This is a genomic window from Burkholderia sp. Bp9016 (assembly GCF_003857765.1).
GTDB lineage: Bacteria > Pseudomonadota > Gammaproteobacteria > Burkholderiales > Burkholderiaceae > Burkholderia.
On sequence record NZ_QTPY01000002.1, the window covers coordinates 169,032 to 226,702 of the forward strand.

At 64.7% G+C, this 57,671-nt stretch carries 52 protein-coding genes, 4 tRNA genes and 1 pseudogene (2 of these 57 cut by a window edge); 25 read left to right on the top strand and 32 right to left on the bottom strand.

Annotated features, from left to right (window positions below; all coding sequences use genetic code 11):
- A protein-coding gene (locus tag DIE13_RS03200; protein WP_124825799.1) for a hypothetical protein crosses the window boundary here: on the top strand, positions 1-166 show its 3' end. The gene continues 263 nt to the left of window position 1, outside the view; only the last 166 of its 429 coding nucleotides appear in the window; the start codon falls outside the window, past its left edge; its stop codon occupies positions 164-166.
- A 121-nt stretch (positions 167-287) separates the two neighbouring features.
- Here the strand turns inward: DIE13_RS03200 and DIE13_RS03205 are convergent, their stop codons facing one another.
- The 3 genes from DIE13_RS03205 to DIE13_RS03215 are packed head-to-tail and all read right to left on the bottom strand — an operon-like array spanning position 288 to position 2,304.
- Complete coding sequence (locus DIE13_RS03205; RefSeq protein WP_124825800.1) at positions 288-1,433, bottom strand: enoyl-CoA hydratase/isomerase family protein; 1,146 nt, start codon at positions 1,431-1,433, stop codon at positions 288-290.
- A 31-nt stretch (positions 1,434-1,464) separates the two neighbouring features.
- Positions 1,465-1,797, bottom strand: coding sequence for a DMT family transporter (locus tag DIE13_RS03210; RefSeq protein WP_390678929.1), 333 nt, complete (start codon positions 1,795-1,797; stop codon positions 1,465-1,467).
- 9 nt (positions 1,798-1,806) lie between these two features.
- The gene (locus DIE13_RS03215) at positions 1,807-2,304 is read right to left on the bottom strand and encodes a heme-degrading domain-containing protein (protein ID WP_124825801.1); all 498 of its coding nucleotides are present in this window, start codon (positions 2,302-2,304) and stop codon (positions 1,807-1,809) included.
- 213 nt (positions 2,305-2,517) lie between these two features.
- Between DIE13_RS03215 and DIE13_RS03220 the strand changes: the two genes are divergently transcribed.
- From DIE13_RS03220 to DIE13_RS03250, 7 genes are all read left to right on the top strand, one after another.
- Positions 2,518-2,594 (top strand) — tRNA-Met (locus DIE13_RS03220).
- 172 nt (positions 2,595-2,766) lie between these two features.
- Complete coding sequence (locus DIE13_RS03225; protein WP_098556944.1) at positions 2,767-3,312, top strand: NUDIX hydrolase; 546 nt, start codon at positions 2,767-2,769, stop codon at positions 3,310-3,312.
- Between the two features lie 11 nt (positions 3,313-3,323).
- Complete coding sequence (gene aat / locus DIE13_RS03230) at positions 3,324-4,088, top strand: leucyl/phenylalanyl-tRNA--protein transferase (protein WP_124825802.1); 765 nt, start codon at positions 3,324-3,326, stop codon at positions 4,086-4,088.
- 33 nt (positions 4,089-4,121) lie between these two features.
- Positions 4,122-4,952, top strand: coding sequence for an arginyltransferase (locus DIE13_RS03235; protein WP_124825803.1), 831 nt, complete (start codon positions 4,122-4,124; stop codon positions 4,950-4,952).
- 179 nt (positions 4,953-5,131) lie between these two features.
- The gene (locus DIE13_RS03240) at positions 5,132-6,169 is read left to right on the top strand and encodes a quinone-dependent dihydroorotate dehydrogenase (protein ID WP_098556950.1); all 1,038 of its coding nucleotides are present in this window, start codon (positions 5,132-5,134) and stop codon (positions 6,167-6,169) included.
- A gap of 102 nt (positions 6,170-6,271) precedes the next feature.
- Positions 6,272-7,066, top strand: coding sequence for a cystine ABC transporter substrate-binding protein (locus DIE13_RS03245; RefSeq protein WP_124825804.1), 795 nt, complete (start codon positions 6,272-6,274; stop codon positions 7,064-7,066).
- 122 nt (positions 7,067-7,188) lie between these two features.
- Complete coding sequence (locus DIE13_RS03250) at positions 7,189-7,881, top strand: amino acid ABC transporter permease (RefSeq protein WP_096508325.1); 693 nt, start codon at positions 7,189-7,191, stop codon at positions 7,879-7,881.
- A gap of 82 nt (positions 7,882-7,963) precedes the next feature.
- Here the strand turns inward: DIE13_RS03250 and DIE13_RS03255 are convergent, their stop codons facing one another.
- The 6 genes from DIE13_RS03255 to rnr all read right to left on the bottom strand — a co-directional run bounded on the left by DIE13_RS03255 (position 7,964) and on the right by rnr (position 15,207).
- On the bottom strand, positions 7,964-8,950 hold the full coding sequence (locus tag DIE13_RS03255; RefSeq protein ID WP_124825805.1) for a Gfo/Idh/MocA family protein: 987 nt from the start codon (positions 8,948-8,950) through the stop codon (positions 7,964-7,966).
- A gap of 111 nt (positions 8,951-9,061) precedes the next feature.
- Positions 9,062-9,778: a FadR/GntR family transcriptional regulator gene (locus tag DIE13_RS03260; protein ID WP_096508323.1), complete on the bottom strand. Its 717-nt coding sequence runs from the start codon at positions 9,776-9,778 to the stop codon at positions 9,062-9,064.
- Between the two features lie 298 nt (positions 9,779-10,076).
- Positions 10,077-10,772 (bottom strand): ribose-5-phosphate isomerase RpiA, encoded by a 696-nt coding sequence (gene rpiA, locus DIE13_RS03265; RefSeq protein ID WP_124825806.1) that lies wholly within the window; start codon positions 10,770-10,772, stop codon positions 10,077-10,079.
- A 109-nt stretch (positions 10,773-10,881) separates the two neighbouring features.
- Positions 10,882-11,754, bottom strand: coding sequence for an N-acetylmuramoyl-L-alanine amidase (locus DIE13_RS03270; protein ID WP_124825807.1), 873 nt, complete (start codon positions 11,752-11,754; stop codon positions 10,882-10,884).
- Between the two features lie 94 nt (positions 11,755-11,848).
- The gene (rlmB, locus tag DIE13_RS03275; protein WP_011351846.1) at positions 11,849-12,592 is read right to left on the bottom strand and encodes a 23S rRNA (guanosine(2251)-2'-O)-methyltransferase RlmB; all 744 of its coding nucleotides are present in this window, start codon (positions 12,590-12,592) and stop codon (positions 11,849-11,851) included.
- Positions 12,593-12,744: 152 nt separating this feature from the next.
- Positions 12,745-15,207, bottom strand: a complete 2,463-nt coding sequence (rnr, locus tag DIE13_RS03280) for a ribonuclease R (RefSeq protein ID WP_124825808.1) — start codon at positions 15,205-15,207, stop codon at positions 12,745-12,747.
- Positions 15,208-15,456: 249 nt separating this feature from the next.
- Here rnr and DIE13_RS03285 point away from each other — a divergent pair.
- The 9 genes from DIE13_RS03285 (at position 15,457) to DIE13_RS03325 (ending at position 23,681) form a co-directional block, all read left to right on the top strand.
- Positions 15,457-15,543 (top strand) — tRNA-Leu (locus DIE13_RS03285).
- A 183-nt stretch (positions 15,544-15,726) separates the two neighbouring features.
- A complete protein-coding gene (locus DIE13_RS03290; RefSeq protein WP_124825809.1) occupies positions 15,727-16,716 on the top strand; it encodes an aliphatic sulfonate ABC transporter substrate-binding protein in 990 nt (329 codons plus the stop codon).
- 110 nt (positions 16,717-16,826) lie between these two features.
- Positions 16,827-16,913: transfer RNA gene (locus DIE13_RS03295), tRNA-Leu, on the top strand.
- A 265-nt stretch (positions 16,914-17,178) separates the two neighbouring features.
- Positions 17,179-17,265: transfer RNA gene (locus DIE13_RS03300), tRNA-Leu, on the top strand.
- A gap of 464 nt (positions 17,266-17,729) precedes the next feature.
- The gene (locus tag DIE13_RS03305; RefSeq protein WP_124825810.1) at positions 17,730-18,977 is read left to right on the top strand and encodes an ROK family protein; all 1,248 of its coding nucleotides are present in this window, start codon (positions 17,730-17,732) and stop codon (positions 18,975-18,977) included.
- Positions 18,964-20,517, top strand: a complete 1,554-nt coding sequence (locus DIE13_RS03310) for a sugar ABC transporter ATP-binding protein (RefSeq protein WP_124825811.1) — start codon at positions 18,964-18,966, stop codon at positions 20,515-20,517. The genes DIE13_RS03305 and DIE13_RS03310 overlap by 14 nt, the downstream gene beginning before the upstream one ends.
- 40 nt (positions 20,518-20,557) lie before the next feature.
- Complete coding sequence (locus DIE13_RS03315) at positions 20,558-21,595, top strand: ABC transporter permease subunit (RefSeq protein WP_124825812.1); 1,038 nt, start codon at positions 20,558-20,560, stop codon at positions 21,593-21,595.
- A gap of 85 nt (positions 21,596-21,680) precedes the next feature.
- Positions 21,681-22,625: an ABC transporter substrate-binding protein gene (locus tag DIE13_RS03320; protein ID WP_124825813.1), complete on the top strand. Its 945-nt coding sequence runs from the start codon at positions 21,681-21,683 to the stop codon at positions 22,623-22,625.
- 105 nt (positions 22,626-22,730) lie between these two features.
- Complete coding sequence (locus tag DIE13_RS03325) at positions 22,731-23,681, top strand: carbohydrate kinase family protein (RefSeq protein WP_124825814.1); 951 nt, start codon at positions 22,731-22,733, stop codon at positions 23,679-23,681.
- A gap of 38 nt (positions 23,682-23,719) precedes the next feature.
- On the opposite strand, the gene DIE13_RS03330 is transcribed toward DIE13_RS03325, so the two are convergent.
- From DIE13_RS03330 to DIE13_RS03340, 3 genes are all read right to left on the bottom strand, one after another.
- Entirely contained in the window at positions 23,720-25,438 is a 1,719-nt protein-coding gene (locus DIE13_RS03330; RefSeq protein ID WP_124825815.1) for a SulP family inorganic anion transporter, read from the bottom strand.
- Between the two features lie 24 nt (positions 25,439-25,462).
- Positions 25,463-26,089: a ParB-like protein gene (locus DIE13_RS03335; protein WP_124825816.1), complete on the bottom strand. Its 627-nt coding sequence runs from the start codon at positions 26,087-26,089 to the stop codon at positions 25,463-25,465.
- Between the two features lie 126 nt (positions 26,090-26,215).
- Positions 26,216-26,758, bottom strand: a complete 543-nt coding sequence (locus DIE13_RS03340; protein ID WP_124825817.1) for a GNAT family N-acetyltransferase — start codon at positions 26,756-26,758, stop codon at positions 26,216-26,218.
- 280 nt (positions 26,759-27,038) lie between these two features.
- Between DIE13_RS03340 and DIE13_RS03345 the strand changes: the two genes are divergently transcribed.
- The 3 genes from DIE13_RS03345 (at position 27,039) to DIE13_RS03355 (ending at position 31,289) form a co-directional block, all read left to right on the top strand.
- Positions 27,039-28,259, top strand: coding sequence for an MFS transporter (locus DIE13_RS03345; RefSeq protein WP_124825818.1), 1,221 nt, complete (start codon positions 27,039-27,041; stop codon positions 28,257-28,259).
- Positions 28,260-28,474: 215 nt separating this feature from the next.
- The gene (locus DIE13_RS03350) at positions 28,475-29,293 is read left to right on the top strand and encodes a TetR/AcrR family transcriptional regulator (RefSeq protein WP_124825819.1); all 819 of its coding nucleotides are present in this window, start codon (positions 28,475-28,477) and stop codon (positions 29,291-29,293) included.
- A gap of 241 nt (positions 29,294-29,534) precedes the next feature.
- Complete coding sequence (locus DIE13_RS03355; protein WP_124825820.1) at positions 29,535-31,289, top strand: AMP-binding protein; 1,755 nt, start codon at positions 29,535-29,537, stop codon at positions 31,287-31,289.
- Positions 31,290-31,351: 62 nt separating this feature from the next.
- On the opposite strand, the pseudogene DIE13_RS03360 reads toward DIE13_RS03355, so the two are convergent.
- Positions 31,352-31,618, bottom strand: a pseudogene (locus DIE13_RS03360) (hypothetical protein).
- 295 nt (positions 31,619-31,913) lie between these two features.
- On the opposite strand from DIE13_RS03360, the gene hfq reads away from it, so the two are divergent.
- Positions 31,914-32,480, top strand: a complete 567-nt coding sequence (gene hfq / locus DIE13_RS03365; protein WP_124825984.1) for an RNA chaperone Hfq — start codon at positions 31,914-31,916, stop codon at positions 32,478-32,480.
- A gap of 84 nt (positions 32,481-32,564) precedes the next feature.
- On the opposite strand, the gene DIE13_RS03370 is transcribed toward hfq, so the two are convergent.
- The 14 genes from DIE13_RS03370 to DIE13_RS03435 all read right to left on the bottom strand — a co-directional run bounded on the left by DIE13_RS03370 (position 32,565) and on the right by DIE13_RS03435 (position 46,513).
- Entirely contained in the window at positions 32,565-33,272 is a 708-nt protein-coding gene (locus DIE13_RS03370; RefSeq protein ID WP_124825821.1) for a DUF2968 domain-containing protein, read from the bottom strand.
- A 54-nt stretch (positions 33,273-33,326) separates the two neighbouring features.
- Positions 33,327-34,718 (bottom strand): sigma 54-interacting transcriptional regulator, encoded by a 1,392-nt coding sequence (locus DIE13_RS03375; RefSeq protein ID WP_124825822.1) that lies wholly within the window; start codon positions 34,716-34,718, stop codon positions 33,327-33,329.
- A 117-nt stretch (positions 34,719-34,835) separates the two neighbouring features.
- Entirely contained in the window at positions 34,836-36,896 is a 2,061-nt protein-coding gene (locus DIE13_RS03380) for a pilus assembly protein TadG-related protein (protein WP_244108802.1), read from the bottom strand.
- Between the two features lie 11 nt (positions 36,897-36,907).
- Entirely contained in the window at positions 36,908-37,249 is a 342-nt protein-coding gene (locus tag DIE13_RS03385; RefSeq protein WP_233409963.1) for a DUF3613 domain-containing protein, read from the bottom strand.
- A gap of 20 nt (positions 37,250-37,269) precedes the next feature.
- A complete protein-coding gene (locus DIE13_RS03390) occupies positions 37,270-38,112 on the bottom strand; it encodes a pilus assembly protein (RefSeq protein ID WP_124825825.1) in 843 nt (280 codons plus the stop codon).
- An 18-nt stretch (positions 38,113-38,130) separates the two neighbouring features.
- Positions 38,131-39,123: a type II secretion system F family protein gene (locus tag DIE13_RS03395; protein ID WP_124825826.1), complete on the bottom strand. Its 993-nt coding sequence runs from the start codon at positions 39,121-39,123 to the stop codon at positions 38,131-38,133.
- 4 nt (positions 39,124-39,127) lie between these two features.
- Positions 39,128-40,120, bottom strand: coding sequence for a type II secretion system F family protein (locus DIE13_RS03400; RefSeq protein ID WP_124825827.1), 993 nt, complete (start codon positions 40,118-40,120; stop codon positions 39,128-39,130).
- Positions 40,113-41,465 carry a CpaF family protein gene (locus DIE13_RS03405; RefSeq protein ID WP_124825828.1) on the bottom strand — a complete coding sequence of 451 codons (1,353 nt, stop codon included), beginning with the start codon at positions 41,463-41,465 and terminating at the stop codon, positions 40,113-40,115. The genes DIE13_RS03400 and DIE13_RS03405 overlap by 8 nt, the downstream gene beginning before the upstream one ends.
- A 3-nt stretch (positions 41,466-41,468) precedes the next feature.
- Positions 41,469-42,746 carry a fimbrial protein gene (locus tag DIE13_RS03410; protein ID WP_124825829.1) on the bottom strand — a complete coding sequence of 426 codons (1,278 nt, stop codon included), beginning with the start codon at positions 42,744-42,746 and terminating at the stop codon, positions 41,469-41,471.
- 60 nt (positions 42,747-42,806) lie between these two features.
- Positions 42,807-44,138, bottom strand: a complete 1,332-nt coding sequence (locus tag DIE13_RS03415; protein ID WP_124825830.1) for a type II and III secretion system protein family protein — start codon at positions 44,136-44,138, stop codon at positions 42,807-42,809.
- A 64-nt stretch (positions 44,139-44,202) separates the two neighbouring features.
- Positions 44,203-45,135 carry a Flp pilus assembly protein CpaB gene (cpaB, locus tag DIE13_RS03420; RefSeq protein ID WP_124825831.1) on the bottom strand — a complete coding sequence of 311 codons (933 nt, stop codon included), beginning with the start codon at positions 45,133-45,135 and terminating at the stop codon, positions 44,203-44,205.
- 85 nt (positions 45,136-45,220) lie between these two features.
- Positions 45,221-45,748: a TadE/TadG family type IV pilus assembly protein gene (locus DIE13_RS03425; RefSeq protein ID WP_124825832.1), complete on the bottom strand. Its 528-nt coding sequence runs from the start codon at positions 45,746-45,748 to the stop codon at positions 45,221-45,223.
- Entirely contained in the window at positions 45,748-46,245 is a 498-nt protein-coding gene (locus tag DIE13_RS03430) for a prepilin peptidase (RefSeq protein ID WP_124825833.1), read from the bottom strand. The genes DIE13_RS03425 and DIE13_RS03430 overlap by 1 nt, the downstream gene beginning before the upstream one ends.
- A gap of 67 nt (positions 46,246-46,312) precedes the next feature.
- A complete protein-coding gene (locus DIE13_RS03435; protein WP_124825834.1) occupies positions 46,313-46,513 on the bottom strand; it encodes a Flp family type IVb pilin in 201 nt (66 codons plus the stop codon).
- A 676-nt stretch (positions 46,514-47,189) separates the two neighbouring features.
- Between DIE13_RS03435 and DIE13_RS03445 the strand changes: the two genes are divergently transcribed.
- The 4 genes from DIE13_RS03445 (at position 47,190) to DIE13_RS03460 (ending at position 52,724) form a co-directional block, all read left to right on the top strand.
- Positions 47,190-48,779: a collagen-like triple helix repeat-containing protein gene (locus DIE13_RS03445; RefSeq protein ID WP_124825835.1), complete on the top strand. Its 1,590-nt coding sequence runs from the start codon at positions 47,190-47,192 to the stop codon at positions 48,777-48,779.
- Between the two features lie 41 nt (positions 48,780-48,820).
- Positions 48,821-50,266, top strand: a complete 1,446-nt coding sequence (locus tag DIE13_RS03450) for a collagen-like triple helix repeat-containing protein (protein ID WP_124825836.1) — start codon at positions 48,821-48,823, stop codon at positions 50,264-50,266.
- Positions 50,267-50,410: 144 nt separating this feature from the next.
- Positions 50,411-52,096 (top strand): ShlB/FhaC/HecB family hemolysin secretion/activation protein, encoded by a 1,686-nt coding sequence (locus DIE13_RS03455; RefSeq protein ID WP_124825837.1) that lies wholly within the window; start codon positions 50,411-50,413, stop codon positions 52,094-52,096.
- 166 nt (positions 52,097-52,262) lie between these two features.
- Positions 52,263-52,724 (top strand): DUF2147 domain-containing protein, encoded by a 462-nt coding sequence (locus DIE13_RS03460; RefSeq protein ID WP_124825838.1) that lies wholly within the window; start codon positions 52,263-52,265, stop codon positions 52,722-52,724.
- Between the two features lie 102 nt (positions 52,725-52,826).
- Here the strand turns inward: DIE13_RS03460 and DIE13_RS03465 are convergent, their stop codons facing one another.
- The 5 genes from DIE13_RS03465 to DIE13_RS03485 form a co-directional block, all read right to left on the bottom strand.
- Positions 52,827-53,237: a transposase gene (locus DIE13_RS03465; RefSeq protein WP_175750827.1), complete on the bottom strand. Its 411-nt coding sequence runs from the start codon at positions 53,235-53,237 to the stop codon at positions 52,827-52,829.
- Between the two features lie 144 nt (positions 53,238-53,381).
- Positions 53,382-54,479 (bottom strand): cell division protein ZapE, encoded by a 1,098-nt coding sequence (gene zapE, locus DIE13_RS03470; RefSeq protein WP_124825840.1) that lies wholly within the window; start codon positions 54,477-54,479, stop codon positions 53,382-53,384.
- Positions 54,480-54,578: 99 nt separating this feature from the next.
- Positions 54,579-56,009, bottom strand: coding sequence for a dihydrolipoyl dehydrogenase (lpdA, locus tag DIE13_RS03475; protein WP_124825841.1), 1,431 nt, complete (start codon positions 56,007-56,009; stop codon positions 54,579-54,581).
- 81 nt (positions 56,010-56,090) lie between these two features.
- Positions 56,091-57,368, bottom strand: a complete 1,278-nt coding sequence (odhB, locus tag DIE13_RS03480) for a 2-oxoglutarate dehydrogenase complex dihydrolipoyllysine-residue succinyltransferase (RefSeq protein ID WP_124825842.1) — start codon at positions 57,366-57,368, stop codon at positions 56,091-56,093.
- A 135-nt stretch (positions 57,369-57,503) separates the two neighbouring features.
- Positions 57,504-57,671, bottom strand: partial view of a 2-oxoglutarate dehydrogenase E1 component gene (locus DIE13_RS03485; RefSeq protein WP_124825843.1) — the 3' portion only. It continues 2,697 nt past the right edge of the window; 168 of the gene's 2,865 nt are visible here — the last part of the coding sequence; its start codon lies off the right edge, out of view; the stop codon is at positions 57,504-57,506.

Consider the following 57,671-nt stretch of genomic DNA (forward strand, 5'->3'; position numbering starts at 1 on the left):
GCTGACGGCCGCGCGCGTGTTCGCGATCGATCCGCTGCGCGGGATCTGGCCGTCGGGCAACATGATGCCGGTGCTCGCGGCCGGTTTCGCGGCGAACGCGGTCTGGGGCTTCGGTGCGCTCGTGTTCATGCGCGCCTTCATGTCGGACGACGCCCGCGACGAGTAAGACGCACGGCTTCGGCTCGGCCCCCGCCCGTCGCAGCCGGATCGAATCAGCATCCGCAAATGACAAGGCCGCCTGCGCATGCAGGCGGCCTTGTCGCTTCGTGGCCGGATACCGCGCCGCGTCAATCCTTCAGGTTGCGCAGCGGATGCGTGTCGGGCGTCCACGGGCCGTCGAACATCGCGAGCACGTCGGCCCCCCGGTCGACATCGGCCGTCGTCTTGAAGCGCCAGGCCGGCTGGTGATCCTTGTCGACGATCAGCGCGCGCACGCCTTCGATCACGTCGCCCTGCGCAAACGTCGAACGCGTGAGGTCGAGGTCGCGCCGCAGGCAATCGGCCATCGTCGCACCACGGGCCCGCTCGACGACTTCGAGCGACACGGCCATCGACAGCGGCGACAACTGGCTGCGCATCGCGTGCGTCGCCTTCTCGATCCATCCGTCCACCGCCGCACAATCCTGCTCGGCATCGAGCGACGCGAGGATCGCACCGATCTCGGGTTGCGCGAAATGCCGATCGATCCCGGCGCGCGCGTCGGCCAGCGCCGACGTGTCGGGCGTCGGCACGACCTTGTGCACGGCGGCCGCATCGGCCACGCACGCGACAACCTGCGCACCGCTGTCGACGCGCGCGCTGCGCAGCGTGTCGAGCAGCGCCGGCAGCGCGACGTCCGGGAGATAAACATCTGCGAGCTGTGCATACAGTGCGCCGGCCGCGTCGAGCGTCGCGCCGGTCACCGCGAGATAGCGGCCGAGCGCACCCGGCGTACGTGCGAGAAACCAGCTCATCCCGACGTCCGGGAACAGGCCGATGCGCGTTTCGGGCATCGCCATCTTCGTCGAATCGGTGACGACGCGCAGGCCGCCCGTATGCCGCGCTGCCTGCGAAATGCCCATGCCGCCGCCCATCACGACGCCATGCATCAGCGCGATGTACGGCTTCGGATAAGCAAAGATCGTGTGGTTGAGCGTGTATTCCTCGATGAAGAACGTGTCGACCGCATCGCGATCGCCGCGCTGCCACGCGTCGTGGAAGAAACGCACGTCGCCGCCCGCGCAGAACGCGCGCGGATGCGGGCTGTGCACGACGACCGCGACCACCTCGGGATCGTCGCGCCATGCGTCGAGCGCCCGCTGCATCAAGCGAATCATTCCGACCGACAGCGCATTCAGCGCCTTCGGCCGGTTCAGTTCGAGAAACCCGATACGGTTCGCGACATACGTGCGCACGTCGGGCTGGGCGGACTCGGCGGAAGTGGAATCGATCATGTGAGCCATCCGGCGTATCGCGGGCGCACGCTCAGTGCGCCTGCATCTTCGAGAACAGGTTCAGCACCACGACGCCCGCGACAATCAGCCCGAGGCCGATCACCGCCGGCACGTCCGGCACCTGACGATAGAGGAGCATCGCGACGAGCGTGATCAGCACGATGCCGGCGCCGGACCACACTGCATAGATGATGCCGACCGGCATCGTGCGCAGCGTGAGCGACAGGCAGTAGAACGCGACGCCGTAACCGGCCACGACGAGCGCCGAAGGCCAGAAGCGCGTGAAGCCGTCGGCCGCGCGCAGCGCGGACGTACCGATTACTTCCGCGACGATCGCGATCGCGAGCCATGCGTAACCCGGCAGTTGCATCGTTCAGCTCCTTGCGAGCGCCAGCACGGCGTAGTCCTGCCCGAGCTCGGCGCAGAGCGCTTCGACGACGAACTCGTGATCCGCGCGCTGCGGCAGCCCCGATGCGGTGATCGAGCCGATCACGCCCGCCCCCGCCACGGTCAGCGGAAACGAGCCGCCGTGCGCCGAGTATTCGGAGAGCGGCAGCCCGTGTTTGTCGGCGAGCGTGGCGCCTGCCTGCTGCATGCGCAGGCCGATCGCATACGAGCTGCGGCGGAAATGCGCGACGACGTTGCGCTTGCGGCGCACCCAGTCGGCGTTGTCGGGCGTCGCACCCGCGAGCGCCGCATAGAACAGCGGCTGTCCGAACGTGACGATGTCGAGCGCGACCGCGTGGCCCCGCGACGTCGCGAGCGCATGCATGCGGTTGCCGAGCGCCCACGCGCGAGCCGGATCGAAATGGGGAAATACGAGCGCCTGTTCCTGCGCGCCGATCGATTGCAGATCGTGAGCGATGTCCATGAATCCGTCGATGCAGTAGTGAGGGTTGCGACGGCACCGACGCAATCGCGCACGGCACCGCTACAGGAATGACGACACAAGCAAACCGCTCGATTCTAGCGCACGCGCCCGCCGTACCGGCCCCACAAGCGATGTCCAAGGGATCGCAACGCGATTGTCAGAAAGTGCTTGCATGCATGAGGGTTAGTCCATATAATTCAATTCTTCGACGGACGCGGGGTGGAGCAGTCTGGCAGCTCGTCGGGCTCATAACCCGAAGGTCGTAGGTTCAAATCCTACCCCCGCAACCAACGTCCCGACTCGATGCAAAAAGCCCGGCTCAGCGCCGGGCTTTTTGTTTTCCGCGCACGATCCTGCGCACTACCCGTTGCGCTTCGCACAGCATGCGGCACACATGCGCGGCCGTTCGAGAATGCCCCGCCCCGGTGATACACTCGCATCACCTCGTCCCCTCCACTCGACATGAAATTCTGCTCCGTCTGCGGTCACGAAGTCATCGCGCGCATTCCTCCGGGCGACAACCGCGAGCGCTTCGTTTGCGATCACTGCGGCACGATCCATTACCAGAATCCGCGTAACGTGGTCGGCACGGTGCCGGTCTGGGGCGATCAGGTTCTGCTGTGCCGCCGCGCGATCGAACCGCGCTACGGATTCTGGACGCTGCCGGCAGGCTTCATGGAAATGGGCGAGACGACGGCCGAAGCCGCCGCGCGCGAAACGCTCGAGGAAGCCGGTGCGCGCGTCGAGGTGCAGAACCTGTTCACGCTGCTCAACGTACCGCACGTGCACCAGGTCCATCTGTTCTACCTGGCGCGGCTCGTCGATCCGGCCTACGAGGCCGGCGAGGAAAGCCTCGAAGTCAAACTGTTCGACGAAGCAGACATTCCGTGGGACGAGATCGCGTTCCCGACCGTCAGCCAGACCCTGCGCTTCTTCTTCGCCGATCGCGCCGCCGGCGATTACGGCGTGCATACCGGCGATATCTTCCGCTCGCTGCGCAACGGCTGAGCCCGCGACCCATGGTCCCCTGGCTCGGTCCGGACGACCCGTTCCCGCCCATCGAACGCGCGCTCGGCCCCGAAACCGGCGCGCCGGGGTTGCTCGCCGCGAGCGCCGACCTGCTGCCTTCACGCCTCATCGACGCGTACCAGCGCGGCATCTTCCCGTGGTATTCGGACGGCCAGCCCGTGCTGTGGTGGAGCCCCGACCCGCGAATGATCCTCGCGCCGGATGAATTCAAGGTGGCGCCGTCGCTGCGCAAGACGCTCAGGCGCGTGCTGCGGGAGCCGGCGTGGGAAGTGCGCGTCGATTACGATTTTCCGGGCGTGATGCGCGCGTGCGCGCAGGCGCCGAGGCGCGGACAGCGCGGCACGTGGATCACGGCCGAAATCATCGACGCGTATACGTCGCTCTATCGCTCCGGCAACGCGCACAGCATCGAGACATGGCGCGATGGACGCCGTGTCGGCGGCCTGTACGGCGTTTCGTTCGGACGGATGTTTTTCGGCGAGTCGATGTATGCGGACGCCACCGACGCGTCGAAGATCGCGCTGGCCGCGCTCGTCGCCCACCTTCGCGACCAGGGGCTGGAGATGATAGACTGCCAGCAGAATACGTCGCATCTAGCGTCGCTCGGTGGCCGCGAGATCGCACGCAAAGCCTTTGTCGCTCACGTGCGCCGCGCGGTAACCGAACCGCCGATTCCGTGGCAGTTCGACAAGCGCGTGCTCGCCGCGCTGACGGGCCCCGCCGAACCGGCGGCGCCCTCCGGGATCGAGCGCTAGCGCGGCACTCCTTCCCTGCATCGAGAGCTGCCCATGACTCACCCGACTGAGCTGCCGCTTTCACCGCTTTCGGCGTTGCAATTCTATGCAACGGCGCCCTATCCGTGCAGCTATCTGGACGGCCGTATCGCGCGCTCGCAAGTCGCGACGCCGAGCCATCTGATCAACTCCGACATCTATACCGAGCTCGTGAAGGCCGGCTTCCGTCGCTCGGGCGTGTTCACCTATCGCCCGTACTGCGACGGCTGCCGTGCATGCGTCCCCGTACGCGTGCCCGTCGGCGCGTTCACGCCGTCGCGCACGCAGCGCCGGATGTGGAAGCGGCATCGCTCGCTCGTCGCGACGGTCTCGCCGCTGCACTACGACGAGGAACACTACGCGCTCTACATGCGCTACCAGTCCGCACGTCATGCAGGCGGCGGAATGGATCGCGACAGCCGCGACCAGTACGAGCAGTTCCTGCTGCAGAGCCGGATCAATTCGCGCCTCGTCGAATTCCGCGACCTCGACGCCCCGGGCGGCGAGCCCGGCAAGCTGCGCATGGTCAGCATGATCGACATCCTCGGCGACGGGCTGTCGTCGGTCTATACGTTCTTCGAGCCCGACGACCAGCACGCAAGCTACGGCACCTACAACATCCTGTGGCAGATCGAGCAGGCGAAGAGCCTCGGCCTGCCGTACGTGTATCTCGGCTACTGGATTCGCGAAAGCCCGAAGATGGCCTACAAGGCGAACTTCCATCCACTAGAAGGGTTGCTCGACGGCCGCTGGAAGATACTCGATCCGGATCGCGTCGACCTGCCGCCGGTAGACGCCGCGCTCGCCCGTGCGCCGCTTCCCGGCGGGCATTCCGGATCGAACTGACGCGCGCACCGGCAACACGGCACGGCTCCGGCAACGGGCACCGTTTGGGCTCGATGCAAGGGCCGCCGCACCGCGCGAGAAGCACGCCACAGGCGCCAGCGAACCGAACCCCGCCCTTGCCGCGCAACTCCCGGTAAAATAGCGGGTTGTCATTCATTCCGGCCGTCCGCCCAATTCCCGTGTTCAGTTCCCTCTATCCGCTGGCCCGCGCATCCCTGTTCAAAATGGATGCGGAAGACGCTCACCACCTCACGCTGCGCGCGCTCGGCGCGGCCGGCCGCACGGGCCTCGCCTGCGCGCTGTCGGCCCGCGTGCCCGACGCGCCGCGCACCGTGATGGGGCTCACGTTCCGCAACCCGGTCGGCCTCGCCGCCGGCCTCGACAAGGATGGCGCGGCCATCGACGGCCTCGCGTCGCTCGGTTTCGGCTTCATCGAAGTCGGCACGGTCACGCCGCGCCCGCAGCCGGGCAACCCGCGCCCGCGGATGTTCCGCCTGCCGCAGGCCGAGGCGCTGATCAACCGGATGGGCTTCAACAACCACGGCGTCGACCAGTTCGTAAAGAACGTCCAGGCGGCCCGCTATCGCGGCATCCTCGGCCTGAACATCGGCAAGAACGCCGACACGCCGATCGAGCGCGCAGCGGAGGATTATCTCTACTGCCTGGAACGCGTCTACCCATTCGCGAGCTACGTGACGATCAACATCTCGTCGCCGAACACGAAGAACCTGCGCCAGTTGCAGGGCGCGGGCGAACTCGACGCCCTGCTCGCCGCGCTGAAGGACAAGCAGCAGCGCCTCGCCGACCTGCACGGCAAGCTCGTGCCGCTCGCGCTGAAGATCGCCCCCGATCTCGACGACGAACAGGTCAAGGAAATCGGCGACACGCTGCTGCGCCACAAGATCGAAGCGGTCATCGCCACCAACACCACGCTGTCGCGCGCAGCCGTGCAGGGCCTGCCGCACGCGGACGAAGCCGGCGGCCTGTCGGGCCGCCCGGTGTTCGACGCGTCGAACGAAGTGATCCGCAAGCTGCATGCGCAAGTGGGCAGCGAAGTGCCGATCATCGGCGTCGGCGGCATTTTCTCCGGCGACGACGCGCGCGCGAAACTCGCGGCCGGCGCATCGCTCGTCCAGTTGTACACAGGCTTCATCTATCGCGGCCCGGCGCTGGTCGCCGAGTGCGTGAAGGCCATCGCGCGCGAACGCGCCGCGTAATATAGCCATAAACAAACGATATTTAATGGTCGATTGCATTTTTACTATCATCGGCCACACAGTCAGTATCATGAGCCCCGCTGGGGCAAGGAAGCTCACACGATGAAAATTTCGCTGCTGAAGAAGCTGCTGGTTGCCGGCCTGATTGGCACGTCGTTCGCCGCGGCCACCGCGCACGCGGCCGACCTCCTCGACCAGGTGAAGCAACGCGGCACGCTGCGTGTCGGCCTCGAAGGCACGTTCCCGCCGTTCAACTCGAAGAACCCGCAAGGTGAACTCGTCGGCTTCGACGTCGACATCGCGAAGGCGGTGGCCGCGAAGCTCGGCGTGAAGGCCGAATTCGTCACGACCGAATGGAGCGGCATCATCGCGGGCCTGCAGGCCGGCAAGTTCGACGTGATCGCCAACCAGGTCGGCATCACCGACCAGCGCAAGGAAACGCTCGACTTCTCGCCCGCATACACGTATTCGTCCGCGCAGCTGATCCAGCGCAAGGACGACCCGCGCCAGTTCAAGTCGCTGGAAGACCTGAAGGGCAAGAAGCTGGGCGTGGCGCTCGGCACCAATTACATGGACATGGCGAAGTCGGTGCCCGGCATCGACGTGAAGACTTATCCGGGCGCGCCCGAATACCTGCGCGACCTCTCGGCCGGCCGCCTCGACGCGGCACTGAACGATCGCCTGATGCTCGCGTATCTGACGAAGAACGCGCAACTGCCGCTGCGCCCGGGCGCGAACGTCGGTTCGGCGAACCCGTCGGGCATCCCGTTCAAGAAGGGCAACCCGAAGTTCCAGAAGGCAATCGACGACGCGATGGCGCAGCTCGAAGCCGACGGCACGTTCACGAAGATCTCGGACAAGTGGTTCGGCATCGACGTGACGAAACCGATCAAGTAAGCACGCCTCTGTTTCCCGCCTGACGGCGGGCCGGAAAGGGCGGCATCCGCAACGATGCCGCCCTTTGTTTTATCGGTCCGGTTTATGATTGCGCTTTCGCGCACGCATTCGATTCGTATTCCATGTCGACAACGTCCCTGCTCGTCCAATCGCTGCCCGTGCTCGCACAAGGTGCCGTCCTGACCGTCAAGTTCGCCGTGCTGTCGATGGTGTTCGGCCTGCTCGGCGCCGTCGTGCTCGCGATGATGGGCATCCGGCAAAGCGAACCGCTCGAAGGCTTCGAGCGCATCTGGGTGAACGCGCTTGCGTGGCTCGCGCGCGGCTACGTAAGCCTGATGCGCGGCACGCCGCTGCTCGTGCAGATCTTCGTGATCTATTACGGGTTGCCGAGCCTCGGCATTTCGCTCGACCCGACGCCCGCCGGCGTCATCGCCCTGTCGGCGAACGTCGCTGCTTACATGTCGGAAAGCATGCGCGGTGCGATCAACGGGATCGCGCGCGGCCAATGGCTCGCCGCGTACAGCCTCGGGCTGTCGTGGAGCCAGACGCTGCGTTACGTGATCGGCCCGCAGGCGCTGCGCATCGCGGTACCGAGCCTGTCGAACAGCCTGATCAGCCTGATCAAGGACACGTCGCTCGTGTCGGTGATCACCGTGACCGAACTGCTGCGCAGCGCGCAGGAAGTGATCGCGGCAACCTATCAGCCGCTGCCGCTGTACCTCGCCGCCGCAGCCGTGTACTGGGTGCTGTGCCAGATCCTCGAATGGGTCCAGCGCTGGTACGAAAAACGTCTGTCGCTGCCCGCGCGGCACTGAACGCACATCATCGGCCGGGTGGCGCTTGCGCGCCCCGGCATCTGCTTTTCCCGCCGTTCTTCCCGCCCGCCGTTCTTCCCGCTTACTCGCCCGAATAACGCACGCCGAGCGCCGCACGTGCCGCATCGGTCATCGCGATCATCTGTCGCGAATGGTCGTGCGTCATGATCGGGCTCTCGAGTTTGCCCGCGCGCAGCAAATCGCAGAAATGTTCGGTCTCGTAGTTGAGGCCGCCGCCGTCGACCGGCGCATCGAGCTCGACGGTGCGGCCATCGGCATAGCGGATCGTCGCGCGCGCGGGGTTCCACCACTTCTCGTGAATCGTCACGTGCCCGCCCGCTGCGGCGATCAGCGCGTCGCCGCGCCCCATCACGTCGAGCCCGCAAAAGAGCTGGGCGATCCCGCCATTCGCGTGATGGCTGTTCAGGCTCGCGAACATGTCGACGCCCGTCGCGCCGATACGGCCGAGCGTCTGCACGTCGCGCGCAGCGCCAAGCCAGTCGACCGCGAGAAACGCTTCGTAGATCCCGATGTCGAGCAGCGCGCCGCCGGCGCGATCGAGACGATAGACGGAATGATCTTCCGGCACCGACGACGATGCGCAACCCGCCCGTACAAGCCGGATCTCGCCGATCGGGTCGTCTTGCAGATGCGCACGCAACTGCCGGTACAGCGGAAAGAACGGCGGCTTCATCGCCTCCATGAAGAGCTGTCCGGCGGCGCGCGCCGCATCGAGCACGGTGTCGAGTTGTGCGGCGTTCAGCGTCGCGGGCTTTTCGCACAGCACGGCCTTGCCGGCCGCGAGCGCGGCCAGCGCGTACTGCGCATGACTGTCGTGGAGCGTGGCGATGTAGATTGCATCGACTTCGCTCGCGAGGAGTGCATCGAGGCTGGCGGCAGGCGTTGCGCCGCTACCGTCGCAAAAGGCGATTGCCGCGTCGGGCCGGCGTGCCCACACGCCGGCGAGCACGGCACCCGGCACGTGAGCGAGGCTTTGTGCGAAACGGCGCGCGATGCTGCCTGCGCCGATGATGCCGAAGCGCACCGGGCGCTTGTCGAGGTCGTTCATCCGGATCTTCCGTGTCGGTCGTATAACGGCGGCCGGCATGTTGCCGGCCGGCCGTCATGATAAACGGCTCGACGACTCACGGATGAAGCACGGACGACGATGCGCGCCGATTCAAGCGCGCACGGGCACGTCGACGGAGAAATCGCGCGAGATCTCGTCGGCGCTGAAATCGATCAATGCGAGCGACGCCGCTTCGGCCTCGCGCGGATCGCGCCGCTCGATCGCGTCGACGACGCGCGCATGCGCCTTCACCGCGATGTCGTGCGCACCGTCCTTCTGCACGACGCGCGGATTCACGAGACGCACTGCACCGCGCACGATCGCCGCCATCTGCTGGAAGAACTGATTGCCGCTCGCCTGGACGATCCGCGTGTGCAGCAGTTCGTCCGCGGTGTCGTAGCCGGGATCGCCGGGCTGCAACACCTTGAATGCCTCGAACGCTTCCCGAATGCCCGCGATGTCGACAGCCGTCGCGCGTACCGCGGCCTGCGCGGTAGCGCGCGGTTCGATCAGCATCCGGAATTCGATGACGTCGCGCATGAACTGGGGATCGGGTTTCGCGCGAAACCGCCAACTCACCACATCCTCATCGATCATGCGCCAGTCGCGCATCGGTCGAACGCGCGTACCGACTTTCGGACGCACGTCCAGCATGTCGCGCGCAAGCAACATCGACAATGCTTCCCGCATTACCGTACGGCTCACATCGAACTCTTTCGACAGCACGTCCTGCGGCGGCAGAATGCCGCCGTACTTGTCTTCGACGATACCCGCGACAAGCCCATCCATCACTTTGGCGACCAGTGACCGGTCTTTGCCCTGCTCCATGACACCTCCCCGTGCGTCGATTTGCGAACACCTGCTCCGCAGTTCCGCCGGCCCTGGTTACAACTGTTCTTATGATCTATAAGTTGGCGAGTTCGGGGATATTTCGCTATCTGGTAAACACCTGACAGGGTTATCCCTCTTTATGAAGGGGTGATTTATAAGGCCACAAAAAAAGCCCGGGAAGCGCTCTGCGCTTGCCGGGCCGCGATTTCGACACGATTTGAACATGCAATCCGTTACGGGTTATTACCTCCCGCCATAACGTGCATTTCAACCTGCCAATTTCATTTCAATTCTTTCAATTAACCGAATAAACGATCGTTTCAACACCGGCTTCCGTGCCGAGCAGGCACAGATTCGCGCCGCGCTCGGCGAACAGGCCGACCGTCACCACGCCGGGCCATGCGTTCACTTGCGCTTCGAAGCCACGCGGGTCGGCGATCTGCAGGCCCTTCACGTCGATGATTTCGTTGCCGTTGTCGGTAATGTACGGCGCACCGTCCTTCGTCACGCGCAGCACCGGCACGCCCCCGAGCGCAGTCACGCGCCGGCCGATCGCCGTGCGCGCCATCGGCACGACCTCGATCGGCAACGGGAACCCGCCGAGCACCGGCACGCGCTTACTGGCATCCGCGATGCACACGAACGTATCGGCCACCGACGCGACGATCTTCTCGCGCGTCAGCGCGCCGCCGCCGCCCTTGATCATCGCGCCGCTCGCGTCGATCTCGTCCGCGCCGTCGACGTACACCTGCAGCGATTCGATCTCGTTCAGGTCGAACACCTTGATGCCGTGCGACTTCAGGCGCTCGGTGGTCGCGATGGAGCTCGATACGGCGCCGCGATAGCGCGACTTGACGACGGCGAGCGCGTCGATGAAGCAGTTGGCGGTCGAGCCGGTGCCGACGCCGATCACCGCGCCTTCCGGCACGTTGTTGATCACATAATCGGCGGCCGCCTGGCCGACCAGGCGTTTGAGTTCGTCTTGAGTCATGGGAAGGAAATGCTGCGGGATTGCGGAAAACCGCCAGTTTACCGGACTCGGCTGACGGGCCACGCTTTTTCGGCGGCTGCGGCTGCGGCTGCGCCCTGCGCGCCGATCGTCAGGGCGCACCCGTCGCGGATGCGTCGTCGGCCGGCGCCGCGCCGGGGAAATACTTGTCGAGCAACGCCTGCGCGATTGCGTCGGTTTCGGCATCCGGATTGCCCGTATAGTCGGACGGCCGGAAATGCATCTGGAATGCCGCGAATACACGCCGCGTGCGTGCATCGACCACGCCGTCGGTCGGCACATCGTAGCCGTAGCGCGCGAGCTTGAGCTGCAACTCGCGCACGTCGACGAGCGCGTGCGGATCCCGACCCGCGAGCCGTGCTGCGACGGTCGCGTCGTCCGGCCACGCGCCGACGCCGGCCTGCGCGAGCGCATGCCACGGGAACAGCGGGCCCGGATCGATCTTGCGTTGCGGCGCGATGTCGCTGTGCCCGACCACGCGCGTCGGCGGAATCGCGTAGCGCGTGACGATGTCCTTCGACAGCCGGATCAGCGCATCGACCTGGGCAGGCGGATACGGCTGCCATGTGCGATTCTCTGGATCGAGCGGGCCGCGGTTCACGTTCTCGATGCCGATCGACGCCGCGTTCAGTTCGGTCGTGCCCTGCCACTCGCTTACGCCGGCATGCCACGCGCGCTTCGCTTCCGGAACCAGCTGATAGACGACCGGCATCCCGTGCTCGATGCGCGGCTGCGGCGGGATGACGTAATGCACGCTGACCGAATCGCCCGTCAGCGTGCGCAGCGATTTCGCTTCGTCGCTTTCGGTGTAGTGCATCACGAGAAACCGAATGCGCGAATCGGCGCCGCGCGCGTGCAGGCTCGTGTCGGCGTAGTAGGTGCCGCGCTCGACCAGCGACGGCGACGTGCAGGCGGACAGCAGGCCGAGAACGGCGCACAATGCGCCGAGACGGAACAGGGTCATGGTTCGCGCGTTCCAGAGAGACGTGTGCCGCGCGCGATCGCGGCACACGTCGTTCGGGTCATGGCGGCTCGCGCATCGCGCCGGGCCGCATGCATCATCCCTTCACGCGTCGCTGCCGCACCGCTTCGTACAGGCACACGCCGCTGGCAACCGACACGTTCAGGCTTTCCACGCTGCCGGCCATCGGGATGCTCATTACTTCGTCGCAAGTGTCGCGCGTGAGCCGGCGCATGCCTTCGCCCTCTGCGCCCATCACGAGCGCGACCGGGCCGTCGAGCTTCGTTTCGTACAGCGTCGCCGACGCTTCGTCCGACGTGCCGATGATCCACACGCCCGCTTCCTTCAACTCGCGCAGCGCGCGAGCGAGGTTCGTCACCGTGATGTACGGTACCGTGTCGGCCGCGCCGCTCGCGACCTTCGCAGCCGTCGCGTTCAGGCCGACCGCGCGATCGCGTGGCGCGATCACCGCGTGCGCGCCGGCCGAATCGGCCACCCGCAGGCATGCGCCCAGGTTGTGCGGATCGGTGACGCCGTCGAGCACCAGCAGCAGCGCCGGGCCCTGGATGCCGTCGAGCAGCTCGGACAGGTTCTGCGCGAGCGGAATGTCCTCGACGCGCGCGACGACGCCCTGATGGCGCTCGGTATGCGCGAGCCCCCACAGACGCGTTTCGTCAGCCGCGATCAGCCGCACGCCCGCTTCCTTCGCGGTGTGCAGGAAGTCCTGCATGCGGCGGTCGCGGCGCGTCTGGTCGTACAGCACCTCCGCAACCGTCGATGCATCGTGCCGCAAACGTGCGGTCACCGCATGAAAACCGTAAAGAACCTTCAGACGTGACATGACTGGAACAACCTTCGATCAAACGTGCGGCCGCGCAACGCGCGCAGCCGCGATCCATGGAAAAGGAAAGCGCCGCGTTGCCGGCCGGTGACCGGTAGAACGCGGCGTCTCTCGATACTGCAAGGGCACGCGCTTCGCGCGGCCCCTAACGCTCAATACTTCTTGCGCGGGTGCGGCTTCTTCGCTGCCGTCTTCGCCGCGGTACCGCCCTTCTTCTTCGCTGCACGCGCAGCACGCGCTTCCTTCACCGCGACGGTCGGCGCGCTAGCCGCCTTCTTGCGGCGCGGCACGGCATCCTCCGCCGGCGGCAACGAGCGCACGCGCGGACCGCCACGATCGTTGCCGGTAGCAGCCGGCGCCGGTGCCGGTGCCGGGCGCGGTGCCTTCACCGGCGTGTCGCGCACGAGGCGGAAGTCGATCTTGCGCGCGTCGAGGTCGACGCGGCTCACCTGCACGCGCACGCGATCCGACAGGCGATAACGGATGCCCGTACGCTCGCCGCGCAGCTCGTTCTTGATCTCGTCGTACTGGAAGTAGTCCGAGCCGAGTTCCGTGACGTGCACGAGGCCTTCAATGAAGAGCGTGTCGAGCTGCACGAAGATGCCGAACGACGTGACGCCGTTCACCATCCCGCCGTACTCCTCGCCGAGCTTGTCGCGCATGAAGTAGCACTTGAGCCACGCTTCGACGTCGCGCGACGCTTCATCGGCACGTCGCTCGTTCGCCGAGCAATGCAGGCCGAGCTCTTCCCAGATCGCCGTGTTCAAGCGCGAGCGGCCGTGCGATTCGTCGTCGGCCTGCTGCATCGCGCGGGCGCGCGGCGACAGCGCGGTGTTCAGCTCGAAGCCGTCCGGCGCCTTCGGCGTGTATTTCCTGCCCGACAGGATCGCGTAGATCGCGCGATGCGTGAGCAGGTCGGGATAACGGCGGATCGGGCTCGTGAAGTGGGCGTACGCCTCGTAGGCGAGACCGAAGTGGCCGATGTTGTCCGGGCTGTAGACGGCCTGCTGCATCGAGCGCAGCAGCATCGGCTGCAGCATCTGCGCATCGGGCCGGTCGCGGATCTGCGCCATCAGCGCCGCGTAATCGCTCGCATGCGGCTTGTCGCCGCCGCCGAGCGACAGACCCATGCCGCGCAGGAACGCGCGCAGGTTCTCGAGCTTCTCCGGCGTCGGCCCCGCATGCACGCGGTACAGCCCCGGATGCTTGTTGCGCTTCAGAAAGTCGGCCGCACAGACGTTCGCGGCCAGCATGCATTCCTCGATCAGCTTGTGTGCATCGTTGCGTTGACGCGGGACGATCTGCTCGATCTTGCCCTGCGAGTTGCAGACGATGTACGTCTCGGTTGTGTCGAAGTCGATCGCGCCGCGTTTCTGCCGCGCGGCGAACAGCGCCTTGTAGACGCCGTACAGGTCCTGCAGGTGCGGCAGCAGGTCCGCGCGACGCGCGGCCTCCGGCCCCTTCGTGTTCGACAGCACGGCCGCGACTTCAGTGTACGTCAGACGCGCGGCCGAGTGGATCACCGCCGGATAGAACTGGTACGCCTTGATCTCGCCGCGCGCGGTAATCACCATGTCGCACGCGAGCACGCAGCGGTCGACCTGAGGATTCAGCGAACAGAGGCCGTTCGACAATTTCTCCGGCAGCATCGGGATCACGCGGCGCGGGAAATAGACCGACGTGCTGCGTTCGAGCGCGTCGGCGTCGAGGCCGCTGCCCGGTTGCACGTAGTGCGAAACGTCGGCGATCGCGACGATCAGGCGAAAACCGTCGCCACGGCCGACCTTGACGGGCTCGCAGTAGACGGCGTCATCGAAGTCGCGAGCATCCTCGCCATCGATCGTCACGAGCGGCACGTCGCGCAGGTCGACGCGGAAGCGCAGATCGGCCGGGCGTACCTTGTCCGGCAGCGCGGCGGCTTCGTCGAGCGCCGGCTGATTGAATTCGTGCGGCACGCCGTACTTGCGCACCGCGATCTCGATTTCCATGCCCGGATCGTCGATGTCGCCGAGTACCTCGACGACGCGGCCGAGCGGTTGCGAATGACGGCTCGGAAAATCGGTCAACTCGACGACGACGACCTGCCCGACCTTCGCCTTCTTCACGTTCTGCGTGATCAGGATGTCGTGGCCGATGCGCTTGTCTTCGGGGGCGACGATCAGCGCGCCGTTTTCATTGAGCAGGCGACCGATCACGCGCTTGTTCGCTCGCTCGGTGACTTCGACGACGTGCCCTTCGGGACGGCCGCGGCGATCGTAGCCGACGATCCGCGCAAGCACGCGATCGCCATGCATGACCTTCTGCATTTCACCGTTCGGCAAAAACAGATCGTCCTGACCGTCGTCGCGGATCACGAACCCGTAGCCGTCGCGATGCCCCTGCACGCGACCGGCAACGAAGTTCGACGGATGGGTGAGCTGGTAGTGACCGCGCTTGTCGAGGCGAATCTGGCCGTCGCGTTCCATCGCGGCGACACGCCGGAAGAACCCCTCGCGCTCCTGACGCTTGATCGACAGCGCTTCGGCGATATCGTTGGCGGCCAGCGGCGCGTCGCTCGTACGCAGCACGCCGAGAATTTCTTCACGGCTCGGAATGGGGTACGGATATTTGCTCAAGGGTTTGTCGATGATTGTTCTCGTTGCGTTGACTGATGGTGCACGGCATCAACATAGAAGTGTCCGTCAGACAGTTCTATAGTGACGGCGACGGATCATTCTATCACCCGCCTGTGTTGCCAAATGACGCGAATGCCGCGTGCAGGCGCCTCGGCGGCCCGTTTGCGGCCCATCGCAAAAAAGTGTTGACACGAATAATTGGGGCGCTATAATTTCGCTTCTTTGCAGCAAGCAGCTACTGCAAAACGTGCCCAGGTGGCGGAATTGGTAGACGCACTAGGTTCAGGTCCTAGCGGTGGCAACATCGTGGAGGTTCGAGTCCTCTCCTGGGCACCATCTGTTTTCTAAAAAGGCCGGCTTTTAGCCGGCCTTTTTCCATTTCAAGTCGCACATCGCGCACCGGCTCGCCCTTATGCCGGCCACTCCGATCGATAGCAGAATTAATCGTTTATCGATCGCCCTCCCCCGTTGGTACGTTAGCCGCCTTGTTCGCAACGAACCCAACGAGGAGCACAACCCATGACGCCGATGAACCGCCGTGCGTTCACGCGCGCTATGCTGGCCGCCGGCCTGAGCGCCGCCGGCATCCGGGCGCACGCCGAGAGCACGCCTTCCGTGCTGCGCATCGGATACCAGAAATCGTCGACGCTCATCACGTTGCTCAAGACACGCAACACGCTCGAACAGTCGCTGGCGCCGCTCGGGCTGCGCGTGTCGTGGCATGAATTCGCGAGCGGCTTGCCGCTGACCGAAGCGCTCAACGTCGGCGCCGTCGATTTCAGCGCCGACGTGGCCGACACGGTACCCGTATTCGCCCAGGCCGCGCATGCACGCTTCGTATACGTCGCTCAGGAGGCGCCGTCGCCGAAGGCACAGGCCATCATCGTCAAGAAGGACAGCACACTGCATACGCTCGCCGATCTGAAGGGCAAGCGCATCGCCGTCACGAAGGCTGCCGGCAGCCACTACCTGCTGCTCGCCGCGCTCGCACGCACGCAGCTCGCCCCTGCCGACACGGCGATCCACTACCTGACGCCGGCCGATGGCCGCGCGGCGTTCGAGCGCGGCAGCGTCGATGCGTGGATCACGTGGGATCCCTATGTCGCGTCGGTCGACTCAAATCCGGACGTGCGGATTCTGGCCGACGGCAGCGGGCTCGCTTCATACCAGCGCTATTACCTCGCATCGAGCGGCTTTGCAGCCGCGCGCCCCGACGTCATGCAGATCGTGTTCGACCAGTTGTCGCAGGCCGGCGCATGGCTGCGCGCGCACCCGCAGGAAGCGGCCAATACGCTCGCGCCGATCTGGGGGCTCGACGCACCGACGATCGCGCGCGCCAATGCGCGACGCAGCTATCTCGTACGCACCGTGGTCGCGCAGAACTTCGGAGAGCAGCAGAAGATCGCCGATACGTTTCTCGCGGCCGGCCTCCTGCCCGCCCGCATCGACACGAGCGAAGCGCTGCGCTGGAATTTCACGTCGAAGCGCGCGGATCCGATCGGCGCCTGATGTCCCGAACACGCAATGCGCGATATTTTTATCGTCATCGAAGAAATTGTGTTGACAGTCTCGTCAGACACGCTAAAATAGCGGTCTTCGCATCGCAGCAAGCGAAACGTGCCCAGGTGGCGGAATTGGTAGACGCACTAGGTTCAGGTCCTAGCGGTGGCAACATCGTGGAGGTTCGAGTCCTCTCCTGGGCACCATCTGTTTTCTAAAAAGGCCGGCTTTTAGCCGGCCTTTTTTCATTTCCGGCGCCGAATTGCTACGTATGCCTGCGCACATGTCCTGGTTCACATCCGCGAAATCCTGTCGCATCGCCCATACCCCTGCACTTCGACGCCCTCTCTTCGGGCGCAGCAAGCAAACCAGCCCGTCGTGAAATTATTTGCGTTCGCGACCTCAAATTGTGTTGACAGATCTCCCAAACACGCTAGAATAGCGGTCTTCGCATCGCAGCAAGCGAAACGTGCCCAGGTGGCGGAATTGGTAGACGCACTAGGTTCAGGTCCTAGCGGTGGCAACATCGTGGAGGTTCGAGTCCTCTCCTGGGCACCATCTGTTTTTAAAAAGGTCGGCTTTTAGCCGGCCTTTTTTCATTTCCGCTCCCGGAAGCAATACAACGGTGCGCCCCACATCGCCCCGACAACGGGCACGGCGCGCCGAATCCCCTCTCTCGCCATCCTCGCATCCCGACATCCGCGCTGAAGCCTAACAGGCCGACCTCCACATCAGGCGCAACCGCAAATCGCCGCCCCACGAGATCACGCTGAAACGCTGCACTGGCAGACATCACCCCGCGCGGACATGCAGCCTGTCCGCGATGCGCGTGACACGCCGCTGCACGCCTGAAACACCCTCTCTCCCGCCCCGATTGCCCCAGGGCGAAAGCCCCCCCTCTCCCGCATCCCCGAACGAAACCGGGATTTCCCTAGGCTGACATGCAGTCTGTCACGCGGTTAAATAAATCAACATGATTTATTTAATGCGTCAGCCGACGACGCCCCATGGAAGGAGACACCATGCGAAGCCCGCACATCGGCCAGGGAAGCAACTCGGCCAACGTGCGCCGTTATAACGAGCGCCTGCTGCTGAAGACGCTGCGCCGTGCCGGCAGCGCGTCGAAGGCCGACCTCGCGCGTCTCGCGAACATGACGGGCACGGCGGTCGGCAGCATCATCGCGTCGCTCGCCGATGCGAAGCTGATCGAATTCGCCGGCCGCACCGAAGGCCAGCGCGGCCAGCCTGCGTCGCTGATCCGTCTCGATCCGCGCGGCGCGTTCGGCATCGGCGTCCATCTGGACCGGATGCGCATCGAAACGGCGCTCGTCAATTTCGCCGGCGATGTGCTCGGCCGCCGCTCGCACGACACGCTGCTCCCCCAGCCCGCCGACGTGCTCGACATCGTTCGGCGCGATATCGACGCGATGCAGGACCTGCTGCCCGACCATGAGCGCGCACGCCTGACGGGTGTCGGCGTCGCCCAGCCCTACAACCTCGGCGCATGGATGCGCGAGTTGGGCCTCGCGCCCGACACGTTCCGTGCGTGGGAAGACGTCGACTTCGCGAGCGATCTCGGGCGCACGCTGTCGCTACCCGTGTTCGGTGAAAACGACGGCAACGCAGCCGCGATCGCCGAACTGTTCTACGGATACGGCCGGCAGTGCGACGACTTCGTCTACCTGTTCATCGGACCCGCGATCGGCGGCGGCATCGCGATCGACGGCGACTGCCTGCGCGGCGTGACCGGCAACGCCGGCGACATCGCCGTGATTCCGGTGCCGCCGAGCCGGCTCGTGTCGGCGCCCCCGCCGCGCGGCCCGTGGGACATCCTGCTCGCGCGCGCGTCGCTGCATGCGCTCGTGCGTCACCTGCGCCATCACGGCGAGACGGTCGAGAACCGCGCCGATCTCGAGGCCTGCATCGCACGCGGCCTGCCGGCAGTCGACGAATGGATCGACGACTGTGTCGATGCGCTCGCGCCGGCCTTGCGCGCGGTGCTGTGCGTCGTCGATGCGCCGGTGGTCGTGCTCGACGCCGACACCGATGCAGGCCTGCTCGATGCAGTGACGAGCCGCCTGCGCGCCGCACTCGTCGCCACCGCCCCGGAAGCGCGCGGCACGCCGACACTCGTGCGCGGCACGTTCGGCGCCGACGCCGGCGCGATCGGCGCCGCGACACTGCCGATGTTTTTCAACTTCTCTCCGCGGGCCGGCATCCTCAAGGGCGCCCGCACCGAATCGCAGGAGGTCAACCATGTCGCGATCTGAGTCGCCCCGGCCGCTGCTCGAGATGCGCGGGATCAGCAAGACGTTCCCGGCCGTGCGCGCGCTCGACAACGTCAGCCTGACCGTCTATCCGGGCGAGATCCACTCCCTGATGGGCGAGAACGGCGCGGGCAAATCGACGCTGATGAAGATTCTGTCGGGTGCCTATCGTGCCGACGCCGGCGGCGAGATCCTGATCGACGGCGAGCGCATCGACATCGACGGCCCGCTCGCCGCGCGCGATGCCGGTGTCGCCGTGATCTACCAGGAGCTGTGCCTCGCGCCGAACCTGACCGTCGCGGAAAATATCTACGTTGGCCGCGAACTGCGCCGCGGCAACCGGCGCTGGGGCACCATCGACCGCGCGGCGATGGCGCGCGGCTGCCAGGACGTGCTCGAGCGTCTCGGCGCACCTTTCGGCCCAGGCACGCTCGTCGGCACGCTGTCGATCGCCGAGCAGCAACTCGTCGAAATCGCGCGCGCCGTGCACACCCGTGCACGCATCCTCGTGATGGACGAACCGACGACGCCGCTATCGTCGCGCGAAACCGAGCACCTGTTCGGCCTGATTCGCCAGCTTCGCGAGGAAGGCCTCGCGATCATCTACATCAGCCACCGGATGGCGGAAATCTACGAACTGTCCGATCGCGTGTCGGTGCTGCGCGACGGCTCCTACGTCGGCACGCTCGAGCGCGACGTGCTGTCGGCCGAGCGGCTCGTCGCGATGATGGTGGGCCGCGACATCTCCGGCTTCTACAAGAAGGAACATGCGCCGTACGACCCCGGCCACCTGCTGCTATCGGTCCGCGACATCGCCGACGGCGAGCGCGTGCGAGGCTGCAGCCTCGATCTCCATGCCGGCGAAGTGCTCGGCATCGCGGGGCTCGTCGGCGCCGGCCGCACCGAGCTCGCACGGCTGATCTTCGGCGCGGAACCGCGCACACGCGGCGACGTGAAGCTGGTCGATCGCACGTTCGGCGCGCATTCGCCGCGCGACGCGATCGACGCGGGCCTCGTCTACCTGACGGAAGACCGCAAGCGCCAGGGCCTGTTCCTCGACATGAGCGTGCGCGACAACATCAACATCTCCGTGTGCAACCGCGATGCACGCCTCGGCGCGCTCGATCTCGCACGCGGCGCCGAACGCGCGCGCGACGCGATCGCATCGCTGTCGATCCGCGTGCCGAACGCGAACGTGAACGTCGGCGCGCTGTCGGGCGGCAACCAGCAGAAAGTGCTGCTGTCGCGCCTGCTGGAGACGAAGCCGCGCGTGCTGATCCTCGACGAGCCGACCCGCGGCGTCGACATCGGCGCGAAATCCGAGATCTACCGGATCATCAACGAACTGGCCCGCGCGGGCGTGGGCGTGATCGTGATCTCGAGCGAACTGCCGGAAATCATCGGCGTCGCCGATCGCGTGCTCGTGATGCGCGAAGGCGAGATCGCCGGCGAACTCGGCGGCCACACGCATACCCCCATCACGCAGGAAGCGATCATCGCGCTCGCGACCGGCTCGCAGGCCGAACTCGCCGACGCGCACTGACCACGCCCCCTTCATTTCCCTCTTCATTCAAGGTACCGAAATGATCAACCCGACCAAGCAGCGGAATCTCGCTTCCGCGACGGCCCATCCGGTCGCCAACCGTACCCCCCTGATGCGCGGCGCCGATCATCGCGCTCGCATGCAGTCGCTGATGCGCACCGCCGGCATGCTGCCGGTGCTGCTGGTCCTGTGCATCGGCTTCGGGTTCATGACCGACGGCTTCTTCACGCTGCAGAACCTGTCGATCGTCACGCAGCAGGCATCGATCAACATCGTGCTCGCCGCCGGCATGACCTTCGTGATCCTGACGGGCGGCATCGACCTGTCGGTCGGCTCGGTGCTCGCCGCGTCGGCCGTCGCCGCCCTGCTCGCGTCGACCATTCCCGGCTGGGGCTGGCTCGGCGTGCCGTTCGCACTTGTCGTCGGCCTCGTGTTCGGCGCAATCAACGGCGGCCTGATCTCGTTCCTGCGCCTGCCCCCGTTCATCGTCACGCTCGGCGCGATGACCGCCGTGCGCGGCGTCGCCCGACTGATCGGCAACGACACGACCATCTTCAATCCGCAACTGCCGTTCGCGTTCATCGGCAACGGCACAATCCTCGGCGTGCCGTGGCTCGTCGTCATCGCCTGCGCGGTGATCGCGCTGTCGTGGTTCATCCTGCGCCGCACGGTGCTCGGGATGCGGATCTACTCGGTCGGCGGCAATCCGGAAGCGGCACGGCTGTCGGGCATCAACGTGCGCGCGATCCAGCTGTTCGTGTATGCGGCGTCGGGCCTGCTCGCCGGTCTCGGCGCGGTGATGTCCGCTGCACGGCTCTATGCGGCCAACGGCCTGCAGCTCGGCCAGTCGTACGAACTCGACGCGATCGCCGCGGTAATCCTCGGCGGCACGAGCTTCGTCGGCGGCGTCGGCTCGATCGTCGGCACGCTGATCGGCGCACTGATCATCGCGGTACTGACGAACGGCCTGGTGCTGCTCGGCGTATCCGATATCTGGCAATACATCATCAAGGGCCTCGTGATCATCGGCGCCGTTGCGCTCGACCGCTATCGCCAGCGCGACTCCGCCCGCACCTGACATCGTTTCCTCACCATTCAACCCCGGGACGCAGGCCGATCCTCCCGCGCCCGTCCGCCAAACAACCATCCGGAGACACAACGACATGTTCAAGCACAAAGCCGCCCTGACCGCCGTCGCCTGCGCACTCGCTTTCGGCACTGCCGCCGCCCACGCAGCCGACAAGCCGCTGAAATCGATCGGCGTCACGGTCGGGTCGCTCGGCAATCCGTACTTCGTCACGATCGTCAAAGGCGCCGAAGCGCGCGCAAAGCAGATCAATCCGAACGCCAAGGTCACCGCGGTGTCGGCCGACTACGACCTGAACAAGCAGTTCACGCAGATCGACAACTTCATCTCCGCGCACGTCGACATGATCCTGCTCAACGCGACCGACCCGAAGGCGATCGAGCCGGCGGTGAAGAAGGCGCAGGCGGCCGGCATCACGGTCGTCGCGGTCGACGTCGCGGCCGCCGGCGCGAACGCGACTGTGCAGACCAACAACGTGAAGGCCGGCGAACTCGCGTGCGACTTCCTCGCGAAGAAGCTCAACGGCCGTGGCAACGTGATCATCGAGAACGGCCCGCAGGTGTCGGCCGTGATCGACCGCGTGAACGGTTGCAAGGCCGTGCTCGCGAAGAACCCCGGCATCAAGCTGCTGTCGAGCGACCAGGACGGCAAGGGCTCGCGCGAAGGCGGGATGAATGCGATGCAGGGCTACCTGACGCGCTTTCCGAAGCTCGACGGCGTGTTCACGATCAACGATCCGCAGGCGATCGGCAGCGATCTCGCGGCGAAACAGCTGAACCGCCCGGGTATCGTCATCACGTCGGTCGACGGCGCGCCCGACATCGAAGTGGCGCTGAAGTCCAATACGCTCGTGCAAGCGTCGGCGAGCCAGGATCCGTGGGCGATGGCGCAGCAGGCCGTGAACGTCGGCTACGGGATCATGAACGGCCAGAAACCGGCCAATCCGATGATCCTGATCGAGCCGACGCTCATCACGCGCGACAACGTGAAGAGCTACAAGGGCTGGAGCAGCCCGCGCTGATCGCGCCACGTGCCCGCCGTACCGGGCCGCGCCACACGTCGGCGCGCGCCCGTTCACCTCAACTGCTGCTGTGCCGTGCGACACGCCGCGGCACAAGGTTTCGACATGACGACGACGTTTCCCCGCCTGATCGTATTCGGCGAAGCGCTGACCGATTTCATCCGCGACGACGCGCAGCACTGGCGCAGCGTCGCCGGCGGCTCGTGCTGGAACGTGGCGCGCGTCGGCGCGCGGCTCGGTGTGCCGACCGCATTCGCCGGCACGGTCAGCAGCGACATCTTCGGCGATGACCTGGTGCGCAAGAGTGCCGATGCCGGGCTCGACCTGCGCTTCATCCGGCAGGTCGAGCGCGCGCCGCTACTCGCGATGGTCGTGTCGAAGCAGCAGCCTGACTACTTCTTCATCGGCGAGCACAGCGCCGATCTCGCATTCGATCCGGCCGACCTGCCCGACGGTGCGCTGGAGGCGGCCGAGATCGTGCATGTCGGCTCGCTCGGCGTCGTGCGCGAGCCGCTCGCGGCGCGGCTGATCGAGCTCGTGCAGGCCGCGCGCGCAGCCGGCAAGCGGATCTCGTTCGACCCGAACTACCGGGCACCGATGGCCGCGCCGTCGTATCGCGACACGCTGCGCCGGCTGGCCGTACTCGCCGACTGGATCAAGGTATCCGATGAGGATCTGCGCGGCCTGTTCCCCGAACTCGACGAAGCCGCCGCGCTCGCGCAATTGCGCGCGTGGGCGCCGGATGCGGCCGTGCTGGTCACGCGCGGTGCGTCCGGCATGCAGTTGCTGCATCGCGATACCGTGCTGTTTCAGCCGGCGTTCGCGACCGAGGTTGCCGACACCGTCGGCTGCGGCGACGCCAGCATCGGCGGCTGGCTCGCCAGCCAGCTCGCCTGCCCCGACGCAACGGCTGCCGGGCATCTGCGCTATGCGGCAGCCTGTGCCGCGGTCGCCTGTGCGCACGCAGGCGCGTATGCGCCGACGGCCGCCGAGGTGGCCGACGTCATCGCGAACCGTGCTGCCGTCGAACCGGCCGACACCGCGTTATCCAGCTAGACGGCGCTGGGCGGCACTACGCGGCGCTCGCCGCATCGTCACGCACCGCCCTTCGCGCCGTTGCCGCCCGCCTGCAGCACCTGCAGACTCTCGTCGACACTCAGTTCGGACATTGCATCATCGCGTAGCGTATCGTCGGCCGCACGACGCAATGCATGCAGCGCGTGCTCCTTGAGCCGCACGATCGAGAACTGCAGCCCGCGCGCCGCGCATTCGGCCGCGAACGTACGCAACGACTCTATCGTCGTGCCGTCGACGTCCGGCGTTTCCTCGAGGCTCAGCATCACGGCATGCGTATCGGGTGCGGCCTTCATCAGCGCACGCACGCGATTGAGCATGCGGTCCGCATTCGCGAAGAACAGTTGCGCTTCGGGCCGCACGATCAACACGCCCGGCACGGGCTTCGCATCCGGATGGTTCGCGACGTCGACGAAGTCGTGACCGTCGCGCAACCGGCCGAGCACGCTGACATTCGGCTCGGACAACTTGCGCAACGTCAGCAGCAGGCTCACACCGATTGCCGCAAGCAGCCCGTGCAGCACGCCGAGCACGAGCACCGCGAGCAGCGCGGCAATCACGACGAGCCGGTCGCGATGCCACACCCAGTACGGCCGGAACACCGCGGGATGCAGCGAATGGCTGACCGCGAAGATCACGATCGCCGCGAGCACGGGCTCCGGCGTGCGTGCGAGCTGCGGCAGCAGCAACCACACGATCAGCGCGACCACGCCGGCGGCCCACAGCCCCGCGAAACGCGATTGCGCGCCGGCTGCCTCGTTCGCGGACGTCGCCGAATAGCCGGCGCCGACCGGCATTCCGTGCAGCAATCCCGACACGAGGTTCGCACACCCGATCGCGACGAGATCGCGGTTCGGCGACACGCTGTCGCCATGCTTCAGCGCGAAGTTGCGGATCGATCCGTACGATTCCGCATACAGGATCAGCATCAACGCGAACGCGAGCTCGACCGTCTGCATCCACGCATTGCGGTCGAGGTGCGGCAACCCGAATTCGAGGTGCCGGAAGTCGATGTGCCCGACGATCGCGATCCCGTAGTGCTGCCAGTCAAATACGTAGCCGGCCGCGATCGACAGCACGATCACGACGAGCGTCGCGGGCACGCGCGAGCGGCGCCCGAGCACGAACAGCAGTGCGAGCGCGGCCGCGCCGAGCGCAACGCTCGCGAGGTTCGCATGCGGCGCTCCGGTGACGAGATCGAGCGCGACGCGCGGCGCATCGCTATGCTGCACGGAGATCGCGAGAATCTTCGGCAACTGCTTGATGACGATCGTCAGCGCCAGCCCGAACGTGAAGCCGCGCAGGACCGGACGTGCCACGAAGTCCGACATGCCGCCGAGCCGCGCCGCACCCGCGAGGATGAATAGCACGCCCGTCATCGCGACGAGCGCAGCTGCCAGCGCGAGCTGCGCGGCAAGCGCCATCCCCGACTCGGCCAGCACCGTCGCCGCAAGCACAGCTGCCGACGACGACGTCGACGACACGATCGCAAAACGGCTGCTGCCCGTCAGCGCATAGACGACGAGCCCCGACAGCAGCGCGATGAGGCCCGCCTGCGGCGGCAGGTTGGCAAGGCCCGCATACGCGACGGCCTCGGGAATCAGCAGGCCCGCGATCGACAGGCCGGCCAGCGCATCGAGGCCGATGCGCTGCGTCGGAGGTGGCGGCGCCGCAACGACTGCAGCGAAATGGTCGGCATGCTGCGGGCCGGCATCCGGGCGGATCGGGACGGTCGTCATGGAGCGATGGGCACCGTGCGCGTTTCAGGGTTTGACGGCGATGACGCCCGACCAGCCGGGCAGATAGCGCGCGTCCTGGTCGTGCGCGCGATGCAGCGCGACGTCGAGCGCCTTCGCGAAATTCTTGCGGATCTGGTCGAGCGTGACGTGCTGGCGCAGGTAGTCGGCCCACAGGAATTCACTGAACGGCGTCGCGTCCTTCGCGTAACCGCCCGCCGTGCGCAGTTCGCCCGCGAGGCTGCGATACGGATCGTCCTCTAGCCCCGTGAGCGCCTTCGGCAGATGCGCGTAGTCGCGACGCGAGCCGTCCGCGCCGAACGGATGCACCCACTGGTTGTGTTCCATCATCCGCCAGAAGATCGTGTCGTCGAGCCAGGACAGATCCTTCAGCAGCATCGCGTTGATGCGCGACTCCCCTTCCTCGATCAGCGCGAGGCCGAGATGATGGTGATCGGTGATGTAATGCAGGCCGTCCGGGCCGAGGACGGCCGGGAACCAGTGCGATTCGATTGCGGCCTTGCGCGCGCGCTTGTCGAGCGCCTTCCAGTGCTTGCGCTTCGCTTTCACTTCGCGATAGCCGACCGTCATCTGCGTGGGACGCAACGCGTCGAGCCTGAGGGGAATGAGATGAACGTCGTTGCCGAGTGCCATGGTCGTACCCCATGTTGCTGATTTCCGGCAACGATACTCCTGATCCTGCGAGCCGTTAATACGTCACGACCTCGATGCGCGCGTGATTGACCATCTCTGACAACCGGCCGCGCCGGCACACGGCAATTACGCGCGCAGATCGTCGCGTTCGAGACGGTGGCGAACGTAGGGAATCCCGTCGTGCACGACATTCACGCGACGCATGCCGAGCTTGCGCGCGACGTTCAGCGAACCCGTGTTCGCCTCGGCGATATCGGCGATCACGCGCGGCAGCCGCACGGTGTCGAACGCGTGACGCACGACGGCCGCCGCGGCTTCACACGCGATGCCGCGCCCCCACGCCGCGCGCACGAGCCGCCAGCCGATCTCGACATCGCGGGCGCCGTCGGCATAGTCGGGAATCAGCAGGATCCAGCCGACGAACACGTCGGGCGCGTGCTTCTCGAAGATCGACCAGTAGCCGAGGCCGGGCGGATAGTCGCGCGTGATCCGGTGCGTGACGAAACGACGATGCTCGACCGGATCGTGCCACGGACCCGCGATATGCCGCGTGACTTCGGGATCGCGATCCATCGCGATGCTCGCGTCGAGATCGGCCAGCACGCGCGGACGCAGCCACAGCCTCTCGGTCTCGAACACGGGCAACGCAGCAGCACAACGTTCGGTCATCCGGACTCCTGATTCGACGGCGATGTGCATCGAGCACATTACATAATTGATACAAAAAGCCTTCCACAATGATACATCCGCCTGTCGCTTTGCTCGCCGCCCTCCGTTTTCGCTTTCGCAACAGTTCATTTCGTAGGGATTATTCCCGATTCGACGTTATCGCGCCCCACATCGCACGACGCTGCGGCCTACACTCGATCCATGCCCCCGCGCCGCGCGCAGCCGGGTCGGCGTCCCTCTGCACATCGTAAGCGCGCTAGCCAACGAGGAGACTTCGGACATGAGCTGGACCCGCGAACAACGCAACGTCACGATCGCCGCCTATCTGGGCTGGACGCTCGATGCGTTCGATTTTTTCCTGATGGTTTTCGTGCTGAAGGACATCGCCGCCGAATTCGCGTCGACGATCCCCGCCGTCGCCTTCGCGCTCACGCTGACCCTCGCCATGCGCCCGCTCGGCGCACTGATCTTCGGCCGGCTCGCCGATCGTTTCGGTCGCCGTCCGACGCTGATGGTCAACATCGCGTGCTACTCCGTGCTCGAACTCGCATCCGGCTTCGCGCCGAGCCTGACCGCCCTGCTGGTACTGCGCGCGCTGTTCGGCATCGCGATGGGAGGCGAATGGGGCGTCGGCTCCGCGCTGACGATGGAAACCGTGCCGACCCATGCACGCGGCATCGTGTCGGGCCTGCTGCAGGCCGGCTATCCGAGCGGATACCTGCTCGCGTCGATCGTGTTCGGCCTGTTCTACCAGTACATCGGCTGGCGCGGGATGTTCATGGTCGGCGTGCTGCCCGCGCTGCTCGTGCTGTACGTGCGTACGCACGTGCCCGAATCGCCGGCCTGGAAGCAGATGGAAAAGCGTGCGCGGCCGAGTCTCTGGGCCACGTTGCAGCAGAACTGGAAGCTCACGATCTACGCGATCGTGCTGATGACCGCGTTCAACTTCTTCTCGCACGGCACGCAGGATCTCTACCCGACCTTCCTGCGCGAACAACACCATTTCGATCCGCACACCGTGTCGTGGATCACGATCGTGCTGAATATCGGCGCCATCGTCGGCGGCCTGTCGTTCGGTGCGATCTCGGAGCGCATCGGCCGCCGCCGCGCGATCTTCATCGCGGCACTGATCGCGCTGCCGGTGCTGCCGCTGTGGGCATTCTCGAGCGGCCCGGTCGCGCTCGCCGCCGGCGCGTTCCTGATGCAGATTTCCGTGCAGGGTGCATGGGGCGTGATCCCGGTCCACCTGAACGAGATTTCGCCCGACGAGATTCGCGCGACCTTCCCCGGTGTCGTCTATCAGCTCGGCAACCTGCTTGCGTCGGGTAACGCGACGATGCAGGCGTCGTTCGCGGTTTCGCAAGGCAACAACTACGGTTACGCGCTCGCGCTCGTCGCCGGCATCGTGGCCGTCGTGATCGCGGTGCTGATCCTGTTCAGCCGCGAGCGGCGCGGCATCGACATGACGCAATCGGTCAATACGCGTACCACCGTGAACTGATCGCACGCATTGCCGCATCGCATCATCGCGCGCGCCCCGTCCCGCCGGGGGCGCGCGAATGACTTTCCGCACCTGCACATCGAACTAGAGGAATTTGTCCAGATTCCCCGCTTGCCCGCTCCGCCCGCGTTTTTTTATCTTAATAAAAACGGCTGTTTGAATCAGATAATCAAATCACCAGTTCGCGGCCGGGAAACCGGCGTGGGAGGCGGAACATGGCAGTAAGTCAGGAGGGGCGATCGTCTGCGGGACGGCCGTCCGGCGGCCGGTCATCCGGCACTCGACAGGCCGGCGGGACGAAGGCGCGGATTCTCGATGCGGCCGAGGATCTGTTCATCGAACATGGCTTCGAGGCAATGTCGATGCGGCAGATCACGTCGCGCGCGGCGGTGAACCTCGCAGCGGTCAATTACCATTTCGGCAGCAAGGAAGCGCTGATCCACGCGATGCTGTCTCGACGGCTCGATCAGCTCAACCAGGAACGTCTCGGCATCCTCGATCGCTTCGATGCGCAGCTCGGTGAGCACATCACCTGCGAGCACGTGCTCGGCGCGATGTTCATTCCCGCATTGAAGGCATCGCGCGACCCCGAACGCGGCGGCCCCGCGTTCCTCCGGCTGATCGGCCGCGCGTACACCGACCCGTCGCCATTCGTGCGCAACTTCCTGACCGCCCACTACGCAAGCGTCGCGGGCCGTTTCTTCGACGCGTTCCAGCGTGCGCTGCCGCACCTGCCGCGCACGGAGCTCGGCTGGCGGCTGCACTTCGCGATCGGCGCGCTGTCCGGCGCGCTCGCCGGTGCCGAGACCGAAAGCCTGATCGACGAATTCTCGCAAGGCCGCACGATGAACGACGTGCAGATGATCGCGCGGCTGTCTTCGCTGATCGTCGCCGCGCTGAAGGCCCCGATGCCCGACAGCGCGCAATTGTCGATCTTCGCCGCAGTGCTCGACGATGCGGGCGCGAGCGAGGCATTCGGGCTGATACCGGGTATGGCAGGCGCCGATACGGTCACGCTGCACCCGACGAACTGATCGCACCGACGGCCGCGCAGGCGGCATTTCATCGATGACTTGCGGGGTGCGGGATCGCGCGGACATGCAAGCGTTCGTGCCGGTTCGGCGCCCATGTATGCGGCCCGCGTTCACGCGCAGGCCCGGGCCGAACGAATGTCGTGCGGCGCCGTGCCGGCGCGCGGGCTTTCGTCGACTGCACAATATCGGGCAGGAACAAGCGCCGACGCGCTCACTCTCGCCGAGACACCGGAGAACCATCATGTCAGCATCCGCAGCCACCGCAGCGGCCCAGCTCCCGCCGAACACCGACGGCATCTGGTACGCGTCGTACCCGCCCGGCGTCCCGCACGAGATCGACGTCACGCAATATGCGTCCCTCGTGCAATTCTTCGACGAATGCACGACCCGCTTTGCCGAACGCGTCGCCTACGTAAGCGCAGGCGCATCGATGACCTACCGCACGCTCGCGCAGAAAGTCGACGCGTTCGCATCGTACCTGCAAGGCACGGGCGTGAAGCCGGGCGATCGCGTCGCGATCATGCTGCCGAACTCGTTTCAGTACCCGGTCGCACTGTTCGGCACGCTGAAGGCCGGCGCGATCGTCGTCAATGTCAATCCGCTCTACACCGCGCGCGAACTCGCGCATCAGTTGAAGGACAGCGGTGCGCAGACGATCGTCGTGTTCGAGAATTTCGCGCGCACGCTGCAGGACGCGCTGCCGGAAACGCAGGTGAAGAACATCATCGTCACCGCGCTCGGCGACCTGCTCGCCGACAGCTTCAATGCGAAAGGACGCCTGATCAATTTCGTGCTGAAGCACGTGAAGAAGCTCGTGCCCGCCTACCAGTTGCCGCAGGCGATCCGGCTGCGCTCCGCACTCGCGCTCGGCATGCGCGGCAAGCCGCAGCCGGTGCCGATGACGCGCGACGACCTCGCGTTCCTGCAATACACCGGCGGCACGACCGGCGTCGCGAAAGGCGCGATGCTCACGCACGGCAACCTGATCGCCAACCTGCTGCAGGCGAAGGCCTGGATCGCCGACCAGGTCACCGGCGACGTCGAGACGGTGCTCACACCGCTGCCGCTCTATCACATCTATTCGCTGACGGTGAACGCATTCATCTTCATGGGACTCGGCGGGCGCAACATCCTGATTGCGAACCCGCGCGATACGAACATGGTGATGAAGATCATCCGCCACGAGACCTTCACCGGGATCACCGGCATCAATACGCTGTACAACGCCTTCCTCGACAACGAGGAATTCCGCAAGCGCGACTTTTCGAAGCTCAAGCTCGCGATGGCGGGCGGGATGGCGATGCAGCGCGCGGTCGCGGAGCGCTTCCACCAGGTCACGGGCCGGCCGGTCGTCGAAGGCTACGGGCTCACCGAATGCTCGCCGATCGTCACGATGAATCCGGTGAACCTGACCGACATGGCCGCGTTCAGCGGCTCGATCGGTCTGCCCGCACCGTCGACCGTCGTGCGCTTTCGACGCGAGGACGGCACCTGGGCCGGCATCGGCGAGCCGGGCGAGCTCTGCGTGCACGGCCCGCAAGTGATGCGCGGTTACTGGCAGCGGCCGGACGAGACCGCGAAGGTGATCGATGCCGACGGGTGGCTCGGCACCGGCGACATCGGCGTGATGGACGAGCGCGGCTTCATCCGCCTCATCGACCGCAAGAAGGACATGATCCTCGTCTCGGGCTTCAACGTGTATCCGAACGAGATCGAGGAAGTGCTCGTGATGCATCCCGGCATCAGCGAAGCGGCGGCGATCGGCATCCCTGACGAAGTACAGGGCGAGCGGATCAAGGTATTCGTCGTGCGCCGCGATCCCGCGCTGACCGTCGAGGACGTGCTCGCGCACTGCCGCAAGAATCTCACCGGCTACAAGATGCCGAAATTCGTCGAATTCCGTGAAGCGTTGCCGCAGACGAACGTCGGCAAGATCCTGCGCCGCGCGCTGCGCGACGAGGAAATGGCCAGGATCAAGGCCGGGAAGCAAGGTTAAGCGAGCCGGGCGGGACGCGGCGGGACGATCCCGGCCGTGCTCCGGCAACACGCACAATCGGCTTAGTCGTCGTCGCGATGCTCGCGCCAGTGCCGCTCATGGTGCCAGCGCCATTTCCGGTAGCGATCGTCGCCGTAATAGCCGTATCCGTCATCCGGCTACGCGACCACCGCCGGCTGCTGCGCCACATAGACCGGTGCCGTCTCGGCATAGACTGGCGCGACCGGCACGCCGATACCAGCCGACAGGCCGACGTGCCCTGCCATTGCCCTGCCGGAAGCAAGCAACGCTGCGCTCCCGGGCCATCCCTCGATTGTCTTTGTGCTCATGTCCCGTATCCCTGATCTACAGGCCTGCCCGACTTGCGCGACGACTTTAATCGCGATACGCATCGTCAGGTGCTGCGCTGCTGCGAGATTCGTAACGCACCGTATGGAACGGGCACTAGCCATTCGACCGAATCGCGAAAACGCGCGGGAACGTCTATAGTGGGTTACGGTTCGACACAATCACGACCGCGCGCTGGCGGAACGAACAGGGTAAAATCTCGCCAAACACTTGGTGGGCGAACACGCCACACACACGCACAACATATTCTCTGACGCAGGCTCCTGCCGCACCTCAATGGCCAATCCCGCAGAATCCCATCCGCAAAACGACTTCATCAATGCGGCGCGCAAGGAACGTAAGCGCGTTGAAATCTATCTCGTCAACGGCATTCGTCTGACGGGTTGCATCGAGTCGTTCGACCAGTATCTGGTGATGCTGCGCACCCCCGTGGGTCTGCAAGGCATCTACAAGCGCGCCATTTCCACGATCCAGCTCGACACCGGCGGCTCGCGCCCCGGCGGCGGCGGCCCGCGCGGTCCGCGCACCGGCGGCCGGCCGGGCGGACGCGAAGGCGGTGGCCACAGCCCGTACGGCTCGCACGGCGGCTCCCGCGAGTCGCGCGGCGACGGCTATGGTTCGCGTGAACCGCGCGAAGGCTACGGCTCCCGCGAACCGCGCGAGGGATATGGCGCGCCGCGCGAACCCCGTGAAGGCTATGCCCCGCGCGAACCGCGCGAAAGCTACGGCGCACCGCGCGACGCCGGCGACGCATCGAGCAGCCCGTCGCCGTCCGATGCACGCGGCGGCAACGGGCCGGTCATCGTCACGCGCCGCCGGCGAATCGTGCCGGACGGCCAGTAAAACAAAGGGCAAGCCAACCGGCTTGCCCTTTTTTCTTGTCGGTCGGCGCGGCATGTCGCCGCACCTGCCCCATCCCGTTTCTGCTCAGCGTGCCGTCGTCGGCAAGCCTGCGTCGGCCTCGCGCTGCAGGGAACGCACCTGCTGCTGCAATGCACGCAACTGCGATTGCAGTTCCGCCTGCTGCGCCTGCAATGCCGCCGTTTCGTTACGCACCGTCTTCTGGCGATCCGCGACCGCTGCCTGCTGCTGACGCGCGATCGAGATGTCGGCTTGCAGGCGTCGTGCCCGCTCCTGCGTGACTTCGATCTGCTGGTCCATTTGCACCTTCTGCGATTCCAGCTTCGCCGCGCGCAACTCGTTGACCGCCAGCCGTTCGGCCTGACGCGAGAAATCGCGATAGATCGCTTCCGCCCGCGTTTCGTCGTAAGTCTTGATCACACGCCAGAACGCCTTCTGCTGGAACAGCGCGACGAAATACGAACCGTCCTTGACGCTGAAAAGCAGGCTCGCGCCATAACTGCCGTTATAGTTCGTGCGCATTTCCGTCAGCGAATGCGCCTGGATCTGGCGCTGCAGCTCGTCAACCGTGCTCTGCCCGGTCGTCTCGCCTGCCTGCGGCTGCACCGACGCCTGATCCTGCTGATCGATCACCGGAATCGCCGCCACCGGCGCGGACGCCTGCTGTACTGCCGGCGTCCCGTTGCCTGCCAGCCCCTGCGCGAGCGCGCCCTGCATGCCCCCTACCACGGCGAGCAACGCACACGCCCGCCCCAACCCCGTCATATGGCTCATCAATTTTGATACCCGCCCGTGTCGTTGTAATTCAGCGCGATTTTATCTCATTAATTACTCGCTTTCGCGCGTCTCGGGCTCCTCGTCGAATATCTGGTATTTACGCATCTTTTCCCACAGTACCTTGCGGCTGATACCAAGTTGCTGCGCCGTATCCTGACGCCGCCAACCGTTTGCGTCGAGGGCTGCGATCACGCGGCTGCGCTCGTTCATATCCCATTTGCTGCGATCGACGAAGACTTCCGCCGCGCTCTCCACCGGCACCGGCTGTGCCGAGCTGCGCGCATGCGCGACCAGCCGCTGCAATCGCGCCGCATCCCAGCCTCCCGTCTGCCGCACAGTCACGCCGACGCGCTCCGCCAGGTTGCGCAATTCGCGCACGTTGCCGGGGAAATAGCTGTCCGCGACCGCATCCGCGAGCCAGTAAGGCAGGTCGGATAGCTGCGCGAGCCGCTCCTCGCCCACCACCTCCGCGACGAACGACTTGAACAGCGCGATCTTGTCGACCGCGCCCCGCTCTTCCAGCGAAGGAATGCTAAGCTCGATCACCGCGAGCCGATAGTAAAGATCCGCACGGAACAGGCCGTCCTTCACGAGTTGCGGCAGCTTCTTGTTGCTGGCCGCGACCAAACGGAAATCGACCTTGATCGACGTCGTCGCGCCGACGCGCAGCACGGCGCCGTCCTCGAGCACGCGCAGCAGCTTGACCTGCTGGTACAACGGCAGGTCGCCGACTTCGTCGAGGAACAGCGTGCCGCCCGCCGCCTGCTCGAAATAGCCTTTATGCGCAACAACCGCGCCGGTAAACGAGCCTTTCGCGTGTCCGAAGAACAGCGATTCAAACAGGCCGTCCGGAATCGCACCGCAGTTGACCGGCACGAATTCGCCCTGCCGGTAACGCGAGTGCTTTGCGTGGAGCAGTTGCGCGATGCGCTCTTTGCCGACACCGGTTTCGCCGTGCAGCAGTACGTTGGTATCGCAGTCGGCGAACGTGTCGACTTCGCGCAGCAGCGCCTGCATCGACTCGGAGTGCGCAACGAGTTCGGACGGTTGCAGCGTTTCGGCCGCGTGTGCGCGCAACTGCGTGACGAGCTTGCCGACCATGCCGCGCAGTTCGGCGCACGTGAAGTCGAGCGGCAGGATATGCGAATAGTCTGGCGGATACTGCGACGCGTCGTGGTCGCGCGCCGCGCCGACCCAGACGACCGGCATGCCGATGTTGGCCTGCCAGTCGCGCAGGAACGCCGCGCCGGTTTCGATCATCGTCACGCTGATGATCGCGAGCGACGGCCGCAATGCGGCGCGCTCGGGCGAGATCTCCGCGTTGTCCGCACGGATCACTTCGACGTCGAAGCTCGCCATGCACCGGGCAACGCGGTCGACGATGTCCGCCTTGCCTTCCCAGACGTAGAGGTCGAGTTCTGCGATTGCGGGGGTGGGTCTCATTCTTTGGGTACGGCTTCGGTTAATGACAAGGTGCGCAGTGTGGCTGTACTGATCAGCGGCATATCCAGGGGACAGAGAGGGTTGCCATCCCTATTCGTCGACAGAATCGCTCAATATTCATTTAACAAGCATAGGGTCACCACACTTGATCGCGTCCGGTGCATTCGTCACATATGCATTTCCCAGACCCAAGCCGAGCAGACCGGTGACGCTGGTCAAAAGCGAATCCAACGGCTGCATGACAAGCGGAAGCAAGATCGGCGATAACAGCGACAAGAGCGGGCCCGTCAAATTCGCAAGCAATGGATTCAACAGAAACGCGAGGGCTCCCGCCACGCCCCCGTTCGCCGACAGCACCAGCGAAAGGTTGTTGTTCAACAAGCTCTGAGTGGCAGGCGCAAGGAATTGATCGGTACCAACGCACAGCATATATGGATTACTCGTGCTCGAAGAAGGACACGCATACGCCGACGATGCGAGGGTCGGCGGCGTCGTCGCAGTGGAATACGTGAACGTCAGCGGAGCAATGTTTTGATTGGCGATCGGGACAACCAGTTTCCCCGTCTTCAGGCTGATCTGGGCTGTCAGCGAGTCCAGACCCACGAGCGCCAGGATGGGGTTCAGCAAAGGACCCAGCAAAGGTGCGTTCGTCAGGCCCGTGAGAGTCAGCAGACTACCCACACTCACGGACAGAAGCTGAATCGAGTTTCCATCGGGCGTGTACGTCGGAGGGCCCGAAGGTACCTGGAGGCTCGGTGGCGTTGTCGGCGGAGATCCACCAATCATGGCGACGAGCACGCCGGTCTGGGTATTCACCGTTGCGGTCTTTGTGTTCGCCGTGCAGGTTACGGAAGGTACACCAGCCAGTGCCGGCGCCACATAGGCAGTGACCGGCAGATTGACGGCCGCCACCGGTACCGGCGTACTGCCATCAGAGCAAGCGTTACCTGAATAAACCAGCGACCTATCCGAGCAGGTCGACAACAAGGAAATCTTGGTGGAAAGAAACACCTGCCCTTGAGTGCTCGACGTATTGGTCGTGCAATTGGATGTCCCGCAGCTCGACGGTCCCGCCGGGCCGCTTGCAGTGGACGGTGGATTGCCAGAGAGCCACACCGAAGCCGACACAGTCATGTTCAGTAGCGGTGCAAGCGCGGTCGGTGTTTGGACCAACAAGTTCTTGATGATGATCGGGTTTGTCCCGTTCGCAACCTGCAATGCCGTCGACAACAATCCGAACGCATTGACACTGGCATCAACGGCGGAACTTCCTCCGGAGACCGCAGCGGAAACCAGTTGGCTAAGAGCAATCTGGGGACCGCCGCAAACGTTGCTGGTACAAAGCCCCGCGACGATTGCATTCAGGACGTTCAGATTCACGCCCACCAGGTTCTGCTGCGTCGCGGCTTGCACCATCGCATTGGCCAGTTGACCAAGCGTCACGGTGCCGTTGAGTACGGACGTGCTCGTGCCTACCGGTAAATCGGCGAGAATGTTACCGAGTTTCAGATTGACTTGCGCCAGCCCTTGATAATCGACGGCATTGAGACTCAGTACATTAGGTGAACCTGTCAGCGCCTGGAGCAACTGGTTGGCCAGTCCGCCATTCAAACTCAAAAGTGACGTGGTAAGCGTGAAGGTATCGGTCGGCGTAGCCTTTGCAATGGCCGATGCCCCGACCGTTCCGCTGCGGAAGAAACCGGTCACTGGCTCGGAAACGGTAACGCACACGGCATTTGCCAAGGCACCGGTTGCAGCCCCCCCCGCCGACAGGCCATCACATTTCCCGTTGGTGGCAACCTGATCTCCGCTGGTTCGCGTAAATGTCGCACTGCCGCCGGCTTGAGGCGGCGCCCAGACACCGCAGGTCACCGAAACGGTCGCGTTTGCAGGTACGGAATTCGCTGACGGGGTTGCGACCTGCTGGACTGCTGCCTTCGCCGCTTGGCACGTCTGATCGGCGGCAGCCTGCGAAACCGCTGAAAGCGAGGCCAAATCGGCCGCCGCCTGCATTTGGCGCCGTTCAGCATAAAAGCGACCGATATCGATCACGCCCAGCACAATGACCGCGATTGCTATCCAGATCGCCGCCATCACAGCAAACGAGCCACGCTGACGCCGCCGTCCCGGCCAGCTTGCACCGCGCCGCCAAGCCACGTGTGATTGATTTGCCCGCATTATTATCTCGCTTACTGCGCGCCCAACCCGCCGCCGGACATGCCGCCCGACATACCGTTAGAGGAGCCAATCTGTGAGCTCATCGAATCCGGAATCTTGTTCTTGAACGAGTCGAGATAACGTTGATAAACAAGTGTTGCGACATCGCCGAGCATCGGTTGGGTTGGCGCGGCTGCGCGGTTGTCGCGCTGCATCGCGAGCCATTCCCGGGTCGAACGGTCGACATCGGACACTTTCGGCGCCACGACCGTTTGCCCATATGCTGTCACGGCGCTCGTTGCGATACACGCGATCGCCCCTAGCACGGCGATCCGACCCGCACGCATGTTCCAATGATGATTGTTGTTGTCCATGTCGTTCCCCGCCTGTCTGTTCATTGTGCAAACCGTTGCAACAGCGGCACGGTCTGGTCGTAGCCAAAATTATTCGCCATCGGCGCGATCTGCCCACTCACGCCACGCCGCGACACCACCGGCGGCGTTGCCACCGCATGCTGCTGCGCACGTACCGCGGTGGCAATCTTCGCGGCATCGTTGCTGATGTCCTTGCGGATATCTACCGGCAAATGCTGTTGATTCATCAATCGCTGCGCGTCCGACGAGCGCCCTGCCGCAAGCAGATAGAGCACTAGGTTGCTGACGATTTTCGGATTGTGCTGGTCTAGTTCCGCGGCCTTCATCAACGGCACCCGCGCGCCGACGACATCGCCGTTGCGCAGCTTTGCGTACGCGAGATCGGACAGCAACGATGCCTCGGTTGGCGCGAGTTCAGATGCCTGCGTCAACGCCTGTACCGCATGGTCGAAATCACCGGCAGCACCGGCGATCAGTCCGAGTCCGCGGTAACCGCGTGCGGCAAGCGGCGTCTTCAGCAATTGCGTATATGCTGCCGCGCTGGCAGCCGGCTGGTCGGTCATTCGCAACGCATCCGCGCGCAGCAAAATCGTGTCCGGCGACACACCGTACGCCTTGTCGTACGCATCGATGTGTGCGAGAGACGCGTAATAGAGGCCCTGCGCCTGCATCCGCTGGATCAGGTTCAGATACATCGCCGGCGTATCCGGCACCGCCTGCTTCTGATCAGCCGCCTGAATCAGCGCCGCGCGTTCGGCCTGTGCGCTGACGCCATATCCGCTTTCCTTGGTCGCGCACGCACCGAGCAGCAACACCACGGTTGCCACGCCCGCACGCCCCACCATCTCGCCGATCCGCTTCATCGTCTTTCCTTCCACCCATCAATGATGCGTCGCCAGCGCACGTATTACCGCGACAAATCCAGGCCCGGCCGTCACGATCAGCAGCGCCGGCAACAGCGTCACCACCATCACGCCCGTCATCTTCACGGTCAACTTGCCGATCCGCTCGCGGAGCATTGAGCGCCGCGTCTCGCGCAGCCGGTCGCCAAATTGTTTGAGCGGCTCCTGCACCGCGCCGCCGTGCTTGTCGACCTGGACCATCAACCGCACGATTGCTCGCAAATCCTCGTTTTCAAACCCGCCGGACAACCGTTGCATCGACTGCTCGCGCGAGCGACCCGCCACGAACTGACGCTGCGCGACGCCCACCTCCGACGACAGCACCGGCATCATTCCGCGAAAATCGTTCGTCACGACCTGGAGACTTTGATCAAGCGACAGTCCGACACCCTGCAACAAGCGAAGCATGTCGACGAACAGCGGCAATTCGTCGTCGACGCTCTGTCGGCGCGCGGCGGCACGGCGTTGTACGTAGAGCTTCGGCAGCATGAAGCCAAGCCCGAATGCGATGAATATGCCTATCATCCAGTACCCGCCCTTCATGCGTCCGCTGGCGCATATCGCGAACAAAAGCGGCAGCCCGATCCCGCATGCGATCCGTGCGCTCAGGAACAACCCGCGCGAGCGCGCGTCGACGTAGCCGCATTGTTCGAGCAAGCGGCGATCCTCGTCCGCGACGATATGTTTGCCAAGCCCCGTATCGAGCAAGCGCATGCCCGTCGCGGACAGCCGTTCGAGCAACCGCTCAACACGCTGCCGACCGTGCACCTCGGGCTTCGCAGCGGCTTCGCCCCCCGGCATGGCCTGCGCCTTCGCAGCTTCCAGTGCGGCCATGCGCCGATCGAGCGCATCGACCAGCGCACGTTCGGCACGCGATGCGGCGGTCGCACGCAACAATGCGACGACCCCGAACAACAGCACGCCGAGTGCACCCAGCGTCAAAGCGATAGATCCGATCTGAGTTGCTGTCATTGCATCACCTGAGTCGGGCCATTCGGTACAACCACACGCTGCCTGCCAACTGCATCACGAACGCGAACATGAGCAGCAGTCGTCCGCTCGAATCGTTCCACATTCCTTCCAGATAGCTCGGATTGGTCATGACGACAAAGCTGCCAATCGCGATCGGCAGCATCACGAGCACGAACGCCGACAACCGCGTCTCCGCCGACATCGCAGTCAACTCGCGCTCTGCCTGTTCGAGATCGCGCATGAACACGGCCATGCGTTCGAGCATTACGTCCGCCCGGCCACCATACTTGACAGACAACCGCAGCACGGAACCCAGGAGTTCAAACTCCTCGGCCCGATAGATCTTCGCGATATGAAGCATCGCGCGATCGATTTCGACGCCTGTACGCAACATCCGAGACACATGATCAAGACACCCCCTCAGCGGCTCTTCGGTCGTCAACAGCGCGGCCTGAAACGCGGCCGGCACGCTGTTGCCGAGCGTCACCAATCGCACGATCCCGTCGAGAAACGATGGGATCTGCCGGACAATCTTCAGGCGTCTCCGCTGGATTCGCGACGCAAGCCAGACTCCGAATATCGTGCTCCCGCATGCAAGCGCTGCGAAACCCGCGAGCACGCCGCCACGACTACCCGCGATCGACACGATCGCAACGAGTACGATGATCGCGGCGATCGCTTTGCCACGGGCACCTTCGATCCCGGCACGACTCACGAGGTTGCCCAGGTACTCGTTGGTCACGGCATACCAGTGCGCCCAGAATGCGCGTGACGCCACACTTGGCGCACCACCGGACCGCGTCACAGTGCGCGCGCCGCCGGTTGCGACCGGTCGCGCCACCTGCGCCGCCGCACGTACACCGGGCTCGAGCCGGCTGTCGATAAAACGCTTCGCGTCGGTGCGCACGCGTCGGGTCTCTGCGTGCCGCCACAACATCAAGGCCGACGCGACGCACAGCATCGCAACCGCAAGCGCCCAGATCATCGGGCTATACATTGAAGCCTCCGCCGCGACCGAATCCGCCGCCGAAGCCACCGCCACCCAGACCGGTGTTCACCAGCGCCTGACGGTAGCGCGCAAGCTTCGGTGAATGCGGATGGATGCCAAGCGACTCCCAGTGATCGATCTCCTCGCCCTCCGGGGTCACACGCGCTTCGTAGCGATAGAGCTCCTGCGTCGCGATGATGTTGTCGGACAAACCGGTCACTTCGGTAATCGACAAGATCCGGCGACGCCCATTCGACAGACGCCCGATCTGCACGATGAAGTCGATCGCGTTCGCGATCTGCCGGCGCAGGCTCGACTCGGTGCCCTGGAAGCCCGCGAAACCCGCCAGCATCTCGAGACGATACAGACACTCGCGCGGCGAACTCGCGTGCACGGTGCCCATCGAGCCGTCGTGGCCGGTGTTCATCGCCTGCAGCATTTCGAGCACCTCACCGCCGCGGACTTCGCCGACGATGATCCGGTCCGGCCGCATCCGCAGCGTGTTGCGCAACAGGTCGCGGATCGTCACGACACCAGTGCCGTCGAAACCGCCGGGCCGGCTCTCGAGCCGCACGACGTGCGGGTGGTTCAGCGACAATTCGGCCGTGTCCTCGATCGTCACGACACGCTCGGCCTCGGGAATATGGAACGCCAGTGCGTTGAGCAGCGACGTCTTGCCGGAGCTCGTCCCGCCCGACACGAGCACGTTGCAGCGCGCTTCGACCGCCGCCTCGAGCAGAGCGCAGATTTCTTCGTTGTACGTGCCGTTGCCGAGCAGATCGGACGGCTTCAACGGATCCTTGCGGAATTTCCGGATCGAGACGATTGGACCGTCAATCGACAGCGGCTCGATCACGACGTTCACGCGACCGCCATCGGGCAGCCGCGCATCGACCATTGGATTCGACTCGTCGAGACGGCGCCCGATCGGTGCGAGAATGCGGCGCACGATCCGCAGCAGATGCGCGTTGTCGGTGAACCGTACGGGCAGCTTAGCCAGAATCCCGTGACGCGACACATACACGTCGTTGTAGCCGTTGATCAGGATGTCCTCGACCGCCGGATCCGCCAGTAGATCCTCGATCGGACCGAAGCCGGCAAGTTCCTTCGTCAGCGCCTCGGCAATCGCACGCACCTCGTTCTCGTTGAGCGGGATGCGGCGCAGGCGCACGAAGCTGTCAATCTCGAGATCGACAAACTGGTTGATCGCCTGCCGGGACCAGCGCCCGAACTCGGCGCCGAGTTCCTCGATGCGGGTCAGCAGATGCTCGTGCGCGGCATTCTTGATGTCGTGAAATTGCTGCGTCTGGGAGAACGGCGCTGCGCCGTCGGCGAATTGAATGTCGTGTGCCATCGCTTACGACCGCTTGGACGAAGGTTGAATGAAACGTTTCAGTGCAGACAGGCTCGGCGCGACACGCGACGCGCCTGCCATGCCGGACACCCCGGGCAATCGTGTAGCCAGCGATTCAAGCGCTCGCACGTACGGGTCGCGCTCGGCCATATCGACAATGAGCCGGCCCTGGTTCGCGGCATGGCAGATCGCAACACGGCGCTCGGGCAGCGTCCCGACCAGCGCCAACCCGAGACGCTCGGCGATTTGTCCGGGCATCAGGTTGAGCGCAGGATCGTACTGGTTGACGACCAGCCGCACGCGGTCGGTATCGATGCCGGAATCGCGCAGCCCGGTCAGCAGATCGGCCGCCGACACGATCGACGCGACGCCCTGATCGCAGACGAGCCACGCCTCGTCAGCCGAGGCCGTGATCTGCGTGACGAACTCGCGATTCGAAAAGCCGCCGAGATCGACGACCTGCTGGTCGAAGAATGCGCGAAACCGGTTCAGCAAGCCGATGCACGATGCATACGACACGTCGCGAAAGCCGCCGAGGTCAGGCGGCAGCGTCGTCAACGCGAGGCCGCTCTGGTGCCGGGTCAGCGCGGTGTTCACGAACGTGCGGTCGATACGGCGGAGGTTTTGCACTGCGTCAACGAAATGGAATTCGCAGCGTGTGTTCAGGAACAGCGCACCGTCCCCAGCCGGCAATCCCAGATCGACCAGCGCGGTCTGACGTCCGGGCGGCACGCTGCTGCCATCCGCCCTCTCAGCCGCTCCCGGGCCGAGCGCGCGCTTTTGCAGCCAGACGGCGAGATTCGCTGCAAGCGTGCTGACGCCCATGCCGGCACGCGCGCCGAGCAGCGCAACGACCTTCCCGTGGCGGCTCGCCGGCTCGCCAACATGCGCGAGCAGTCCACGCGTTGTCCTCAATGCTTCCTCTGCCGGTGCTGACACATCGATGAAGTCCCGCACGCCGGCACGGAGCGCAGCGAGTGTGCTTTCCGGCTGTGCGAGCGACCCCAGCGCGACGATCGGCAAACCCGGATGCGCAACCCGCACCATCGCGGCGGCAACGCTCGCCGCTTCTCCACCCTCCGAGAAATCGATGAACACCAGTGCCGGGTTGACACCCGTGATGCGCTGGGCAAGTACACCCGGCTCGAGCGACGTCGCCTCCACCGCGCCGGCCGACACAAGCGTATCGGCAAGCCAGCGGACGTGCGCTTCCTTCGGCGATGCGCAAACGAAATAATCGGTCACGGCGGGTTCACACAATGATTGGGTTCGTGCATTCATGTCGAACACCCCCGATTACGCAAGGCTTCTCGGTGCGCCGGAGCGCGCGATGCTTCGCGTTCATTTCGAAAATCCCGGCGCGGCATCCGGCGCCGCAATGCCGCCCAGATACGATCGCCAGACCGGCCCGTCACGCTGCTCGGACAACTCGCCAGGAGTCGCCGGCAACGCCGCGCCCTTCGCGATCGGCGCAACGAGATGCGGCGTCACGATGATCAGCAATTCCTTGTCGTTCTGCTGATAGTTCAGATTCTTGAAGAACGTACCGATGATCGGAAGGTCGCCAAGCAGCGGAACCTTGCTGACGTTCGACATCGTCTGGCGGTCGATCAGGCCGCCGATCACGAAGCTCTCGCCGTCGCCGAGTTCGACCGTTGTGTCCGCGCGACGCGTCGTGATCCCTGGCACTGCGACACCACTGATCGTCACGCTGTTTACGAAGTCGAGCTGGCTCGACTCGGGCGCAACCTTCAGCGCAATCCGCTGCGGACTCAGCACGGTCGGCGTCAGCGAAAGCCCGACACCATATTGCTTCCACTGAATTGCAGTCGAGCCGAGACCTTGCGGTGACGGGAACGGAATTTCACCGCCCGCGAGGAAGCTCGCACTTTGACCGGACAGCGCAACGAGCGTCGGTTCTGCGAGCACCCGCGCGAAATTGTTCGCTTCGAGCAGCGACAACTCGCCGAAGATGCCGCGCCCGGCGGCATTCACAACCAGGTTGAATGCCGACGTCACGGGTGACCCGAGCGTCGGAATGTACCCCGCAGAGCCGGGACCGGAGCCGCCGCTATACGACTGCACGCCTCCCGGCGAAAACGAGCCGAATGAGAAACCGTTGTTCTGCTTGAAGAAGTTGAACCCGACCTGCTTGAGCACCGATCGGCTGAATTCGACGACGCGCACGTCGACCTGCACGACGTTCTTGCCGGCAAGCGTCGACCGATCGATCACCGCGCCTTTACCAGCCATGTTCTTGGCGACTGCGACTGCGCGTTCATGTGCGTCAAGCGATGCTGACGCACCGCGCAGCACCGCCGTTCCACCATATGCATTCACGCGCGGCGTGGAATCGTCGAGCACCGCTTGCGCGGCTGCATCGATGACCTCGATGCTCCAAACCGTAGGCTCGTCGTGACCACGCTCCCACAGCATCACATTCGTCGCGCCGGGCGCTTTCGCGGTCAGCAGTACCGAGCCGGACCGGCTGCCTTTCATGATCAGCACGTCGGCGATCGCCGGATCGCCCACCGCCACGCGCTGCAGTGCGTGACCAGCCGAAATCTGTCGCTGAGCGCCGACCGGCAGTTCGATCTTCCCGCTCGCGCTCGCGAGCGATGCGAATGTCATGGTCCAGATAGCAATCGCGAATGCAATCAGTGTGTTTTTCATTGTTTGGTAGACCGTCACGCGGCCTTTACTTGTCGTCGCTGATATCGATGGCCATCGATGTCATTCAATACGCAACCGTTTCCGACCGGCCGCCGCGGATCACTTCGATACTGCCACCGCCTCCACTACCGGCCGACCGCACTGCCGGCGGCAGACGCGACGGCAACGGCGGTACGTTCACGTTAGCCACGGCAGTCCTCGGTGTGCCGGACAGTTGCTGCAGCGACACCCCGGCCGCGGCCAGTGCCGACGGCGACAGCTTGTTATCCGTACGCACGGCAACCGTTTGCACCGCAAGCTCGTCATCGCGCGGGTTACGCAGTGCGAGCGTCAAGCGGCCGCTGGACTCGCCAAGCGTCAATGCATCGACCTGTGCGGTCGGCACGGCGAGCACCGCGATACGAACATTGCTCGCCTGACCGCTATTGCCGTTCGTGTTGTTGCCGCTGTCGCGCTCCGGCGTCGCATCCCCGAACGACAAAACCCGGACCTTCGACATCAGAAGTCGCGCTTGCGTCTGCGAGACTTCTCCGTCCAGCATCGTGCCTCCCTCGCGCTTCAGGTTCACGAAGACGTCCACAAAGTTACCGGGCCGCAGCCGATTGCCAACCGCGTTGGTCTCGTCGACGCGAACTGCAATCGCTCGCTCGCCCGGTTGAATGTCCTCGGCGAGCCCCGACACTAGCGCATCCGAAACGACCGGCGCCGACGCCAGTATGTCCCTCGCGGGAACGCGGCCGATCAAGTCGGCCGGATCGGCAAATGCACCGGCCGGTGCGGGTGCAGTCGGTTGAACTTTCAACGCGTCGGCAGCAATCGGCTGCCCGACGGGCAGCGTACGCGTCGCGAATACGACCGGCACCGGGTTCACGGCGACAGTCTGCGGTGCCGGTGCGGAATGTGGTGCGCTGCGTCCAAGCATCCATGCATAGATTCCGAGCAGAACAGCGATCGCAATCAGCAACCCCGCGATGATTTTTGTCAGATTGTTGGCCATGTTGATATTGGAATGCCGGAATCAGGTTCTGGAGCGTCGACACGGTCGAAGGACTACGGCCATGAAGAGAGAAAGCTCACGCGCATCAAAGCATGTTGGGCGAAATCTGCACGGTCGCACTGCTCTGCAGTTGGGGTGCCGACACGATGAAGAGCCACGGAATCAACGGTTTGTTCGCGTACGAGTAAGTCATCGTTACCATTACGTTGAACGTGGATGCCGACGACGACGTAAACGCTGCAGCGCAGGAACTGGGTGCCGACGGCGTGAAGGACGCGCTGCAACTCACGGCTTGTGTCGATCCCCCGGCTACCTGGGTCGCGACCGTAGCGAACTGTCCCCACGGCGTGCCGCCCCCATTGACCGCCGAGCACGCAGTCGTCGCAGCGGCTTTCAGCCGATCACATGGTGACGACGTGTAATTCAACGCGGCACGCGCACCTTCGGACGCTGCGAACGTCAGGTTCTGTTTGACGACGAAAATCAACCCGAACGTAACGATCGCGTAAAAAATCAGGAAGAACAGCGGGAACACGAATGCGAACTCGATTGCCGCCACTCCCCGTTGCCGGCGCCATTTGCACGATTGGCGCACTTGCTGCCATCGAGCCATTACATTCCCCTCACAAACATAAGTCGTAGAAGCCATACAGCAGCGGGCAACACGAGAAACGCGGCATAAGGCGTCGCTCGATGACCGCCGAGCACCATCGCGGGCGAGCCACGCTTGCAGAGCGCGACTATCGATGTACGCGACAGAAACATCAGCCAAAGAGCGTGCAAACCCGCGGCGAGGCTCGCGGCAATCCAGAACCACAACAACGCTTGCGCACCACACCACGCGCCGAGAACGGCAAATACCTTGACATCGGCCGCGCCCATTACGCGCAATACGAAGAATGGAGAAAAGCCAATCAAACCTACGGATGCACCGACCAGCGCCTGAATTACGGAAATACCGAATGGATTTTCATTGAAGGCCCCACTCGCGAATGCGCCAATCAAACCAACAATGACTAGCGAATTCTGAATACGCCGAAAACGGATATCACAAATTCCGACGAAGGAAGCCCACGCCAGAAAAATTCCGGCGAAGAAGAAATGCGCCATGGCAGCACCCAGCCATCAGGTGGGCAGCAAGCAAACGTCCACTCCCTAGCTTGCCGCCCACCGTCAATTAGCTTTTGCCAGCGTTAGTGTTAGTACACCCGGTACCACACACCTGAGTAGCGACTTGATTGAACAGGCCGTTTAAGCCACCGCTAAGCTGGGTCAGCCCGGTAATGAGGGCAATTGCGACCAGCCCCGCGATCAGGCCATATTCGATCGCGGTAACCCCGTCTTCTTCCTTAAGGAAGCGCTTGATGAGTGCTTTCATTTTTGTTTCCTCGTGCCTATATAACGTTTTTTGGCCTTTTATACGTCGTACATCCTCGCATATCTGGCCGCTTGCCCCGCGTCGGTTCGTCACATTTGCTGCAACGACGACCAGGTGCGCTTTCTTTATAGTTCGCCCCGAGGGGCATGTATCACAATTTGATGCAAGTTAACATTCGCGATAGGAACCCTCCTCGAACGTCGTGTACCGATCTGTACATTTGCTTACATCTGACCTGAATCTTATCTCTGATTCTCTCCAATTTCCAACCCCTTTTTAGCGATCGGGATCGAAATATTTTCCGTAAGCACAGCATATTTGTACGGCGTTTCGGTACGCCTTACACATAAGGACTTACGCTAGGTTAGATGTGCACATCCAATCCACCAGTAAAACAATCGCCCGCCCAGCCTGCAGCTCCCCCGCATAAACCCGACGTTACGCCGCACGCGTAACGCCAATGTTGTGACGTTACGTTACGAAACAGGTGAAACCGTTCTCATCTGACCGCTTTTAAATAATTTCAACATTCTTTCAATTTCCGCGAACTCCTTTTCCAACAAGGAATTACCCCGTTTAAAGGCAATCGTCGAACTGTCGACCATCGAAGTGGCACGACAGTTGCAGAGTAGACCTCGCATTACTCAACACAACACAGCTTCAATGCGAGGACGAAATGGACATTCAGGTTATCCCTCATGGCACGTTCCGGGCGACTATGATCGCGGCCACCGTGGCAGCCATGCTTTCCCTCTCCGCGTGCGGCGGTTCCGGTTCAATCAGCCAGGGGCTCGGCGGCGGCTCGAGCTCGGGCGGCGGCGACTCCATCTCGACCTCCGACGGCGGCACCTCGGGCAGCACGTCCGGTTCGACGAGCGGCAGCACGTCGGGTAGCACCAGCGGCTCGACCAGCGGCAGCACGAGTGGCTCGACGAGCGGCACCACCAGCGGAACGACAAGCGGAACGACCAGCGGTACGAGCGGCACCTCTGGTGTGTCGGCGAACCCGGTAGGAAATGTCCTCGCAAGCGGCAGCAATATCGTCACCAGTCTCGGCGGAACCGTATCGGGCCTCGGCAGCGTCGTCGCCAGCCAGTCGCTGCCGGGCGTCAACCCGGCCACGACACAAGCAGCAGGCGGCATCGTGCAGAACGTCGGCGGCGCGGTCACCGCGCTCGGCAATGGCCTCGGCAACGGCCTCGGCCAGCTCGGCGCGGTGAAGGACCCTGTCGGCATCACGGTCGCCAGCACGGGCGCCGTCGTGAACCAGCTCGGCGGTGCGGTCACGCAAACCGGCACCCTGGTCTCGAGCCTCGGCAGCGGCCCGCTGTCACCGCTCGCCCCGGTCACGGGCGCCGTTGGCGGTCTCGTGACGACGGTCGGGAACGCCGTATCGGGCGGCGGCACCACGCTGACCAACGCATTGTCGACGGGCCCGATCCAGCAGGTCACGCAAACGGTCAGCTCGGCCATCACGCCGATCACGACGATGATCGGCCAGACGACGCAAACGGTCGGCACGGCCACGGGCCTCGGCGCCCCCGTCAACACGCTGCTTGGCACGATCGGCAACGGCCTGAACCAGGCCGGCGCGATGATCGCATCGACGGGCGGCAACCCGGTCACGACCGGCCTCGGCAACACCGTCTCGTCGACGGGCAACACCGTGAAGGCAGTCGGCGGCCTCCTCACGGGCGGCACCGGCGGCGTAACCAACCCGCTCGCTCCGCTCACGGGTCTCCTCACGACGGTCTCCGGCACGCTCGGCGGCGCGACAGGCGGCACCAGCGGTGGCCCGCTCGCACCGGTCACCGGCCTCGTCTCCACTGTCACCGGCGCACTCGGCGGCGCAACGGGCGGCACCAGCGGCGGCCCGCTCGCACCGGTCACCGGCCTCGTCTCCACTGTCACCGGCGCACTCGGCGGCGTAGCAGGTGGCACCAGCGGCGGTCCGCTCGCACCGGTTACGGGCCTCGTCTCGACCGTCACCGGCGCACTCAGCGGCGCAGCGGGCGGCAGCAGCGGCCCGCTCGCGCCCGTCACGGGCCTGGTGTCGACGGTCACCGGCGCACTCGGCGGCGCGACGAACGGCAGCAGCGCGCTTGCCCCCGTCACTGGCGCGGTTTCCGCGGTCACCAGCACGGTCGGCGTCCCAGCACTCAGCGGCGGCACCGGCACCGTCACGAATTCGGGCTCGGGCTCGAATCTGCTCTCGCCCGTCACGTCGCTGATCGGCGGCCTGCTCGGCGGCACGCACGGCAAGTAATCCGACATCCGTTCATCGAAAAGACAGCGAGGAGTCACATCATGTCCCAGCAACGTTCCATCCCGACCATCGCCCTGCGCCAATGGCGCGTGCCCCTCACCGCCTTCGCCGCAGCCTGCCTGCTGGCCGCCTGCGGCGGCGGCGGCGTCAGCTCGCCGCCGACGAGCAACAACGGCGGCAGCTCCAGCGGCACGAGTGGCACCAGCGGAACGAGCGGCACCAGCGGCTCGTCGACGGGTACCAAAGGCGTCATCAGCACGGTCGGCCAGACGGCTACCGATCTGGGCAGCACGGTCGGCAACATCAGCCTGCCGGGCCTGGGCGACGGTGTGACGAAGGGTGTCGGCAGCACCGTTTCCAGTACCGGCACGATCATCGGCGCGGCAGCCGATGCCGTCAGCAACGGTCTGGGACAAATCGGGACGACGAAGGATCCGGTCGGCACGACGGTCGCCGGCCTCGGCAATGTGGTCGGCGCGACGAGCAACACCGTGTCCGGGCTGAGCCAGACGGTCAAGGCGCTGGGCACGGGACAGCTCTCGCCTCTGGCCCCCGTCACGACGCCGGTCGGCACCGTGCTCGACACGGTCGCCAACGGCCTGACGGCCGCCGGCACGACGATCGGCTCGACGTTGTCGTCGGGCGCCGTGCAGCAGGTCACGCAACCGCTCAGCTCGGCCATCACGCCGCTGGTGATCACCGCCGGTCAGGTCACGCAGCAGGTCGGCACGACAACGGGCCTCGGACAGCCGGTGTCGGGTCTGCTCGGCCAGGTCGGCGGCGCCATCAGCTCGGCAGGCAAGCAGGTCGCCGGCACATCGAATCAACCGCTCGTCGGCGACGTCGGCCAGCTCGTCGCCGCAGTGGGCAATACGGTGACCAACGCGGGCGGCCTCGTGAACCCGAACGGCCCGAACGGCGCAGCACCGATCCCCGGCCTGATCACGAGCCTCGTCGGCGGCTCGACGGCAACCGTCCAGAACGGCACGGCGTCGGGTTCCAGCTCGACGAACCCTCTCGGCGGCCTGCTGTCCGGACTCGGCTCGACGCCGCTCGGTTCGCTCACGGGTGCGCTCGGCGGTGCAACGGGCGGTTCGGGCAGCAGCCCGCTCGCACCGGTCACGGGCCTCGTGTCGACTGTCACGGGCGCACTGGGCAGCGTCGGCGGCTCGGGCGGTAGCAGCCCGCTCGCGCCGGTCACGGGTCTAGTGTCGACTGTCACCGGCGCACTGGGCAGCGTCGGCGGCTCGGGCGGCGGCAGCCCGCTCGCGCCGGTGACGAACCTGGTGTCGACCGTCACGGGCACCCTCGGCGGCGCAACGGGCGGCACTGGCAGTGCAAACCCTCTCGCGCCCGTCACCGGTTTGCTGAATACTGTCACCGGAGCAGCAGGCAGCGTGACGGGTTCGGCATCGTCGGGGGGAGCGGCGGGCCTCCTGGCACCGGTAACAGGGTTGCTGGGCACGCTGGGTAGCGTTGGCAAGTAAGGAGGACGGTCGCGCCCTTGCAGCCGGAGCAGGAGGCACGGCCGTACAAACACAACCGGCAATGCGGCACGCGGCGCGCGACACCCGGAGGTCGCGCGCCCGCATTACAAAGAAGACGCCAAGCAAGGCCTACGAGGAAGAACAATGAAATCCAGACTGGACAGATGGATGATGCTGCTCGCCATCGCGGCGGCAGGCACGGCACATGCGCAGACGCGCGCGGCAGGCAACCCGCTCGACTCCCTGCCCCAGATCAACGCACCGAAGCAAGGCCCGAGCGTCACCGTCCAGGTCGCGCCGCAGGCACCACAGCTTCAGGAATTGCTGTCGCGCCATCTGACGCCCAAGACATTCCAGGTCGAAGGTGTGAAGTCGATACCGTTCGACGAAATCTCGCGCCGCTTCACACCGCTCGTCGGCAAGGACATCACGATCGGCGAGTTGATCGAAACCGCCAACGGCGTGACCAAGCTGTACCAGGAGCGCGGCTATGCGTTGTCGTTCGCGTTCATTCCCGCGCAGACGTTCGAAAACGGCGTCGTGCGCGTGACGGTCGTGGAAGGCTACGTGTCGGACGTCAAGGTCACCGGCAAGCCCGGCGCGATGGAATCGAAGATTCGCGCGATCGCCGCGCACATTACGGCCGATCGGCCACTGCGCCGTGCAACGTTCGAACGCTACGTGAACACGTTCGGCCTGCTGCCCGGCGTCACGGTGAAGGCCAACGTGCCGCCGCCGCAGACAACCGATGGCGCAACGACGCTCGAGCTCGCGGTCGACCGCAAGGCATTCAACGTCAGCACCGGTATCGATTTCAATCACCCCGGGGTCCAGGGCCTCATCACCGCAACCGAAAACGGCCTGACTTCGTTCGGCGAGCAGTTGAGCATTTCCGCACTCGCACCGCCCGGACGCGACAAGCAGACCTACTTCGCGTTCAGCGGCTCGGTGCCGGTGGGCAGCAACGGTCTCGTCACGCGCCTCGATGCAAGCACGTACCGCGGCAAGCCGACCGACAACCCAGGCCTGCCGTCGACCGTCCAGCGCACCGTCAAGAGCGAGAAACTGGGTCTTTCGGCTTCCTATCCGATCCTGCTGAACAACCAGCGCAGCCTGCTCGGCACCGTGTCGGGCTATGCAGCGCACAACGACGATCACTACCAGAACCAGGTCAATGGCAACGTGCTCGACAATCGCTCGCAGGTTCGCGTGATGCAGCTGCAGCTCGACTACACGAGTGTCGAACCGAAGCAGGTACGCAAGCTGAGCGTCAACGTCGCCAAGGCGTTCAACATTCTCGGCGCATCGAAATCGCAGACCGGCCTGGACAACGGCGTGCCGCTTACGTACCCAGATCCGACTTCGCTGACCTTCGTCCGTACCGGCGCGACCTTCACGCAGACCAACGAATGGCCGTTCAAGATCGGCACGTCGGTCTCGGTGACCGGCCAGTACAGCGCCGACTCGCTGCCGACGTCGGAACAGATCTCGTTCGGCTCGACGCGCTACGCGCTCGGCTATCAGCCCGGTGAAACGTCGGGCGACTCGGGCTGGGGGATGTCGCTGGAGGTCAACCGCGGATTTACGCCGGGCTGGACGTACCTGAAGTCCGTCACGCCATACATCGCGTACGACATGGCGCGTGTGTATCTGCATACCGGCACGCCGTCGCCGAGCCGCCTGTCGTCGGTCGGCATCGGCGTGAGATTTTCCGACAGCCGGTACTACAGCCTCGATCTGAACATCGCGAAGCCGGTCGGCGATGCGCCTGTCGAAAGCGCATCGCGCAGCCCCCGCGTGAACGCCGCGTTCTCGTACCAACTCAACTGATCGGGCACCGAACAGTCCGCATCCTGCGGACTGTTTCGATTAGAGTCCCCTCTATCAAACGCAGCGCACGGTTTCACGTATTCTGGCAAAGCTCGCAACATGCCACCGCCCCATGCAGACGGTCGTGCGGGCGAATCGAACACGACGTGAAACAAGGAGGAAGACAATGATTCAAGTGACCCGCCCGCTGCGCGCATTGGCAATTGCCAGCGCGCTGCTCGCCTGTGCCGCTCCATCGTTCGCGCAAGCCGACAGCCCGATCGGCATGTGGCAGACGATCGACGACAACACCCATCAGCCGAAGGCACTCGTGCAGATCGCCGACGATGGCGACGGTTCGCTGTCGGGCAGGGTCGTCAAAGGTCTCGGCCCGAGCGACACGCCCGATCGCCGCTGCACCGCATGCACCGACGAGCGCAAGGATCAGCTCATCAAGGGCATGACGATCATCAAGGCGATGAAGAAGGACGGCGACCAGTGGGACGGCGGCAACATTCTCGATCCGGAAAACGGCAAGGTCTACAAGTGCAAGATGACGCTTGAAGACGGCGGCCAGAAGCTCGTCGTACGCGGCTACATCGGCGTATCGCTGCTCGGCCGGTCGCAAACCTGGGTTCGCGCACAATAACGCGGCGCGCGTCAAAGCGCGCGATGCAATGAAAAATCGGCCTGCGGCGACGTCGTCAGGCCGATTTTGTTTTGGTGTGCGAGGCGATGAAGTCCACCGTGATCACGCCGCGTGCTTCAACGTGTTCGACGCGTAGCTGTCCGGCGCACGATAGGTCGGTGCTGCAGCACTGCGCGCCTGCGCCGCTTTCGACTGCGCGTGCTTGCGCATCCGTGTGGATAGCGCGTTGCAGAGATTCACACCTGCGTCGCCATACAGCTCGCGCATCACGTGCATCAGCGTGCCCGTGTCGTGCCACACCTTGAAGCGGCGATGGCATGTCTGGTACGACGGGTAGCGACGCGGCATGGCGGACCATGTCGCGCCGCTGTATATCACCCAGAGCACGCCATTCAGGACAGCACGCGTGTTGGCCAGCGGCCGGCCGCGCAATTCGGTGCGCGGCTGCATTTCAGGCAAAAGCGGCACGACGCAGCGCCACTCATGATCGGTCAGATCGCGATACGGTGTCATGGACATCTCCAGCCTTAGGAACCATGACACAACGATATCGGCTGACCTCAGCGACGAATATAAGACAAGTCCGAAAATGCCCTGATATCAGCAGAATCTGACCGGAATTGACGTTTGAAGCGCGTCACTTGCCGAAAGCTGCGATCAGGTCAGCGACGTATCGACGATGCGACGCGGCGTCTCGATGTACTCCTTCGACTGCATCTCGACGATCCGCGATACCGTGCGTGCGAACTCGTTCGCCATCGGGCCTTCGACGTACAGCTGTTCCGCAGGCACCGCCGCGGACATGAGCAGCTTGACCTTGTGGTCGTACAGCACGTCGATGAGCCACGTGAAGCGGCGCGCCTCGGACGCCATTCGCGGCGACATCTGCGGCACTTCGGACAGGACGATCGCATGGAAGCGGCTGGCGAGTTCGAGATAGTCGTTCTGCGAACGGGGACCGCCGCACAGCGTCGCGAAGTCGAACCACACGACGCCATCGGCCTTGCGCAATGCCTTCAGCTCGCGCTTCTCGATATGCAGGATCGGGCTTTCGTCCGGTACCGCGGCAAGCTTCGCGAACGCATGGCGCAGCTCGCGATCGGCGTCCGCACCGAGCGGCGTGTGATACATCTGCACCTGTGCCAGCGTGCGCTGGCGATAGTCGACGCCCGCGTCGACGTTCAGTACGTCGAGCTTTTCCTTGATCAGCGCGATGGCCGGCAGCATGCGATCGCGATGCAGGCCGTCGGGGTACAGATCGTCCGGATCGTAGTTGGACGTCATCACGAACTGCACGCCGTTGTTGAACAGGCGATCGAGCAGCCGGTACAGGATCATCGCGTCCGCGATGTCCGACACGTGAAACTCGTCGAAGCAGATCAGCCGGTAGCGCTTCGCGATGCGCCGCGCCAGCTCGTCGAGCGGATCGGCCTGCCCTTTCAATTCCTCGAGCTCGCGGTGCACTTCCCGCATGAATTCGTGGAAATGCAGGCGCGTCTTGCGCTGCACGGGCACTACCGCATAGAAACTGTCCATCAGGAAGCTCTTGCCGCGGCCGACACCGCCCCACATGTAGACGCCACGCGGCAGGTCCGGATGATTGATGAGCTTCTTGAACGCGTTCGAGCGGCGCGCCTTGTAGTCGACCCACTCGTCGAAGCAGCGCTGCAGACGATCGACGGCCGCACGCTGCGCGGGATCGGACTGATAGCCGCGCGTGGTTAATTCGCGCGCGTAGTATTCGGTGACGTTCATCAGGGCAAACCGGAAAAACAAAGGCGAGCGGGAAAAACCCGCCCGCCTTCGTCATGAGACGGCCGCGCCAGCCGATAGCCGGCTGGCGCTATACCGCGCTCAGCTGTTCAGCGAGCGCTTGTCGACGGCGAGCGCCGCTTCGCGCATCACTTCCGACATCGACGGGTGCGGATGGCAGATGCGGGCGATGTCTTCCGACGCCGCCTTGAACTCCATCGCCACCACGGCTTCCGCGATCAGGTCCGACGCGTTCGCGGCGATCACGTGCACGCCGAGCAGTTCGTCGGTCTTCGCGTCCGCGATCATCTTCACGAAACCGTCCGGCGCATTCATGCCGAGCGCACGGCCGTTGATCGAGAACGGGAACTTGCCCGTCTTGATCTCGCGGCCTTCCGCTTTCAGCTGCTGCTCCGTCTTGCCGACCCACGCGATTTCCGGGTACGTATAGATCACCCACGGAATGCAGTTGTAGTCGATGTGCGGCTTCTGGCCGTCGATCACTTCCGCGACCAGCACGCCTTCGTCTTCCGCCTTGTGCGCGAGCATCGGGCCACGCACCACGTCGCCGATCGCATAGACGTTCGGCACCGCCGTACGGCAGTGGTCGTCGACGTCGATGAAGCCGCGCTCGTTCGCCTTCAGGCCGATTGCCTCGAGGCCGAGGTTATCGGTGTTCGGCACACGGCCGACCGACACGATCAGGCGGTCGGCGTCGAGCGTCTGCGCGTTACCGTCCTTGTCCGTGTAGGCGATCGACACGCCGTCGGCGGTCGTCTTCACGTCGCCGATCTTCACGCCGAGATGGATGTCGAGGCCCTGCTTCTTGAACAGCTTGGCCGCTTCCTTCGCAAGCGCTTCGTCAGCTGCGCCGAGGAACGCCGGCAGCGCTTCGAGCACCGTCACTTCGGCACCCAGACGACGCCACACCGAGCCGAGCTCGAGGCCGATCACGCCTGCGCCGATCACGGCGAGCTTCTTCGGCACCGAGTCGAACGTCAGCGCGCCTTCGTTGTCCGACACGATCTTGTTGTCGACCGGGATGTTCGGCAGGTGGCGCGCCTTCGAGCCCGTTGCGATGATCACGTTCTTCGCGGTGACGACTTCGGCTTCGCCTTCGCCGCTCACTTCGATCTGCACGCCGGCGTCGGTCTTGCCGGTGAACTTGCCATGGCCCTTCAGCCAGGTGATCTTGTTCTTCTTGAACAGGAACTCGATCCCACTCGTCATCTTCTCGACGATCGCATCCTTGCGGCCGAGCATCTTCGCGACGTCGATCTTCACGCCGTCGACGGTGATGCCGTGGTCGGCCAGGTGATGCGACGTGTTCTCGAACTCTTCCGACGACGCGAGCAGCGCCTTCGACGGGATGCAACCGACGTTCAGGCAGGTGCCACCGAGCTTCAGCGCGCCGGCCGGGTTCTTCCACTTCTCGATACAGGCAACCGTCTTGCCGAGCTGCGCGGCGCGAATCGCGGCGATGTAGCCGCCGGGGCCGGCGCCGATCACGACGACGTCAAATTCCTTGGACATGACAATCCTTTCTACTTGTGCGCCCGCACGCTCGCGCATGTGCGCGAGCGTGCGGAGCGGGTCAATGCGGTGAGACTCGGCTTACAGGTCGAGCAGCAGGCGTGCCGGATCTTCCAGCGCATCCTTCATCGCGACGAGCGACAGCACCGCTTCGCGGCCGTCGATGATCCGGTGGTCGTACGACAGCGCCAGGTAGTTGATCGGGCGGATCACGATCTGGCCGTTTTCGACAACCGGGCGCTCCTTCGTCGCGTGCACGCCGAGGATTGCCGATTGCGGCGGGTTGATGATCGGGGTCGACAGCATCGAGCCGAACACGCCGCCGTTCGAGATCGAGAACGTACCGCCCGTCATTTCTTCGATCGACAGCTTGCCGTCCTTTGCCTTCTGGCCGAATTCGGCGATCTTCTTCTCGATTTCGGCGAGGCTCAGTTGATCCGCGTTGCGCAGGATCGGCACGACCAGACCGCGCGGCGAACCGACCGCGATACCGATGTCGAAGTAGCCGTGGTAGACGATGTCGTTACCGTCGATCGACGCGTTCACCAGCGGGAACTTCTTCAGCGCGTGCACGGCCGCCTTCACGAAGAACGACATGAAGCCGAGCTTCACGCCATGTTCCTTCTCGAACTTGTCCTTGTACTTCGAGCGCAGGTCCATGACCGGCTGCATGTTGACTTCGTTGAACGTCGTCAGGATCGCGTTGGTCTGCTGCGATTCGAGCAGACGCTCGGCGATACGCGCACGCAGACGCGACATCGGCACGCGCTGTTCCGGACGGTCGTTCAGCCACGTCGTTGCCGACGCCGGCACCTTCACTTCCGGCAGCGACGGCTTCGCAGCGGCGGTCTTCGCCGGCGCGGCGGCCGGAGCAGCCTTCGGTGCGCTGCCTGCGGACAGCGCGTCGCCCTTCGTGACGCGGCCGTCGCGGCCCGAACCTGCGACGTCGCCTGCCGACAGACCCTTCTCGGCCAGCAGCTTCGCTGCGGCCGGCGATGCAGCAGCCGAGCTCGATGCCGTTGCAGCAGCCGGCTGCGCTGCCGGTGCGGCTGCAACAGGTGCTGCCGCCGGCTTGACTTCGGCGGCGCCTGCCGCTGCTTCGGCCGCGCCGGCCTTCGCTTCGGTGTCGATCGTCGCGATGATCTGGTCGGCAACGACCGTGTCACCGTCGTTCTGCAGCACTTGCGTGAGCACGCCCGCTGCCGGTGCCGGCACTTCGAGCACGACCTTGTCGGTCTCGAGTTCGATCAGGATTTCGTCCTGCGCGACTGCTTCGCCCGGCTTCTTCTTCCACTGCAGCATGGTGGCTTCCGAAACCGACTCCGAAAGCTGGGGGACTTTGACTTCTACGATAGCCATGTGATTTTCCTGGATGCTTAATCTGGGTAATGACGAGGTTCGTGCGATTCCTTCGGCCGGTGCGGCGCGCAACGCGCCCGGCGGGCCAAAAGAGACGGGAAAGCGCAGCGCGCCTTCCCGTTTCGCTTCCGTCGGTTATTTCGCGATCGATGCGCTCTTCAGGCGGCCGAAAGCACCTTCGATGAGGGCCTTCTGCTGCTCGTAGTGCTTCGCGTAGTAGCCAACCGCCGGCGAGGCCGAAGCCGGACGGCCGCTGTATGCCAGCTTCTGCCCGTCCTTCATGCCTTCCTTCAGGTGGTGCTC

Coding starts and splice junctions, on each gene's coding strand:
- DIE13_RS03205 (WP_124825800.1), bottom strand. CDS start 1,433: ATGATCGATTCCACTTCCGCCGAGTCCGCCCAGCCCGACGTGCGCACG.
- DIE13_RS03215 (WP_124825801.1), bottom strand. CDS start 2,304: ATGGACATCGCTCACGATCTGCAATCGATCGGCGCGCAGGAACAGGCG.
- DIE13_RS03225 (WP_098556944.1), top strand. CDS start 2,767: ATGAAATTCTGCTCCGTCTGCGGTCACGAAGTCATCGCGCGCATTCCT.
- aat (WP_124825802.1), top strand. CDS start 3,324: ATGGTCCCCTGGCTCGGTCCGGACGACCCGTTCCCGCCCATCGAACGC.
- DIE13_RS03235 (WP_124825803.1), top strand. CDS start 4,122: ATGACTCACCCGACTGAGCTGCCGCTTTCACCGCTTTCGGCGTTGCAA.
- DIE13_RS03245 (WP_124825804.1), top strand. CDS start 6,272: ATGAAAATTTCGCTGCTGAAGAAGCTGCTGGTTGCCGGCCTGATTGGC.
- DIE13_RS03250 (WP_096508325.1), top strand. CDS start 7,189: ATGTCGACAACGTCCCTGCTCGTCCAATCGCTGCCCGTGCTCGCACAA.
- DIE13_RS03255 (WP_124825805.1), bottom strand. CDS start 8,950: ATGAACGACCTCGACAAGCGCCCGGTGCGCTTCGGCATCATCGGCGCA.
- DIE13_RS03260 (WP_096508323.1), bottom strand. CDS start 9,778: ATGGAGCAGGGCAAAGACCGGTCACTGGTCGCCAAAGTGATGGATGGG.
- rpiA (WP_124825806.1), bottom strand. CDS start 10,772: ATGACTCAAGACGAACTCAAACGCCTGGTCGGCCAGGCGGCCGCCGAT.
- DIE13_RS03270 (WP_124825807.1), bottom strand. CDS start 11,754: ATGACCCTGTTCCGTCTCGGCGCATTGTGCGCCGTTCTCGGCCTGCTG.
- rlmB (WP_011351846.1), bottom strand. CDS start 12,592: ATGTCACGTCTGAAGGTTCTTTACGGTTTTCATGCGGTGACCGCACGT.
- DIE13_RS03290 (WP_124825809.1), top strand. CDS start 15,727: ATGACGCCGATGAACCGCCGTGCGTTCACGCGCGCTATGCTGGCCGCC.
- DIE13_RS03305 (WP_124825810.1), top strand. CDS start 17,730: ATGCGAAGCCCGCACATCGGCCAGGGAAGCAACTCGGCCAACGTGCGC.
- DIE13_RS03310 (WP_124825811.1), top strand. CDS start 18,964: ATGTCGCGATCTGAGTCGCCCCGGCCGCTGCTCGAGATGCGCGGGATC.
- DIE13_RS03315 (WP_124825812.1), top strand. CDS start 20,558: ATGATCAACCCGACCAAGCAGCGGAATCTCGCTTCCGCGACGGCCCAT.
- DIE13_RS03320 (WP_124825813.1), top strand. CDS start 21,681: ATGTTCAAGCACAAAGCCGCCCTGACCGCCGTCGCCTGCGCACTCGCT.
- DIE13_RS03325 (WP_124825814.1), top strand. CDS start 22,731: ATGACGACGACGTTTCCCCGCCTGATCGTATTCGGCGAAGCGCTGACC.
- DIE13_RS03330 (WP_124825815.1), bottom strand. CDS start 25,438: ATGACGACCGTCCCGATCCGCCCGGATGCCGGCCCGCAGCATGCCGAC.
- DIE13_RS03335 (WP_124825816.1), bottom strand. CDS start 26,089: ATGGCACTCGGCAACGACGTTCATCTCATTCCCCTCAGGCTCGACGCG.
- DIE13_RS03340 (WP_124825817.1), bottom strand. CDS start 26,758: ATGACCGAACGTTGTGCTGCTGCGTTGCCCGTGTTCGAGACCGAGAGG.
- DIE13_RS03345 (WP_124825818.1), top strand. CDS start 27,039: ATGAGCTGGACCCGCGAACAACGCAACGTCACGATCGCCGCCTATCTG.
- DIE13_RS03350 (WP_124825819.1), top strand. CDS start 28,475: ATGGCAGTAAGTCAGGAGGGGCGATCGTCTGCGGGACGGCCGTCCGGC.
- DIE13_RS03355 (WP_124825820.1), top strand. CDS start 29,535: ATGTCAGCATCCGCAGCCACCGCAGCGGCCCAGCTCCCGCCGAACACC.
- hfq (WP_124825984.1), top strand. CDS start 31,914: ATGGCCAATCCCGCAGAATCCCATCCGCAAAACGACTTCATCAATGCG.
- DIE13_RS03370 (WP_124825821.1), bottom strand. CDS start 33,272: ATGAGCCATATGACGGGGTTGGGGCGGGCGTGTGCGTTGCTCGCCGTG.
- DIE13_RS03375 (WP_124825822.1), bottom strand. CDS start 34,718: ATGAGACCCACCCCCGCAATCGCAGAACTCGACCTCTACGTCTGGGAA.
- DIE13_RS03380 (WP_244108802.1), bottom strand. CDS start 36,896: ATGCGGGCAAATCAATCACACGTGGCTTGGCGGCGCGGTGCAAGCTGG.
- DIE13_RS03385 (WP_233409963.1), bottom strand. CDS start 37,249: ATGGACAACAACAATCATCATTGGAACATGCGTGCGGGTCGGATCGCC.
- DIE13_RS03390 (WP_124825825.1), bottom strand. CDS start 38,112: ATGAAGCGGATCGGCGAGATGGTGGGGCGTGCGGGCGTGGCAACCGTG.
- DIE13_RS03395 (WP_124825826.1), bottom strand. CDS start 39,123: ATGACAGCAACTCAGATCGGATCTATCGCTTTGACGCTGGGTGCACTC.
- DIE13_RS03400 (WP_124825827.1), bottom strand. CDS start 40,120: ATGTATAGCCCGATGATCTGGGCGCTTGCGGTTGCGATGCTGTGCGTC.
- DIE13_RS03405 (WP_124825828.1), bottom strand. CDS start 41,465: ATGGCACACGACATTCAATTCGCCGACGGCGCAGCGCCGTTCTCCCAG.
- DIE13_RS03410 (WP_124825829.1), bottom strand. CDS start 42,746: ATGAATGCACGAACCCAATCATTGTGTGAACCCGCCGTGACCGATTAT.
- DIE13_RS03415 (WP_124825830.1), bottom strand. CDS start 44,138: ATGAAAAACACACTGATTGCATTCGCGATTGCTATCTGGACCATGACA.
- cpaB (WP_124825831.1), bottom strand. CDS start 45,135: ATGGCCAACAATCTGACAAAAATCATCGCGGGGTTGCTGATTGCGATC.
- DIE13_RS03425 (WP_124825832.1), bottom strand. CDS start 45,748: ATGGCTCGATGGCAGCAAGTGCGCCAATCGTGCAAATGGCGCCGGCAA.
- DIE13_RS03430 (WP_124825833.1), bottom strand. CDS start 46,245: ATGGCGCATTTCTTCTTCGCCGGAATTTTTCTGGCGTGGGCTTCCTTC.
- DIE13_RS03435 (WP_124825834.1), bottom strand. CDS start 46,513: ATGAAAGCACTCATCAAGCGCTTCCTTAAGGAAGAAGACGGGGTTACC.
- DIE13_RS03445 (WP_124825835.1), top strand. CDS start 47,190: ATGGACATTCAGGTTATCCCTCATGGCACGTTCCGGGCGACTATGATC.
- DIE13_RS03450 (WP_124825836.1), top strand. CDS start 48,821: ATGTCCCAGCAACGTTCCATCCCGACCATCGCCCTGCGCCAATGGCGC.
- DIE13_RS03455 (WP_124825837.1), top strand. CDS start 50,411: ATGAAATCCAGACTGGACAGATGGATGATGCTGCTCGCCATCGCGGCG.
- DIE13_RS03460 (WP_124825838.1), top strand. CDS start 52,263: ATGATTCAAGTGACCCGCCCGCTGCGCGCATTGGCAATTGCCAGCGCG.
- DIE13_RS03465 (WP_175750827.1), bottom strand. CDS start 53,237: ATGACACCGTATCGCGATCTGACCGATCATGAGTGGCGCTGCGTCGTG.
- zapE (WP_124825840.1), bottom strand. CDS start 54,479: ATGAACGTCACCGAATACTACGCGCGCGAATTAACCACGCGCGGCTAT.
- lpdA (WP_124825841.1), bottom strand. CDS start 56,009: ATGTCCAAGGAATTTGACGTCGTCGTGATCGGCGCCGGCCCCGGCGGC.
- odhB (WP_124825842.1), bottom strand. CDS start 57,368: ATGGCTATCGTAGAAGTCAAAGTCCCCCAGCTTTCGGAGTCGGTTTCG.